We start from the raw sequence: 57671 nt of genomic DNA on the forward strand, positions 1-57671 counted from the left end.
TGCTTTTAATAAACAATGCTTTTAATAAACAATGCTTTTAATAAACAATGCTTTTAATAAACAATGCTTTTAATAAACAATGCTTTTAATAAATGAATCTTAATAAATAAAATCAGCCACATCCATTAATAATAACTATCAATAATAAGGAAACCATGATGGACCATTCAAAAAGCCCATTACCAGAAGCAATGGATCACATTGAAGGTGATACGGACGTCAATAATAACAGCCAAGAAATTGATTTGGCTGACCCTATGTTGCATACCATTGATAATGATGATGTCATTAACAATAGCGCAGGATTTGACAACTCGCAAGCCGGCAGTGATGCGATTCAAGGGCTGACACCCATGCATCATCAAAATATAGACGAATCGCGAATCGATGAAGTATTAGTGGACGATAATTTGGATGACAGCGATTATCCAGATATTATCGATATCGCTGATGGAGACGCGGCGGAACGTAGCAATGATGACGATTTTTAACCACGCTCTCTCATGATAAAAAAGCTTTGGCACAATAAAAAAGCACGCCCGTTATATCGATCGTGCTTTTTTTGTACTATAAAATATTGATTACATTACTGACAACGGCTGGTCAGTCCAGACGTCACGATAACTGGTGTAATAAGTGATCACCCCTATAGGGAGTAGCACCAACAAACCCAGTCCCAACGTAAATATAACCGCAAGTAACATTATTATCGGGCCAATCAGACCAAATATAGTAAATGGGGCGATATTTTTCATGCAGCCTCTTAGGCTCATTTTCATCGCTGTGGTCGGTTTTATATTATGTAACACCACCAACGCTGGTGAAAACCAAATGGCCATAATAATAGGAATCATCGCTAGCATCGCCACCAGAAAAATCAGCAATAGTATAATAACCAGACCACTAACAGACCCATCAGCATTTGCTATATTAGCAAAACTACCCATTAGCCCAACAAATAGTGCAGAAACAATACCTAAAGGGACAATGACTACAAATATAGCCAGCAGATACAGCATAAACAAAATGACTAACGGTACAAAATGGGTACTAAAGGCGGCAAACAGATAATCAAACCTAAGCTCCCGACCTGTCGCTTGCGCGTGAGCCCCCATAATAATGCCACCGATAAAGACGAAAGTAATAAAAGAGAAAAAGAAGCTAACAAACGGGATGATACTACCCAGCATTAATATAACGAAATAGACCACGCCTATTCCTATCCATAATAATGGCTGGTCTTTGAATAATAGGTAAGCCTTCGTCAGCCAACTAACGCCCCATCCTGCTTGACAAGTACGAGGCTCTGCTAATAACTGCGGTAAAGGCTGACCATAGTGGTCAGTGGGAGGCAAATCTGGTGGCAGGCTATTGGGCTTCTGTAGAGATATGGGTTGGGGCGAACTGCTAGAGATGGACATCTTAATCCTCAAGGATAAAGTAAAAATTTTGCCTTAGTTTTACATATTGATGAAAAAAATCCCAACTTTATTTCATTAAATTTAATATAGTCAAAATATTCTAAAAACGCGACGGTATTGCTGATGTATCGATATTACTTTTCGCTGACTATAAATTAAAATTATTTAGATAAAAAAATACCGAACATGATGTCCGGTATTTTTTATGACTTAAAATCGACGCTATTACGCCCAACCATCCAATGTGCCAGCCCAACCTTTGACTAGTGGCTCACTGAGTGCTTGTAACAAATCAATATGGGCGTCATCCAAGTTCAATGCGGGAATATAGTGATATTCTTGTCCACCCGCGTGGAGAAAGTTTTCACGATTTTCGATGGCCAGCTCTTCTAGCGTTTCCAGACAATCAGCAGAAAAAGCCGGACTAATGACTTGTACTGAGCGCACACCTGACTTGCCCCACTCTTCTAATACCACGTCGGTATAGGGCTTGACCCATTCTTGCTTGCCAAAGCGTGATTGAAAACTGATAATCCATTCGTCATCCTTTAGACCAAGCGCGTGAGCTACTTGTGCGGCAGTACATTTACAACGCTTAGGATACGGATCGCCTTTATCAGCATAAGGCTGCGGGATACCGTGGAAGCTAAACATCAGCTTGTCAGGCTTGCCATGCTCTGCTTGAAAGCGGCGAATCGAATCAGCCAATGCTTGAATGTACAGCGGATGCGCAAAGTAATCTTTGACAATAGTATAGTTCGGCAAATTGCGCTGCTTGAGCGTCCACTTTGTCAACGCATCATAAACAGCACCACCAGAGGAAGCGGAATACTGTGGAAATAATGGCAAGATAACAAAGTGATCAACGCCTTCACCGCGCAAGGTATCCATCACATCAGGCAAACCAGGATTGCCATAGCTCATCGCCGGATGGACAGAAACCCGAAATGGCGCGGCACTATTTGCAAGCCGTGGTTCCAATAGCTCCACTTGGCTCTTTAGTATCTTACGAATCGGTGAGTCGCCTTCCCAAATACTGGCATAGGCTTTTGCCACACGTTTAGGGCGGCTTGGCAATACAAACAAATTGAGAATAATCGCCCACAAGAATTTTGGAATCTCGATGACACGGGGGTCAGACAAAAACTGTTTTAAGTAACGACGTACGGCAGGCGCTGTTGGCTCATCTGGCGTACCTAGGTTCACTAATAGGACGGCAATACGGGGAGGCAGTTCAGGTTTCATAGCAGCACTATTTTATTATTAGGTTAGTTAAAGAAGAATATGCGATAAAAGATTATTAAGTCATGATTGATTAAATGCTTTGTTAGTGTAGCATTTTATCCATTAATAACGCATGGTAAAAGCATACTTATACAATTTGATACTTAGTTGCTATTTATTGATATTTATTGACAGTCATCAATCATTGATTCACCCTAACCCTTCTCTACCTACCACCCATCGTCCCTAAGAACTGTGCTTAAAAGACTATGCTCAAAAGACTCGCTCGACGGTTGTACTCCTACGCGCATCACCATACAATAGGCAAGCACATTGTAAGAAAAACATTTAGAAAACAGTGTCGGCAAAGCAGTATTGGCAACACTGCCTATCGACAGTTTGCCCTTTTTATTTTATTGATAATTGTTGTCTTGCGAGGTAGCTTTGAACGCACGCCCTAATAATACCAGTGACCAGTCCCCGACAGATACGCTTCATTCGGCCAGCTTAGTTAATCCCATGGATTCAGTCGGTTCAGTCGGCATTATCACGCCTCAGATTTTTCATTTCGCTGAGCCGTTGACGTTAGAATGTAATCGTACTTTGCCATCGTTTGATTTAATCATCGAAACTTATGGCACGCTAAATAGCGACAAATCAAACGCGGTACTTATTTGCCATGCGCTATCAGGCAGTCATCACGCCGCCGGTTTTCATAGCGATGATGATAAAAAAGCCGGCTGGTGGGACAATATGATTGGCCCTAATAAAGCGATCGACACCAATCGGTTTTATGTCGTATGTGTCAACAATATCGGCAGCTGTTTCGGCTCTACCGGTCCAACGACCATTAATCCTGACAGTATCGATTCAGACCAGAATAATGTAAACAAAAACAGTTTAGATAAAAAAAATCCAGCCAGTGAGCCGCAAGTTTATGGTCCTGACTTTCCGCTCGTCACTATTAAGGACTGGGTAAAAACCCAAGCGATGCTGTCAGATCGTCTCGGTATTGACGTTTGGCATGCCATTGTTGGTGGCTCAATGGGTGGTATGCAGGCGCTGCAATGGTCAGTTGACTATCCAAATCGGTTGAAACGCTGCGTGGTCATTGCCAGCACGCCAAAGCTCTCAGCACAGAATATCGCCTTTAACGAAGTGGCACGGCAGTCGATATTGTCTGACCCTGATTTCAAAGAGGGACGTTATTTACAAGCAGGCACCTACCCTCGTCGCGGGCTAATATTGGCTCGGATGGTTGGGCATATCACCTACTTGACCGATGACGCGATGAAGGCAAAGTTTGGTCGTGATTTAAAATCTGGCAAATTTATGTATGGCTACGATGTTGAGTTCCAAGTGGAAAGCTATCTACGCTATCAAGGCGAGCGCTTTAGCGAAAATTTCGATGCCAATACTTATTTGCTCATGACCAAAGCTTTAGATTATTTTGATCCAACACGTGATTATCCATCAGCCATGGCAACAGATTCGACAAAATCAGCAGCACAGCTTAAGGACTCGATTGCCACATCAGTGGAATCTAGTAAACAAAGCACGCAACCTGCCTTAGAAGGTACAGTGGCAACGATAGATGAGAGTGAACAGAATCGTCAGCAAGAGCTGTCTGCGCTCAAAGCCGCCTTTGCCCATACGCAATGCCAATACCTAGTGGTCTCATTTACCACGGATTGGCGCTTTGCGCCAGAGCGCTCACAAGAGATTGTCGATGCACTGATGGCGACTGGCAAACCCGTCAACTACATCAATGTCGATGCGCCGCATGGTCATGATTCTTTCTTATTTGATATTCCCCGTTATATGGGTGCCGTCCGAGGATTTTTGACTGCGCCATTTATCACCGACAGCAAATCAAAACAACCAGCACAAAGCACAAATCAAAGCAGCCAGCAAAAATCAGGAGCACGCTCATGAGAATGGATCATCAATTGGCTGAGCGCTGGATTGCGCCACACTCACATGTACTGGACTTGGGCTGCGGTAATGGTGAGCTACTCGCGCATTTACAACAAAATCGCGGCGTCACTGGCTACGGACTTGAGATTGACGAAGAAAAAATCAACGATGGTATCGCCAAAGGCTTATCTATCATCGAGCAAGACTTGAATGATGGTCTAGCACGTTTTGCTGATAACAGTTTTGACACCGTCGTCATGGCACGGGCGCTACAAGCGGTCAAATCACCTGATGTGCTCTTACTTGACATGCTACGCGTTGCCCGCGAAGCCGTTATCACCTTCCCCAATTTTGCTCATTGGCAAAACCGCATTCATTTAGGGCTTAAAGGTATGATGCCCGTTTCAGAGGCATTGCCTTATGAGTGGTATAACACCCCAAACATTCATCTGTGTACGTTTAAAGATTTTGAGCAGCTTTGTGCACAGCATGATATTCATATCGTCAACCGCTTTGCCGTCAGCGATTCTGAAAAAGGTCATACGCCACTTATGAAAGCATTGATACGCCAAGCACCCAACCTATTGGCAGACGTCGCTATCTATCGTGTCACCAAACAAAAACCTGAATAATAGGTTTATCTACTTGGGGCGTATCTTTATTTTAAAAATGGTGATAAAAATGAGATAAATTGCCGTCAAACAAGGAAAGTAGCGCAAATAATATTGAGATATTGCTAAGCTATTTGACGATGTTTGGCAAAATTTAACCATTTTTGCCCATTTAGAAGATAATCGATTGAATTGAAGACACGCCCTAGCATTGGTTGAAAGCAATAGCATGGCTCATAAATACAAATTTTAACCTCAACAGCTGGTTAATTTATTCTTACGCCTAAGTAACTCTATGATTTTATTGAGGACAATGAGGTATGAATAAGCATTAAATCATGTAATTAGTATTTGAGTTTCGTAAGTTTGGGTGTTAAGCTAGCAAAATAGTGTCAATCGCACCCTGATTCTGACCGTTTATCGGTTCGATTAAAGGAATTTGCCACAACACATCGATTAATTATATTGCTAATGATTAGGTAAGTTGGTATCGCAAGATTTCACCTAATTGTTATCGCCGTCTAAACCCTTTTAGCGGTGCAACTTTTTTTGCTTATTAACTGCCTAATTTTGGAGCTGCTATGAAATTATTAAAAGCTGCGTTGTTTACTGCCTTATTTTCTTGTGCAGGTCTAGCAAACGCTGAGTTAATATCAAACGTGCCACTTGATACGTCACGTTTTGAGCTAATGCCAGTTAGTGAACTGTCTAACCGCGCTGCCCAAGGTAACGATCACGCTCAGTTTTATTTAGCCAAGCGCTTACAGAAAGGTGAAGGCATCGCAAAGAATACCCAGCAAGCTATTCAGTGGTATACCAAAGCGGCTCAGCAAGGCGTTGCCCCTGCCCAGCTTAACTTAGCCATTATGTATCTACGCGGTGAAGGTGTGCAGCCTAACTTGCAACAAGCGAAAGTTTGGTTAGAAAAAGCGGCAATGCGCGGCGATAACCGTGCCAGCTATACACTTGCATTGCTCGATGAAAAGCAAAAAAATCTAGTCGATGCTTATAAATGGTACGATTTGGCTGCCCGTGATGGTATGCTAGATGAAAAGGTCCGTAACAAAGCACGCGGTAAAATCGGACAATTGGCATTGAACTTATCAAGCTCAGATATCGCTAGCGCCCGCAGCAAAGCGGATACTTGGTTCCAGAGTAAGTAAACTCTAATTTTGCTTTACGCATTGTAAATATATAAAAAAGCTCAGTATTTTACTGGGCTTTTTGTTGTCTATCTTTATTATTATAATCACCACCTATATCTTTCTTAAGAATGATAAAACCTCCAAAACTTCCTTGAAATTTGCTACACTACGCTCGCATTAGTCAATTCCACAATTGCGCTAGTGTTATGAATCTTACCAATTAGTTTTAACCGTTAATTTTAAAAAGCACCTTAAACCCAATGCACTAGGTTTGCGACCTAGCCAGCAGGAGAAAAACATGAGTACCATTCAAGACCATAATACAGCTAGCAATATCCAAAACAGCACTGTCACCGACAACAAATCAGCCCCAGCCTACGATAGCGTCACCAATAACATCGTCGTTGCCGCTCTATATAAGTTCACGCGTTTTGCTGACTTTGAGCAATACCGCGAGCCAATTTTAAATAATATGCTCGATAATGATGTCAAAGGCACGTTATTGATTGCCAGTGAAGGCATTAATGGTACGATTTCTGGCACACGCCAAGGTATCGATAACGTCCTTGAGTATCTGCGCAGTATCGAAGCGATTGGCAGCTTTACCTTTAAAGAATCTTATACCGAAGCTCAACCTTTTTATCGTACCAAAGTGAAGCTCAAAAAAGAAATCGTTACAATGGGCGTAGAGAATATTGATCCATTGCAATCAGTTGGACGCTATGTAAAACCAAGCGAATGGAATGCGTTAATCTCAGACCCTGACGTCATTCTTATCGACACCCGTAATGATTATGAAGTTAAAATCGGTACGTTCCAAAATGCCGTCAATCCAAATACCGAAACGTTCCGCGAGTTCCCAGAATACGTCGCAAAAGAGATGGATCCAGCCAAACATAAAAAAGTCGCGATGTTCTGTACTGGTGGTATACGCTGTGAGAAGTCGACTGCTTATATGCGTGAGCAAGGCTTTGAAGAGGTGTATCATTTAGAGGGCGGCATCTTGAAGTATCTAGAAGAAATCCCAGCCAGCGACTCTATGTGGCAAGGCGATTGCTTCGTTTTTGATAACCGCGTGTCGGTCAATCATAACTTAGAAAAAGGCAACTATGAGCAATGCTTCGCCTGCCGTATGCCCATTACTGTCGATGACATGCAAAGCCTTGCTTACATCAAAGGCGAGTCATGCCCACACTGCATTGATAAAGCGACCGACGAGCAAAAAGCACGCTTTCGTGAGCGCGAGCATCAAATGCAGCTGGCGAAGAAACGTGGCGAAGCGCATATTGGTAGTGATGTGATTGATGTGATTGAGAAACGCAAAGCCGCTAAAATTGAAGCACGTCGTCAAGCAGAAGAAGCCAATAAAGCTAACGCTGAATAAATTTAAGCTTGATAAAAGCAAAAAGGACGCCCCAATCAAATATTTGATTGGGGCGTCCTTTTTTGCTTTATTAGTACTAACTTATGACTTATTTAGTAAGTAATATGGCTTAGCTACCGCGGTAAGTGCTATAGCCGTATGGAGATAAAGTGATTGGCACATGGTAATGGTTGTCGCCTTCGATATTGAAATTGACTTCAACATATGGATAGAAAGACTCTAGACCTTGATTTCGGAAATAAGGAGTCGTCTCAAAAATCAACTTATAAGTACCATCATGCTCAACGCCGTCTTGATTCGGTAAGAAGTTGCCGATACGACCATTATTATCAGTCTTTTGCGCATTAAGCAATTTCCAGCTACCAGTTTTCTCTTGCATCATCAGTTTTACATTGACGTTTGGTGCTGGTTTGCCTGTACTAATGTCTAAAATATGACTAGATAATTGATATTTATCTTGATCACCAGCAGCATGGCTAGCCGTTGCAGTCATAGCTAATACGCTACCAAATGCAGCTGCCTTGAGTAAGTTGTTTTTCATGAATCATCCTATTCAGTCAATTGTATGTGTTAAATGAATTATCTTCTTCAGCAAGCTATTTACCATTTTTAAGTATGCCTGTCCGTAGAAAATAACCGTGATTTACCTCAAAAACATAGTTAATCATGTTGTTCATTAAAAATATATTAATCATTATAGGCTTAATGTACTGGTGTAGTTTAGATTGTTAATAAGACCGTATAATTAAGATAATGTTAACTTATATAAAAATGAGTATAGTGAATGTAAAACTTACATTCGCTATAATTCGTGTTACTCATAAATAAAAAGCATCAATGCCATGATTGAACATTGCAATTGCTTGATTTAAGACAAAAAAATAGCAGACCATCTGAATGATGGTCTGCTATTGCTAGGCTAAAAATTATGCTTACATGCAAATATCATTTAAAACAAAATACGCACGCGAATCGTCTCTTCTACGTCTTTTAACTGATCTAGCGCGGCAGTTGAATCATTGTAATCAACATCCATGACCAAATAACCGACATCGCCTTCTGTCATTAGGCTCTGTGCTAGGATGTTAATTCCTGCTTCTGCAAACAGACGGTTGATCTGAGATAGCACACCTGGCACGTTTCTATGAATATGTAACAGACGATGCGAATTTTCTTTGAATGGAATAGAAACTTCTGGGAAGTTCACGGCTGTTGCTGTGTCACCTTGGTCAGAGTATCTAACAAACTTATCAGCGACTTCAAGTCCGATATTAGCCTGTGCTTCTTGGGTTGAGCCACCAATGTGCGGCGTCAAGATGACGTTATCAAATTTACGCAGTGGTGATTCAAACTCTTCATCAGCTGATTTTGGCTCTTTCGGGAATACGTCGATCGCTGCGCCCAAGATTTTACCAGATTCAAGCACAGCGGCTAAATCATCAATCTCTACGCAAGTACCACGAGCGGCATTGATAAAGTAGCTGCCGTCTTTCATATGCGCGAACTGCTCAGCTTTCATCATGTAGCGGGTGCTTGGTACATCAGGTACATGCAAAGTCACGATGTCAGCCGTCGATAGTAGCTCTTCTAAGCTACCTACTTGTACCGCATTACCTAGTGGCAATTTGGTCACAGCATCATGATAAATGACTTTCATACCAAAGCTTTCTGCTAAGACAGACAGTTGCGAGCCGATAGAACCATAACCGACGATACCGATAGTCTTACCACGTACTTCATGTGAATTGGTCGCAGACTTGCCCCAACCGCCACGATGTACGGTCGCGTTCTTTTCAGGAATGCCGCGATATAGCATGATGGCTTCGGCCAATACCAATTCAGCCACCGAGCGGGTGTTTGAGTATGGCGCGTTAAAGACGGGAATACCCAAATCACGAGCGGCGTCTAAGTCTACTTGGTTAGTACCGATACAAAAGCAGCCAATACCGATGAGCTTGTGCGCGTGCTCAAGTACTTCACGTGTCAATTGCGTACGCGAACGGATACCGATAAAGTGAGCATCTTTAATCTTTTCGATCAGCTCATCTTGATCTAATGCGTGACTGATATTCTCGATATTATGATAACCAGCTCCTTCCAATACTTTTAAAGCATTGTCATGTAGACCTTCAAGCAATAAAAACCGGATTTTGTCTTTTTGTAGTGATAACGCCATATGAGAACTGTCCTATAATTGTCTTGTAAAATTATCTGAGGGATAATCTGTAGTCGAAGCCGTTTAAAGTAGGTACAAAGTAACCAAGCGCAAACCATACACTGAGTACATTAAATGAGGTTAACGTCGTAACCACTTACCAATGCTTTAACTATAGGGTGGGTGAAACGAAAACAGTCTGGATATCTTACACAAAATTGGGCGGCGATGTTAGCAGATTAGATGAATTATTGGTTATCAAGCCTGAAAACTTTTTATGCTATAGTAAATCAAGCTGTTCGACGTTTATTAAACTATTTTTTGCCATTTACCGCCATATAAGCACGCAGCATGACATCTTTCTATCATTGCTTTACTGGCTCACTTATAATCATATAAATACGTACTATATAAACATACCTATGTGGCTATGTTTATATCCATTTAGCGATATAATAATCCCCTTTAGGCATAGCGCTTACGTTTATACCGAGATTTGACCATGACTTCTTTATCTAGCCAAAGCACCTCTGCAACCCATACAGCTGCTGTTCAAACTATTTTGAGCACTTTGATGGATGTTCATCAGTTTGACACCAGCCAAATCAAAACCGACCCTGAGAGTTTAGAACATTGGGGCAAAGATTGGACCAAGCACTTTGCCCCTGCTGCTGCTGCTATCGTCTTCCCGAAGACTACTGAGCAAGTACAAGCCATCGTATTGCTTGCTAATGAGCACAATGTGGTGCTAACGCCAAGTGGCGGTCGTACCGGTTTGTCAGCTGGCGCCGTCGCCGCCAATGGCGAGATTGTCGTCAGTATGGATAAGATGAACCGTATCGGACAGTTTTATCCGGCCGATCGAATAGTTGAAGTCGAAGCCGGTGTTATCACGCAGCAGTTGCAACAATTTGCTGAATCGAAAGACCTTTATTATCCTGTCGACTTTGCCTCAGCTGGCTCAAGTCAAATCGGTGGCAATATTGGCACCAATGCAGGCGGTATCAAAGTCATACGCTACGGCATGACTCGTCAATGGATTATGGGGCTGACAGTGGTCACTGGTAAAGGCGATATCTTGCATCTCAATCGCGGTATGGTTAAAAATGCGACGGGTTATGACTTACGCCAATTGTTTATCGGTAGCGAAGGCACGCTTGGGCTTGTCACCCATGCGCAAATCAAGCTTGAGCGTCAGCCACAAGACTTAAATGTCATGGTACTGGGCATGGACAGCTTTAATGATGTCATGAATGTACTATCAGCCTTTCAGGCAAAGATTGATTTGACCGCGTTTGAATTCTTTGATGATGTGGCTATTGATAAGTTGATGGCACACGGTCAAGTACAAGAACCATTTGAGTCGCGCACCAAGTTCTATACGCTATTAGAGTTCGAAGCGCCGTACGAGCCGATCATGGATAAAGCCATGGCGATATTTGAGCATTGTATGGAGCAAGGCTGGGTCGTCGATGGTGTCATGAGCCAGAGCTTGGCACAGGCTGAAGAGCTGTGGAAATTGCGCGAATACATCTCTGAGACCATCTCAGTATTTACGCCTTATAAAAACGATGTATCTGTACTGATAAGCTATGTCCCTGAGTTTATCACCGATATTGATCACATCGTCAGCAGCAACTACCCTGACTTTGAGGTTTGCTGGTTCGGGCATATCGGTGATGGTAACTTGCACCTTAATATTCTAAAGCCTGAAAACATGAGCAAAGATGATTTCTTTGCTGAATGTCAGGTTGTTAATAAGTATGTGTTTGAAACCGTGCAAAAATATGGCGGTTCGGTTTCGGCTGAGCATGGCGTCGGTATGACTAAAAAGCCTTATTTACAATATAGCCGCAGCGAGATTGAGATCGAGTACTTACGAGAGGTCAAAAAGGTCTTTGATCCGAATAACATTATGAACCGTGGCAAGATTTTTGATATGTAAGTGCTTATTTAATAATTAAAGTAATAAATAAGAGTATGAAAAAGACGCTAAACGTGATGGTTTAGCGTCTTTTTTTGGCTTATAAAAGCGATTATTTATAAAAATAACAACACTAGCGCTACCACTAATAACACACTTAAAACACCTTGAACGATTAAAAATGCTTGATGCGGGGCGGCGATATGACGAAACATGTTGCCCAGTGCATTGTAGGTAATACCGGCCGCTTTGATATGTGGCGGCGTATCAAAGGTTTTGATGATTTGTAAAAAATTCTCGGTACGATCAGGCGACCAATTATGCGGCGCAAATGGCAAATATGGCGATAACTGTGCGGCTTGCTTTTTGCTCGCTGGTGACCATAACCAACGCTCTAAAAATAATAAGCGCATACGCCAATCCGCAAAACGGCGATGTTCTATCGTCTGTAACAGCAATATTTCAGTATTCTTATGGCGCTTATCCGCAAATATGCGTTGCTTTAAGGCAAATACGTGCGCTTTCTCACCCTCGATGCATTGCAAAAAATGACCACTACCATAACATAGAGTACCTGTAATGCCATGCTGTTGATTATAGTTACGCGCATGACATTCTACTTCATCAAATATAGAGGCGCTTAAACGTGAGACAAGTGTCAAACTACTGACATACACCAATTGAACCAGTGCTGAGTCTTCTATCTCATCCCAGCTACTGACTCTATTGTTGTGACTTGAGGGCATAATAAAACAATCCTAAAAAGCCGATTAAATACAGCTAAACAAAACAAACACAACGATGCCCCAGTGAAAAAAGACAGCGACTCACAAAAACGTAGCAAATAGTTACCACGTTAAACTGTCATTACTTGAGTAGCTTGTTATGATAACCAGCAAAACAAATAGACCAAAACCAAATAGATCAAAATTAAGCATTCTAAGATATGCTATTTAAAAATAATGTTAAGCTAACAAAATATCTGTACTGACATCCTCAGGTTAGAATCTGTACCAAACACTTGGCTTGTATTAACCCCAACGACTGTTTGTGAACATTATGAAAAATTTTATAGTCACTTCAATTTATAGCTAATTTAATTTACAGTCACTTTAATTTAAATTAATAGCTACTTTAAAATGATATGAGGTTCAAAAAACACGTCAGTAACGCCAAATCTGACAGAAGTCATAAGATAAATTATCTTCATAACTTATTGTAAATACAATGATAATTGATTGTAACGGTAATATTTTATGATTGGAATATTTTTATCACTTTTTTTACACAAAAAATTGCCAACTGAATTGTGGCAACGCATGCTATTTGATATCACTAAAATTAATAAAGATCCAAAACAGGAACATTATGAGCAAAATAGAAAAACTAGACGACTTTCATCTAACCATCGCTGAAATCAAGAAAAAAGACTATCCACAATTAAAAGCACTGATGGATCGTGTCTATGTCAACTTGGGCGGTGCATGGTCAAAGAACACTATTAATACCTTAATCGATGCCTTCCCTGAAGGTCAGATCGCTTTATTTGATCATGATCAATTGATTGGTATCGTGTTATCTATGCGTGTTGATTATGCCACGTTTTCTAACCCGCACACCTACGACGACTTGATTGGTCATAAAGAGATTATCAGAGACAACCCTGAAGGCGATGCTATTTACGGTTTAGATGCGCTGATCGACCCTGAATACCGTGGTTATCGCCTAGGACGTCGATTATACGATGCCCGTAAAGAGCTGTGTCGCCAGTTAAACTTCCGAGCTATTTTGGCTGGTGGTCGTATCCCGAACTATCATAACCATCAAGATCTCACACCTGGCGAATATATTGAAGCCGTCGCGGCTCGTGAAATTCATGATTCTGCATTGTCTTTCCAACTCTCAAATGGCTTTATCGTCAAGCGTATCTTAACGGCTTATCTGCCTGACGATAAACAATCTAAAGGTTTTGCTACTTTACTTGAGTGGGCAAATATTTATTACGAGCCGCAGGATTATAAGCCAAACACTCGTAAGTCTGAGGTGCGTATTGGTGGCATCCAATGGCAAATGCGTGAAGTCGAGTCACCTGAAGAGCTGCTGCAGCAAGTCGAATTCTTTGTCGATATTATGGCTGATTACAATTCTGACTTTGCTTGTTTACCAGAGTTCTTTAACGCACCGTTGATGGGTCTGTGTGAATCGACGGATCAAAACGTTGCTATTCGATTTTTAGCCGGTTATACCGAATGGTTTAAAAATGAGATATCGCATTTAGCGGTCAGCTACAACGTCAACGTCATTACAGGCTCGATGCCGTACTTGGACGAGGAAGATACGTTATATAATGTCAGTTACTTGTGCCGCCGCGATGGTACGGTCGAAGAGCAGCGCAAAATCCATATTACCCCGCATGAACGTAGCGCTTGGGTCATCGAAGGCGGTGACGAAGTCAAGGTGTTTGATACCGATGCCGGTCGTATTGGTATTTTGGTCTGTTATGACGTTGAATTCCCTGAGCTTGCCCGCCTCATGGCACTTGATGACATGGACATCTTGTTCGTGCCATTTTGGACAGACACGCAAAACGGCTATCTACGCGTGCGCCACTGCGCCCAAGCACGTGCGATTGAAAACGAATGCTATGTGATGATTTGTGGTTCGGTCGGTAACTTACCACAGGTTGAAAGTCTCGATATTCAATACGCGCAGTCTTCTATCTTCTCGCCATCAGATTTTGCTTTCCCGCATGATGCGATTATGGCAGAAACCACTGCCAACACTGAGATGGTATTCTTCTCAGATGTGAACTTAGACAAGCTTATTCATGTCCGTAACGAAGGCTCGGTACATAATCTGCTTGATCGCCGTGACGACTTGTATAGTTTGAAATGGAAGAGAAAATCTAAAGTATCAGCCAGTAAGCTAAGCGATGATGAGCGCCTCGAAAACTCTGGTAGTGTCCTGCTCGGTGACCCATTACAAAACCGTGCGCAAAAACCTTAATCAGTCACTTTAAAATACCAACACTGAACACGGTTTAATAAAATTTATGAGTAATACGGCTGACATTTCAGCCGTTTATTTTTATCTATCAACAACTACTTATCAAAGCCGTTTATACAAAACCTATAGCAAAAAAGCAGCCATTATGACGACTGATACTGATACTGAAAAATCCATTAAAAAGCCAAAGAAAACGCCCAAGCAAAAGGGGTTGTCTATCGCTAAAAATCTCCTCATATATGGCTTGGTATTTGCTGTTATTTATACCGCTATTAATTGGTGGCGACAGCCTATCATGCCAGCCAACCCGCAATTGCAACTGACCGATCATCAAGGGCAAGTTGTTGACTTAGCGGCGCTGAGCAATGAACAACCAACGCTGGTGTATTTTTGGGGCACGTGGTGTCCCATTTGTAGTATCACCTCGCCGACCATAGACAAACTTGCCGCCGCAAATGATTATCCAGTCGTTACGATTGCCATTAAATCAGGCACTGACCAAGAGCTGCACCGCTACCTTAATAAAAACAGCTATCGCTTTACGACGATAAATGATCAAGAAGGCAGCATCTTCGCTGATTGGCAAGGACAAGTGACACCTTCGTATGTCATCTTAAAGAATGGCGAGATGACTCAAGGTTTGACGGGCATTCAACCCTTATGGTCGCTTAAATTGCGCTTATGGTTATCATCCGTTTTTTAACGCTTAGCCTGCTATTTAGAGTCCAATTATTTAGAGCCCAATCGATAGACAATGGCACTTGCCATCCGTATGATTCAATAGGTGATGCATCACTCATATAAATGATTGGTTTTGGCTAAAATAAGGACAATACTGACCAGCTCTTTTTACCCTAGCCTTTTTGTCATATAATAGCTGCCAATCTCATTGCCTCTTTTTAGTTTATTGCTATCACGGTATTTTATTATCCATAAGCATATTTTATGTTGCATTCGTCTCGATAGCATTTATTATTGACGTAAGCATATTTATGACGTTGATGCACAGCGATATATTATAAGTGAGAAAGCGATCATCAACGGTTAAGCAGCCAGCTAAGCATTACCCTAAATGTCACATCTGACTTTACATCGATTTTTAATCCATTTTCTAAAAAGACACCTTCTATGACTGATAAAAGTACTGATACGCCAAGCCAAGATTATAAAGACACGCTAAACCTTGCCGATACGCCATTTGCGATGCGTGCCAACCTTGCCAAGCGTGAGCCAGATTGGCTTGCTGCTTGGGAAGCGGATGATGTGTACGGCAAAATTCGTCAGGCACGTGCTGGGGCGACCAAGTACATTTTGCACGATGGCCCTCCTTACGCCAACGGTCAGATTCACTTGGGTCACGCGGTTAATAAAGTACTCAAAGACATTATCGTCAAGTCAAAAACGCTATCAGGTTTTGATGCGCCTTATGTCCCCGGTTGGGACTGTCATGGTCTGCCTATCGAGCAAAAGGTCGAAGCCAAAGTCGGCAAGGTCGGTCAAAAAGTATCGGCGACTGAGTTCCGCGGTCTATGCCGCGAGTATGCGAGCACCCAGATTGAATTGCAAAAGGCAGATTTTAAGCGTCTAGGCGTATTTGGCGATTGGGACAACCCTTATCTAACGATGAACTTCCATCAAGAAGCCAACATCGTGCGCGCATTGGCCAAAATTTATGACAATGGTCATGTGACTCGCGGTATGAAGCCAGTCAACTGGTGCTTGGACTGTAGCTCTGCGCTGGCTGAGGCCGAAGTTGAATACCAAGATAAAGTTTCAGATGCTATCTACGTGAGCTTTGATGTTTTGGATACCGATAAGGTTGCCTCGGTGGCTGACGTAGCAGGCAATATCGCCGCTGTTATTTGGACGACGACCCCTTGGACGCTACCTGCTAACCAAGCCATCTCTGTACATCCTGAACACAACTATAGTGTGGTGGCGACTGAAAAAGGTAATTTGCTACTAGCCGCGGATTTGGTTGAAACAGCATTAACGGAACTCAAACTTAGCAATCAAGGCGTGCTAGCGACCGTATCTGGGCGCGAGCTTGAAGGTTTACGCGCTCAGCATCCACTGATTGCAGACCGTCAAGTGCCATTAATCCTAGGCGATCACGTGACCACTGATAGTGGTACTGGCCTCGTCCATACAGCACCTGGTCACGGTCTTGACGATTATATCGTGGGTCTGAAATATAACTTACCCGTTGAAAATCCAGTCAGTGGAACGGGCGTCTACCTAGACAGTGCTGCAGTATTTGCAGGCGAGCACATTTATAAAGCCAATCCAAAAATCATCGCTGCACTGCATGACAATGGACATCTAATCAGCCATACCAAGATTGAGCACAGCTATCCGCATTGCTGGCGTCATAAGTCGCCGATTATTTTCCGTGCGACGCCGCAGTGGTTTATCAATATGGAAACACAAGGTCTGCGTGAGCGTGCCCTTGCAGATATTCCAACGGTCAATTGGACACCAGCATGGGGACAAAACCGTATCGAAGCCATGATGACGGGTCGCCCAGATTGGTGTATCTCACGTCAGCGTACATGGGGCGTGCCGATTACTTTCTTTACCCATAAAGAAACAGGCGAGCTGCATCCAAACACGCTTGAGCTGATGGAAGTCGCTGCACAAAAAATCGATGCAGGCGGTGTGGAAGCTTGGTTTGATGCCAGCTGTGAAGACTTCTTAGGCAGCGAAGCGGCTGATTATGATAAAGCAACCGATACCTTAGACGTTTGGTTTGATTCAGGCACGACGCATTTTGCAGTACTTGAGCAGCGTGATGAATTGACCAATCCAGTAGACATCTATCTAGAAGGCTCAGACCAACATCGTGGCTGGTTCCAGACATCACTACTGACGTCAGAAGCCATGTATGAGCGCCCACCATTTAAGCAAGTACTGACGCATGGTTTTGTGGTTGATGAAAACGGTCGCAAGATGAGTAAATCACTCGGCAATATCATCACGCCGCAGGAAGAGATCAATAAAACAGGCGCGGACATGCTGCGTTTGTGGATTGCATCAAGCGACTATCGTTATGAGATGAGCGCGGGTAAAACGGTCTTTAAAGGCGCAATCGATATGTATCGCCGTATCCGTAATACCCTGCGTTTCTTACTTGCCAATACCGATGACTTTGATCCAGCGACCAACAGCGTCGATATCAATGAGCTGGTCAGCCTTGATAAATTCATCATTGAGCGCGCGCAAACCGTGCAAGCACAAATCATCAGTGCTTATGATGCGATGGATTTTCACCAAGTCACCCAGCATATTACTGCGTTCTGTTCGCAAGATTTGGGCAGTTTCTATTTAGATATTATCAAAGATCGTCAGTATACGACTCAGACTGATGGACAACCGCGTCGCTCTGCGCAAACGGCGATTTACCATATCGTTCAGGCACTCATTCGCTGGATTACGCCGATTTTGTCATTCACGGCACAAGAAGCGTGGGAAGTATTGCATGGCGCTGACAGTTATGTATTTACTGAAGAATGGTACAAATTTCCAGAATTTGAGCTAAGTGCGATCAGCAACGATGACTGGCAACGTATCATGTTGGCAAAGGATATGGTCAATAAACATATCGAGACCGCACGTGGTGAAAAAATCATCAACGCTAACTTGTCTGCCGATGTTAATCTATATGCTGACGGTGCAATGCATGAAAGCTTGGCCAAGCTGGGCGAAGAGCTGCGCTTTGTACTAATCACTAGTAGCGCAACTTTGAAACCAATGAGCGACGCTCCTGCCGATAAAACAAACACAGATGAGCAAACTGACGCCAGCACGGATGAATCAGTAGACTTAGTGGTCAAGGTGAGCGCCGCAACTGGCACCAAGTGCGTACGCTGCTGGCATATCCGTGATGATATCGGTACCGATAGTGCACATCCAGAACTATGCGCACGCTGCGTGACTAACGTCAGCGGTGATGGTGAGGTGCGCCACTATGCCTAACCATACGCCTAACTCAACAGAATCATCAGACAACAAGCCGCCATATAGTGAAGTCGATAAATCACCTGAGCCAGCTCATGCAACTACAGGCAGCTCAACGACACCGAAAAGTCGTCTGAATAAGACGCCAAAAATGATTGCGAATGGCCGTCGTGCGTTTACGTGGTATCTCCTATCGTTGGTCGTGCTAATTATCGATCAATGGACGAAGTGGCTGGCTGAAACTAAGCTGACTTTTCATGAGCCAGTGCCTGTGATTGAGTCTTTTCTGAATTGGACATTGGCATACAACTATGGCGCGGCATTTAGCTTTTTGGCAGATGCTGGTGGTTGGCAGAAGTGGTTTTTTTCAGGATTGGCGTTGTTGATGTCATTGTTCTTAATTGGCTACCTAATAAAAGCCCCGCGCCAAGCCAAGCTACTATCGACAGGTCTAGCACTAGTGCTCGGCGGTGCGGTTGGCAATCTCATTGACCGCTTGCTGCATGGTCACGTCATCGACTTTATCCATGTACACAACGCTGATGTCTGGCATTACCCTATCTTTAATATTGCGGATATGGGCATTAGTATCGGTGTGGCGTTGATTGTCATTGACATGCTGTTTTTAGAAAAAAAGCGTGAAATGCCACGGTCGTAACCGTCTACAGCTAGAAATATTAATTCAATTTATAAATAAATAAATAAAAAAGGTGGACTACTCAGTCGTAACCCACCTTTTTTATTCATCATTTTTTCTGATAAAGACTATTGGTATAGAGTATTGCGCCTATACGCCACTCTTAAAAGCTGAAAGTCATGATTGATTATCTCTTAGGAAACTTCTCACGCTTCGATAATTTTCCAAGATAATCTTGAACCTGCTCAGGCAACTCAACACCCAGCATTTTTAACCATGAAAACAAATGCTGATAATAAATGTCTGCCAACGTAAAGCTGTCCCCCGCTATATACTCATGCTCATCTACCCAAGCATAAGCAATCGGTAGGGCTTTTTGGATACACTTCATGCAGTTGTTAGCGGTGCCCTCAGACCAGTTTTCATAATTGTCTAATACCTTGATTTTGGTGAGTATCCATAGATAACTCTCAATCTCGATCATGCCAAATGAAATCACTTGGCGAAGTTTATAGTTTTTTTCAGCGAAGTTCTCATCTGCTGTGTTTGGTGTCAAAGGTTTGTCAGGGTGTAACTCATTGAGATATTCAATAATAGCCAACGACTCAGTAAAGTGTTTGCCTTCATGTGTGATGGTAGGGATTTTACCAAAGGGGTTAACGGCTAAAAACTCAGGACTTCGCTGCTCCCTTTTTTTGCCATCTATTTCTTTGGTCTCATACTCTAAGCCCAGCTCCTGCAATGCCCAAATGACCGTTTCAGCGCGACTTGGATGGGTGTATTTGTATAAAGTAATCACTTGCGTTCGCCTTTTATTATTAATTAAATCCATTTAAGGTTTATTCTGAAAAATCGTGCTCATTGCGTACGATTCGTCATACTCGCACAAAGTACCAATGCACGGCAACCAGCCACTCAAGATATAAAACTTTGATGTTTCATCAGCCGTTTATTTTAGACCTAAGCATTAAAAATCAAAGCTACACCGCTCACTATGATAAATAAACAAGTGCTTTTATACCAAAGAATCAAGTAATCCTTGCAAAAATTTCAAGCTTCCTCCTGTCAATATAAACAATAACCCCGCCATATTGATGAGAACAGTCAAATAATACGCCACTCGAAATTCAGGCTTTTGCGACTTGTGGCGTAAATACGTTTGCGCAACCATCGCGCCCACCCAACCGCCCAGCGCACTTAGCAGATGCAAGGTTGATTCAGGTGTGCGCCAATCATTATTCTGAGCAGCGGCTTTATCTTTGGCATACATCATATAAGTAATGAGACCCAAGGCCACATACCAACCCACGACCAGCCAGCTGAGCTTGTTCATAGCAGCCAACAAGATTAATACGCCATAAAAGCCCACACCAAGGAACAAACGTTTCTTTTGTCCCGCTTCAAAGTCTGCTTGCATACTACGTTTTTGATTACGCTGACGGATTTTCTGATTCTTTTGTGCCATTTTTTGCTGCACAAAGCTCAGCTCTTGTACATCTTTTGCTTGCATACGCCCTTGATGGTCTTGCCCAAACGTAAAAACAACGGGCTCACCGACCTCAGGGCGACGACGCGCTTTAAACTCATTGATATGGAAGAATATTGAATCACCATTCTGTGTTTCGATAAAACCAAAGCCTTTGTCGTCTTGCCACTTTTTAATGTGACCTTGTTGCTTATTTACCATAAAAACCCCTGCCTGCTCTTAGAATTGCCAAATATATTACACTATTTGCGTTACACTATTTACGCTTACATACTCTCCAAGATGGCTTATCATTTCTTATATTATTTGCCAAACCAATTCCTAATCCCGTAATAAATGGCTGTTGACTATGACCGACTCACAATTTATCACTCCCAATGAAGACACCCGTATCACTTTTGGCAGCCTTGTAAAGCTGCACTTTGAAGTATCACTAGAGAACGGTACGATGATTGACTCTACCTTTAGCCGTGATGCGCCTGTGACGCTCACCATCGGTGATGAAAGTTTGTTACCTGGCTTTGAGCAGGTATTAATGAACCTGCGCGCAGGTGACACGCGCTCTGCCCACCTTGAGCCGGAGCAGGCATTTGGCGATTGGAATCCTGACAACATCCAACATTTCAGCCGTACTCAGTTTGCGTTAATCGCTGATAATCCAGAAATCGGCATGATGGTAGAATTCGAAGACAAAGGCAAAAACACGCTGCCTGGTACGATTAGTGCACTCGATGACGATCAAGTCGAAGTGGATTTTAACCATCCCCTTGCCGGACAATCCCTGTTATTTAAAGTAAAAATCTTTAAGGTTACCCCGCCTGGTGTCACTGGTATAAAGCTCATGTAATCGCTTAAAAAACTGTCAGCTATAAAAATACATTTACAAAGGACATTCATATGCAATATCAAATGTTGCCACAACTCAATGAAAAAGTTTCTAAGATTTGTTTAGGCACGATGACATGGGGACAGCAAAATACCGAGACGCAAGCACATGAACAAATGGACATGGCGCTAAGCGAAGGGGTGAATTTTTGGGATACGGCGGAAATGTATCCATCGCCGCCAGATAAAGACAAGCAAGGCGATACTGAACGCTTCATGGGCACATGGTTTAATAAAACCAAACAGCGCGATAAAGTTATCCTTGCTAGCAAAATATCGCCGATGGATTTTTTGCGTGATGGGCAAACGCGTTTTAATGCCGAACATATTAGCAGCGCCATCGATGGCAATCTTCAGCGTTTGCAGACCGATTATATTGATATTTATCAGCTCCATTGGCCCGAACGTCAGGCGAACTTTTTTAGTCAGCGCGGCTATACCGAAGAGATGGCATCGCAACCACTAGATGATTTGACGCCATTTCTAGAGACCATTCAAGCGTTAAATGATGAGATTAAAAAAGGGCGTATTCGCGCTTATGGACTATCGAACGATACCGCTTGGGGACTGATGCGCTATCTATGGGAGGCGGATAAAAATGGTTTGATCGCTCCTATCACGGTGCAAAATCCTTATAGTTTGCTAAATCGCTTATATGAAGTCGCTATGGCCGAGATTACGCACCGTGAAAATGTAGGTCTATTGGCTTATTCACCGCTTGGCTTTGGTGTCTTATCTGGTAAATATCTCGATGGCAAACGCCCAACTGGTGCACGTCTGACGATGTATGATCGCTTTGCGCGCTATACCAATGAACAAGCGCTATCAGCCACTGCTCAATACGCCGAAATTGCAGCGGATGCAGGTTTAGATATGGCACAGATGGCATTGGCTTTCGTTAACTCACGCTCATTTGTTACCAGTAACATTATTGGCGCTACTACGATCGAGCAGCTAAAATCCAACATCGATAGTATCCATTTAACTTTAAGCTCAGAAGTATTAGAAGCGATTGAAGCGGTGCATACACAGCATCCCAATCCATCACCTTAGTTTGATATAGGTAAAGCATTTACAAATTAATGTTTGAGTATTTAGTAAACAAAAAAGGCGCAAATCGCTCAGTTTATAACTGCGATTTGCGCCTTTTTATTAGAGCGTGTTAAATATTCGCAACTATTAAGCTGTCACCGCTTTATATTTTAGCGACTTTCGTTAAGACTCGCGAATGTAATTCGGCCAAACCTTCTTGCATACGGGCTTGTAACAAGTCCGTCAATTCACTTTTGCTCAACCCTTTAGGATCTATTGGCTCAAGTGGCAATACATAGGCGGTCACATCTTTAGTATCGAGTACCTTTTTTATGCTCTCTTTCATCGTAAGCTTGCCATAGTAAGGCAACTCTTCACTTAACGTACCGTCTTTATTGACGTAAGCAATTACCAGCGGGCGTACGGGCACGTCAGCATCTATGGCAGCTTGTAGCAACGTGCCATGAATACGCTTGATTTTCTTACCATCGGTGGTGGTCGCCTCAGGGAAGAATATGACTGAGAAACCTTTGGTCAAAAAGCTGGCAATTTGTGCAGCGACCGACCCTGCATCACCGGAACCACGCTCGATAAATACCGTGCCTGCTGCATGAGCCAGCTTACCAAATACAGGCCATTCACCGATTTCGGCTTTGGATAAGAAAAAAGCAGGACTCAGTGTACCCACCACAGGGATATCCATCCATGACACATGATTGGATACCCATAATCCGTGGTGCTGCTCTACCCGCTCGACTGCCACAACCTTGACGCCAAAAGAGCCTGCCATTTTGCGGCAAAAGGCTTGAATATAGCGTGGCAACTTTTCGCGTGGTGGCTGCTTAAATGCCCCAATACGTTGGGCGGCGCGCAATCCACCAGCGATAGTGGTGGTCATGCCAGCAATTTGTTTGCCGCGCCCCAACTGTTGTCTGAGTGAGAAGCCTGACTTAGATTGGCTCATCTGTGTCCCTCGTGATTAAAAACTTATGATTATATATCGTAAACAAGCGCCATGAGTATAACAAAATTTATTCAGTCAGTGACGATTTGTTCACTGAGTTGCTTTTTATTCAACCAGTTCTGCTGCGTTCACTGATTTGCCTATGGCTTTCATTTACGCTGTAACATAAAACTATCGTTAATTGTGCTAGAACGCTTTAATATTAAGTGATGAGACCACATATATATGGTCATATGAACGCTATATCGACGTTTACTGAATGGATAATAGCGATATATTTACTTTATTAAATAGGTGATACTCTTTGGATTATTTTGAAAGACACGAAGGTGGCGAGCGCGCCATTATAGTACATTTAGACATCCGTCAAATTCAAGATCCTGATGATCTAGGTGAATTTGAGCTGTTAGCAGACTCAGCAGGGGCTGATCGTTTGGCTTTAGTCACAGGCTCACGCCAAAGACCCGATGCCAGATACTTCGTTGGTAGCGGTAAAGCAGAAGAAATAGCAGAATTGGTACGCGAACATGATGCGGATATCGTCTTATTTAACCATAGCTTATCGCCATCACAAGAGCGTAATATTGAAGCCTTGGTCAAATGTCGCGTACTGGATCGTACGGGTTTGATATTGGACATTTTCGCGCAGCGTGCCCGTACTTATGAAGGCAAGCTACAAGTAGAGCTGGCGCAGCTCAACCATTTATCGACGCGTTTGGTACGAGGTTGGACGCATTTGGAGCGTCAAAAAGGCGGTATTGGTCTACGTGGACCCGGCGAAACCCAGCTTGAGACCGATCGTCGCTTGCTGCAAGTGCGCGTGAATCAGCTTAAAAGTAGAATCGAGAAAGTCAGACAGACACGTGCGCAAGGTCGAGCCCGTCGCCAAAAATCAGATGTGCCGACGATTTCGCTTGTCGGTTATACCAATGCGGGAAAATCTACGCTATTTAACCGCTTGGTCGACGAGAATATCTATGCAGCGGATAAACTATTTGCCACGCTTGATCCCACTCTACGCCGTTTAGACTGGCAGGGTGTTGGTCGTGTTGTTTTAGTCGATACGGTAGGTTTTGTCCGTCATCTGCCGCATGAGTTGGTCGAATCCTTTCATGCGACATTAGAAGAAACCTTGGAAGCAGATTTATTGCTACACGTTATCGATTCTTCTAGTGAAGATATGCATGAGCAAATTCAAGCGGTCAAAGACGTATTAGCAGAGATTGACAATAATGTACCAGTGCTCAATGTTTACAACAAGATTGATTTGACAGATGAGCCTGCACATATTGGTTATGCTAGCGAAGGACAACCCAATCGTGTCTATGTTTCTTCTAGAGAAAATCTAGGTATGGAAGAGTTGTCGTTAGCCGTCCAGCAGCTACTGACTGGTACACTCACCACCTTTGAGTTGACTTTACCTTATCATGCAGGTCAGTTAAAAAACGCCTTATATGAGCTGGGTGTTATTCAGGAAGAGAGCTACGATGACAGTGGTCATGAGTGCTTAACAATTCGCTTGCCAAGCGATACGCTAAGACAGCTACTGGGTCAGGCCAATTTAGAGCCTTTAGATGTACTGCCATTAGCACAAGCCACATTATTGATGCCAGTACTTGAAGACTTCGAAAAACCTGATGAGGTTGAAGAGCCGACGATGACCGAAGCAGAGGAAAAAGCGTTTGATGAGTTTGATGCGATGAATTCTGAAGCCGCTAAGTCAGAGGAATTAGCAGTAGAAGCGGAAACTCCTTACTCAAAGATATAAATGACTGAATCTGTAAAATAGCTTTATAAAAGACAAAAGGATGATATCCATTGATATCATCCTTTTTTTTGGCACATAGCATTAAACTTTATAGGTTACCCGATCACGAAAACGCGCTACCAGAGTCGATGTCGTTCAAAGTGAGCACAAGGCATTCGAGCTCAAATGATACACTCATTATAGTAAGCGAGCTTAACGCTGTTGCTATTTATAATCGCACTGACGATATGCTATAAGCTTTATTAGTTTGCCTACTCTCTATATAATCATCGACTATAGGTTCAACCAATATTAATATCATTGATAGATAGAACACACTTATTAGAGTGCGGTTACCTATTTTGTTGCTCCTATCCTATCTATTTCTAAATCGGCCAGTATTTCTTATGAAATCTACTCATTCCGCCCATTTGCCGCTATGGCTTGCCTTAGTCCTGACACTCACGATGGTCATCGTGGTTCGTGAATCAGCCGTTATCATCTGTCAATTAGCAGGAATAGAAAAGGCTGCCAACATCGTTGGATTGGTCGCCATGTTCTTTATTTTGATGGCATGGCGACTACTTAAAGGGTTGCCCAGTTGGCTCACCCAAGCCAGTAACACTTTATTGGTGGATAGCGGTTTTGCTTTTTTGCCCGTGTCTGCAGGTGCAGGCTTACTGCTATTTGCTTTAGGTGATGAGCTTTGGGGCGTTATGCTGACGATGATTATTAGCACACTCATACCGCTTTGGGGACTTGCCATACTTGCCAACCGTTCGCTCAATCACGATGTTAGCATCGATAGCACCACCGTTGAAGAGCACAAAGGACAGCTATGAGCTGCATGAACAAGGAAATGCAATGATTTTTGATAACGTGTTTGTGGCAACCTTTGCGGCGATATTATTAACGCTAATCGCTCATGTGACTGCTCGTGTACTGGCACGTAAGCTCTCATGGCTGCCGATGGTGATTACGGCGTTGGCGCTGGTTCTCTTATTTTTGTTTATCCTACAATGGGATTACAACGATTATTACGATGTTGCCAAGCCTGTGTTTGATCACCTATTGGGATATGTCACCGTATTATTGGCAGTACCATTAGCAGCAATGAACTTTAAAGGTCTGCCAGTCAAAAAGCTTACTCTCATAGTTATCCTTGCAAGTGTGGTTGGTGCATTGCTACCGATGTCATTGGCTTATTTATTTTCATTAAGTCACGACACCATACTCGCTTTTGCAACGCGTTCAGTGACCACACCAATCGGTCTGAGTGTCGCAGATTTAATTAAAGCACCACTTGCCATGGCTAACTTAATTATTATTGTCTCAGGGCTTATCGGTGGTACTTTGGCGCGCTTTTTATTTCGCGGTATCGATGATGACCGTGCCAAGGGCTTAGCACTTGGGTTGGCAGCACATGCTTTTGGTACCGTCGAAGCATGGCAAATTAGCCACACTGCTGGGCGTTATGCGGCATTTGGATTGGCAGTAAACGGGCTGGTCACCGCCGTTTGGGTGCCTATTTTTATCAGTGCACTTTCTATATAACCCTGTTCAAAGCAGTTTTCAGTGCTTTGAACAGCTTTTATTTCTCATGATTCATTCATTGCCACAGCCAGAATATTCACGTACCACATACGCCTAAAAATAATAAAGCCAATACTCAATCAACGTACTCAAAAACGGTAGTGTGTTGATTTTTTTACAAATTAAAAATGACTTTTATACTTTGTACTGATAATCGTATGCGTCGAAAAGTTATTATATGTTATAGTAAGCAACTATTATTTTTTGTATCCAATGCGAGTGGTTTCTAGTTAGACGTGGTTTTTGCTAGGGTGCTATATCGTTTACAGCGATAAAATCCTACCAGCACGATAACCGCTTAAATGCGCAGAACGACGCGCCTATAGGCAAAGCAATTTGCTATTACTCGATGAAAAGTGATAACCCTATGATAAATGTTACAACCTTAGTGACTCGCTGCTTGTCTCCTCTTCTATTAACTGTCATTACTAGCTCACTTGCCTTTTCTGTTACTGCTCACGCGGAGAGTATGTATATTAAAAAAAGTAACGACGGTCAGATACTACTTACCAATCGCAGTGAACCTAGTGGTAACTTTAATAAGTTTACTAAAACAGTCAAAGTTACCCATTATAAAAAATCCAAAATGTATGATGGCAGTGGCGATAGCTATGGTAGTAGCTCTGCCAGCAGTAGCGGAAGCCGCAACTCATACGACAGTTATATTCGCGCCTCAGCTCAGCGTCACGGCGTAGATCCTGGGCTCATAAAAGCAATGATGCATAGCGAATCCGCCTTTAACCCGAATGCACGCTCACCTGTCGGTGCACAAGGTTTGATGCAGCTAATGCCTGCGACTGCGCGACGCTTCAAAGTTAGCAATCCTTGGAATCCTGCAGATAATATCGAAGGCTCTGCTAAATATATTGCATGGCTGATGAAGCGTTTTAATAACAACGTAGAATTTGCGGTTGCGGGCTACAATGCGGGTGAAGGTAACGTTGATAAATATAACGGCATCCCGCCTTTTAAGGAAACCCGTAACTATGTCAAAAATGTCATGAGCCGTTACCATAGCTTGTATAAAAACGACTCAGGGCTATCAGGCAGTACCATGAACGCTAGTAATCAAATCGCCAATCCTAGTCTCAGTAGCGGCTTACAAAACGTCAGCTATGGTACCAGCAGTAATAGCAATAGTGCCAGCTATGCCAATTCAGCATATGATGCGCTACGCTAAAATGAAGACTACATGAACCGTTGAATCCAAACGTAAAAAAGCCCGTTAATATAATTAACGGGCTTTTTTGTGCTAAGAGATTTTATCTATTCATTCATAATCTATCTTGTCATATTTTTTTGAGTTCGATACAAGATTAACAATAAAGCTGATCGGTGAGTGCCAAACCAAAAAGCTTAGCACTCACCATTCTTCTTAGCAAAATTTAAAAATTACTTGTTAGCCAGTGCTTGTGTTGCAGCAACTTCAGCAGCGAAATCTTCTTGCTTTTTCTCGATGCCTTCACCAACTTCTAGACGTTTGAAAGCAAGTACTTTTACGCCTTCAGCTTTTAGTACATCACCAACTTTTTTCTCGTTGTCCATAACATATGGCTGACGTAGTAAAGTCACTTCTTCTAGGTACTTACGTAGGCCACCTTCGATCATTTTTTCAACGATGTTATCAGGCTTGCCAGACTCACGAGCTTTTGCTTCGATGATGTCTTTTTCGCGTGCTAATAAATCAGCATCTACACTTTCGTCATCAACCGCAACTGGGTTAAACGCAGCGATATGCATGGCAAGGTTTTTGCCAGTATCTGCGTTGCCGCCTTCAAAAGATACCACAACACCGATACGTAGACCATGACGGTATGAAGCAAGGTTGCTACCTTCTAATACTTCAACGCGGCGTACTTGGATATTTTCGCCGATTTTTTGTACCAAAGATACACGAGCTTCTTCAACAGTCTGACCATTGCCATATGGCAATTCAGCGATAGCAGCTACGTCAGTCACATTGTTTTCTAATGCAATGTTCGCTACTGCTTCTGCAAATGCCGTAAAGTTTTCGTCTTTTGCAACGAAGTCAGTTTGGCAGTTTACTTCTAACAAGAATGCTTTGTTGTCGCCTTGAGCGATGATGATAGCGCCATCAGCGGCAATGTTACCCGCTTTTTTAGCTGCTTTGGCTTGACCAGATTTACGTAGGTTATCAATGGCAGTTTCTACATCGCCGTTTGACTCTTCTAACGCTTTTTTACATTCCATCATGCCAAGACCAGTACGGTCACGCAATTCTTTTACCATTTTGGCAGATACTTTTACTTCTGACATAAGAGTTACCTTTTATTATGTATGGGAGTGCTTAATTTCTATGAGATATATCTTTGCTATCTATTGGTACTATATCGCTCTTATAGTAATGGACGCACTCATGGTTGATCGTGATAACAGACATCATTGTAATGACAGATATTGTGCATCACTAGGTCAACTATAAGCGATAATACTCGCTTATTAACGAGTGTTCCATCAACAATAAGGCATGACGAGTAAAACTACATCATGCCTATTGTGAGCTTATACGTGTGAGCTTATACGTGTGAGCTTATACGTGTGAGCTTATACGCTGTTAATAACGTTATATGGATGCAGATAGTGTGACTATCAAGCTATCCTTACAAAGTTAAACCTTTTTGGTCAGCCAATTATTCTGCTGGAGTCGCCGCTTCTTCTGCTTTGGCTTCAACTGGTGCTTCCTCAGTAGCAGGTGCTTCTTGCTCAGCTTTGCCGCCCGCTTGAGTCTGTGCGTATTCTTTACCAGCGATAATCGCATCAGCCATAGAAGTCACATACAAGGTCACAGCACGGATAGCATCATCGTTTGCTGGGATGATGTAATCAACGTTATCTGGGCTAGAGTTAGTATCAACGATACCGATAACTGGGATACCTAGATTTTTAGCTTCTTTGATAGCAATCGCTTCATGATCTACGTCTACAACGAAGATTGCGTCAGGTAGGCCGCCCATATCTTTAATACCGCCTAGTGAACGCTCAAGTTTTTCCATATCGCGAGTACGCTCTAACGCTTCACGCTTAGTAAGCTTGGCGAAAGTACCGTCTTCTGCTTGCTTTTCTAGCTCTTTTAGACGGTTGATTGACTGGCGAAGTGTTTTCCAGTTAGTCAACATACCACCTAACCAGCGATGGTCAACGTATGGCATGCCAGCGCGTGCTGCTTGCTCAGCGATGATACCGCTTGCTGCGCGTTTAGTACCTACGAACAATACTTTGTTTTTCTTAGCAGCTAAGCCGTTAACGTAAGTCAATGCTTCGTTAAACGCTTTTACTGTGTGCTCTAAGTTAATGATGTGAATCTTGTTACGGGCACCAAAGATGTATGGTCCCATTTTTGGATTCCAAAAACGTGTTTGGTGACCAAAGTGAGCGCCGGCTTGTAGTAAGTCGCGCATTTCGATTTTGGTTGGATTCTTTGTAGACATGTGAAATTCCTATTGGTTGGGTTATGCCTCCACATCACAAAAACTGCCTATCTAGCGACACGCATCTGCTAACGGTTAATGCTTATTGTGGCAGCACTAACTTTTTGCAAATTAATCAAGTCGCCAAACACCCAGCAATTTTTTGCCATGATGTGTGTGTCATTGGTTGGTTTAAAAAATTGAGCTATCATTTGAACGTAAAAATACGATGTGATAAAAATAGCTGGGCTGTATTTTATCATATAATGCTTAGCGACTGCTAGCGCTATTATGCTGTTTAAGTGGATGATAACGCATAAAAAAACGACGCATTAACGTCGTTCTTTATACTGAATAAATGAGCAGCTGTAGATTAAGCGATACAGATACCAATGACCGCTTTATACCCACGCCACGTAAATGGTGTGACGTAACTTTGGCGATCTTTTGGCAAATAAGACACGCTTGGTGCGCTCTCAACAATATGCGGCGGCGAGATAATAAACTCTGAGCCAAACTCAGTACGAGCATTGCCAGAGATAGTGTTCGCCATCTCACCGAGCAGATCCTTCATCATCGTGATCGATGAGTCAGGCTCGCCCATCACTTTTATGACTTCTCGTAACATCACGCTTGGTGCACTCACATACACACAGCCTTCAAGAGGCCCTGATATCTCGATAACGCCGCTATAATCATAACCAACGGCACTCTTGTTATGATTTAAATAAGGGGTATCAATGGATACTTCCGAGCCATCAATTTGTGCAAAAAATGCATTGATTGAGCTCAGAAACACACCCAATTTTTCTACTTTAACCATAATATATTAATATCCATCTTTATGACGCGGTGGCAGCAACGTTAATCCTGCAAACAGACCACAATCTCGCCTATCTGCGAGTTCCAAGTGATGGGAATGATAAAAGAACGCTCATCATTCGGCAACACAATACTTTGTGGAGAGCCTTTAAATACAAACGGCACAGAAATATGGAACTCTGAGCCAAACTCTTTACGCGCGTTACCAGCGATTGTATTGGCCACTTCACCAGCCAAATCGATGTAGTTTTCATCGCTTTTATCCGTTTCACCCATGCTATCCAGTATAGCGGACAATAACTGACGGGTTGCCGAAAAATACACCACGCCCTTTTGTCCACCCGATATACCGATCACACCCGTATAATCATGGACTTTTGGCTGTTTGTTCTCTAACAGATATGGGGTGTCAGCGACAAGCTCCTCGCCCCCAAACTGATTAAAATAGTTACTAATAATACTTAAAAAAATCTGTAGCTTTTGTTCTTTCATAATGACATCTACTTAAGTCGTTGAATGGTTTAGTCTTGCATTAGCTCATACAAAGACTCTACAAGCTCTTCTTCTGAAAAAGGCTTGCACAAAAATCCGCTGGCACCCAACGACAATGCTTCAATGCCAGTGGCTTTATCAGACAGTGCTGACACCACTAAAATGCGTACTTCAGGGTCAATCGCAATGATTTTCTCAATGCATTCAAGTCCGTCCATTTGTGGCATGGTCAAGTCCATAGTGATTACATCAGGACGATGGACATTGAACTTTTCAATGGCTTGGACGCCACTGGTTGCCGTCGCAACCAACATAAACTGCCCTGAATCGTACGCGCGTTGAATACGATTTCTAATAATATTTGAATCATCAACAATCATTAACTTATGCATAACTGATCTATTACCTTTAATGAAGTGCTTGTCATCCTTGACAATATACCTGCTGTTTCTAATTAAGCTTTTGGTAAAGTAATAACAAACCGTGTCATCTGACCAAATTCGCTGTTTACGTTAAGCTTGCCATCATAATCTTTTACTTTTGCTTTAATGATATCGAGACCGACACCGCGTCCGCCATCTTCATCTGCATGTTCTTTAGTAGAGAAACCCGAAGAAAACAGTTGTTTGAGCAGCTCGCTTTGACTGAGCTGACTGGCTTCTTCTGTACTAAAACGACCGTCACTGCTTAACTTGGCACGAATGCTATCATAATCAATACCTTGACCATCGTCTTGCACCATCAGCATGAAATCTGAGCCGTTGTCTTTTAGTTCTAAATCAATCGTCCCAACCGCAGTCTTACCAATCGAATGACGAACACTTGGCGCTTCAATGCCATGCACCACGGCATTACGTAGTAGTTGAATGCTAATCTCTTTAATCGGCTTTACTAGATGTGCTGGTATGTCCGCTTGCATCAGCGTATTACTCTTTAGCTCTACTTGCTTGCCTTGTCTTGCGGCAATATCTTTTGCAAATGCTTTATAAAAAGACAAATGATCATCAGGTGCTTCATTACCTAGGTCGATATCCTGACCGATATCAGTATCTATGATACTGGTTGAAGGATTTGATGTCTGACTGTCAGTCGCCACCGTTTTTGACATACTGTTTTGAGCACTATTGTCATCTAACCCATTTGCAGTTGGTGCAGTCGCTGGTGCTGAACGGTTAATGCGCTCACCCAAGGTCGCGATGGTATTTGATAGGCTTAATAAGTCATCCAAATGTACGGCCAATGGCAAGAAATCGTTACCAGATAATTGACCTTGGTTTTGCAATGCGTGCAGTTTGTCTTCCGCATCTGAGGCAATCTTGGTAAAACTATGCAGTTTTAGCGCAGAAGCTTCACCTTTTAAGCTATGCATTTCGCGGTAAATGGCTTTTAGTTTGCCCTCAAGCTCGTATTGTGAGCTACCAGGATTTTTCAAGATATTGTTCATTTTCTCAATGTGCATCTGCGTATTATCAATAAACTCATTAATAATTTTAGGATTTACATTCAAGATAGTGGTGAGCATCTCAATCTGCATGTCGTTTTGCGAACGCTCTTTTTCTAGACGCTGCTCTAAATATACGGCATCTGATACATCGTTGACGTTGACCAAAATACGGGCAATGTCTTTGTTGTCATAAACACGTGAGAACTTGAAGTCTAAGAAGCGATTATTCTGTGCTTTATCACCAGCGTTGTTGTGTAGCATGACTTTGTGCAGCGGATTCAGAGAATCTACCAATTTTTCTTTAACGCGTGGATTGTAAAGCTGCTCAATAAATTGCTGTGTGGTTTTCAGATCTTTATCAGAAATACGCCCACGTAAAACGTTAGTAAAGTTCTCTCCTGACAATCTGTCCTCACCGATAATATCATTCAGTGCGCGAGAATGCTGCTGACCAATATTCAAGTCTTTATCAAGCAAGAATAGACCCGTATTTACCGTTTCCATAATCTCTTGCGTCTCGCGACGAGCAGCGAACGCTTCAGCATCGGTTTCACGTAAACGACGTACAAAGAAGAATACAAAAATTAGAAAGTAGGTAAAGATGGCGGCAACACCAAGTACCTGAATAAGACGAATGGTCGTCGCTTGGCGTTCGGTTTCGCTATAAACTTCACTAGTTAGTCTATCTAAAGCATCATTCATACGTAGGCTAGATGTTTTAGCTTGTTCATAAGCCAATGCCAGTTCATCCGAAGAATCTACTCGAATATCACTAGCGCCCTCAAGATAAGTTGCGATAAGTGGCTTTAGTTTATCCCAGTCTTGCTGCGCTTCTTCTAAAGCAGCAACTTCAGTCGCTGTCGTGATATTTGGGATCTGATAAGCATTACCAGCATCATCAATATATTCTGAACCTTCTCGCATACTAGTGAGCAATTGATTAATCTCTTGAGTATTACTCTCTAGTCTTTCTCTCACTCGCTTTTGATGAGGAGAATTGATATGCTCGCCTACACTACTTTGTAAGTCGAACAAATCCTTAATAATAGCCTGAGCATTATTAGCAGTTTTATTAGATATATTTACTAACGTAGTATTTCGCTCGAGAACACTTGAAGTATAAAACGTAAAGGCAAGCAGTATCCCAATCAATGCCAAGAAGGCAGCAATCGACAGAATCAAACCACGATAACGGGAGTTAGCGTTTTGAGTCGAAACAGTCATAGCATATTCCTTTTAATGTATAGATAAATTAATATTTACTGTTTATTTAAAGATAATGTGTTCTATAACTACTGCCCTTGAGTGTTTTTCAATATCTGTTGCTGCTGCAATGACGCTTTAGTTAAATCTGTTCCGAACCATTTAGTAGTTAGTTTTGCATAAGTACCATTTTCTTTTAATTCATTCAGTCCTGCGTTTACTTTTTTCAACAAATCAGGTTGGCTTTTATCAATAAGAAAAACTTTGCGAGCACCATCTGCTCTAATATTTTCGTAATCGAAATATTGCGGTTTTAGGCTTGGCAAGTCATTTAAGGTATAGCGGAGTACACCCGAATCATCTACAACTGTATCGACCTTGTCTTGTGCCATAGCTTCCACTGCTGCAAATGTTGTCGGATATTGTTCTAAAGAACCTACAGTGTATTTACCTTGTAAAAAATACTCATAAGGCTCTGAGTTACTCAATACACCAACCCTTAAATTACTAAGATCATTTAACGACTTAATATCTAATGAGTCTTCTAAGTATACAAGGCTAGTAGGAAGAGGTGCATAGGCGTCAGAAAGCAAATATTTATTGGCACGCTCGCTGCTATAAGTTAAACCTGCTGCTACCATATCCCGACTTTTATTATCTAAATTACCAAATAATTGTTCCCAAGTATCATTATAGACTTCAACTTTAAACCCTTGGTTTTCACCAATATATTGCATGAGTTCCACATCGAATCCAATTACATTTCCATATTCATCTTTAAATTCATAAGGTGCGTAATTTGCTTCGGTACCGACCTTAATAACTGGTGCCGTATCAGGCAAATTACTGACAAAATTATCTTTATTTTCTGTTACTGGCGTCCCAGTCGAATTGGCATTTTCTTGAGTGGAAGAGTTACCGCAGCCAAACAGTCCTATACTAAATACAATTGGCAATAGTTTATATAATTGCTTCATAATTCATCCTTTAAACTTTACGTTATATATATCAATAAATGACAATTTAGAAAGGTTAGGTAATATCTTCACAATATTTACTTACAAAAAGTTACGTGGATAATACTTGCCTACCTTTGCGATTGCAATAATTATGTTTGGTTATTAACCACAATTTGTTATATATGGCAAATAAAGGATATTAAGGGCGTACATAAGTCTACCCATATGACTAAAAACTTGTAATATGGTCTTGTTTTATGCACAGTTTTAGGCAGAAAATAAAATAAAAAGCACAAAAAAGCATCCCTACATAATCAATGTAAGAATGCCTTTTAAGAACGCCTTTTAAGATGCTAGTGCAAGACTTATAAAGTCTATGGCTTACTCCGCATCGTCCAGATTTAAATTACGATCTATCTGCCAAATTAAAAAACAGCCAAGACTCATTAAAGCGAACATCGCAATACCAATTTTGAGTACAGGATTAACTGGAAATAAGTTTAACAATAATCCACCAAAGATACCAACTGAAAACATGAGCGAGCCTTGTAGCGCACTTGCCATGCCCGCTCGGCGTTTTTGAAAGGCCAGCGCAATAGCAGAAGCATTTGGCTGAGTAAGACCTAAGCCTGCGATACAGAAGAAAATACAAGCCAGTACCAGTGGAAGCCAAGCATCAGTACCCAAAAATAGACCTATGATAAATAGCACGCCTGCAGAAATAACCTGCATCATCGCACCAAAGCGCAAAATACTCAAAATACGAAAGCGATTGGTAAGCCACTGATTCAGCTGAGTCAAACCCACAAAACCAGCAGCATTCATCCCAAATAGCCAAGCGAAGTGGGTTGCGGATACCCCATAGGTATCCATAATCAGCTCAGAGGCTGAACTGATATAAACAAACATCGCCCCCATCAGCAGGCCGCCACCAATCGCTGGATAATTGAACGTCGGGTCTTTTAATAAGTCCCAGTATTGACTCAGTATTTCTCTTGCAGGACGTACATTACGATTTTCTTCCGTCAACGTTTCAAAGAAGAAAAACTTTGTGAGTAATAAATTCAACGTGCCAAAAGCAGCCAAAAACCAAAAAATAGAGTGCCAGCTAAAAAACTGTAGAAATAGCGCACCAAGCGATGGGGCTAATATCGGCGCTAAACCCATCACCAAAATCATAATAGAAAAGGCTTTTGCGGTTTGCTTAGCAGTCAATCGATCGCGAATCGCGGCACGAGTGACCACCGCGCCGACACAGGCACCAAGCGCTTGCATCGTCCGTCCAACAAACAATACATACTCGTTATTAGTAGTCGCACAAACAATGGAGGCGATGACATATAGCGTCATACCGATATATAAAGGCTTAACACGACCGACACGATCACTAAATGGACCATAAAATAGCTGGCCAAATACCAAGCCTAAAAAATAGGCAGGAACAGAATTGGCCATAAAGGCTGTAGATACGCCAAAGTCATCTGCCATCGATGGTAATGCAGGCAGATACATATCAATAGACAATGGCCCCACTGCCACGATAAGTCCAAGCATCATAATCCATGCAACAGGCAAATCAGCAGAGCGTACGCGCTCAGAAGCAATGGGTCGATTGGGTAGAGAGGATTTTGGAGCAGACATATTCAGACCATTTTATATAGAGTGTATTGAATCGTCATGAAGGTTCAATACACCCTAGTGATTGTTATTGTATTATTCAGGCTTCCATTGTCTTTAATATTTAGTCTTTACTCAATACTGAAAACAAGGGTCATTGCCACCATTAGTGCACATTTGCATACAGCGGCGCAAGTGGACAGTGTTATATCGTACTATCCACTCACATTTCAATAGAGGCATGACGTTAATAAAACAAACAATAACAACTAAAAACAATCACAATAATTTGTCAAAATAGGTCTGAGCGTCAGCGTAGCGGCATAATTAGTAAAAGATATTTAGCGGAACTGGCGCTTGCCAAATGCCGTACTGGCTTGCTTGGCTTTTCTTAACGCAAGCTTGCGATTACGACCGAGCATCATTTTAAGCTGCCATACTTTTTCTTTATATAAAGTAGTGGCTGGCTGCTGGAACATAGCATTGACCACCCGCTTACTTGCCAACACCGCATCAGGAGAGCGCTCTGCAAATTCAGCAGCGAGCTTTTGCGCCTGCTCAAGTGGCGCTTCATTGCAATGGCTGACAAGACCCAATGCTTTGCCCTCACTGGCAGTCACGATACGCGCACTCATGGCAAGCTCTTTTAGCACATCTTCACGTACCACGCCAAACGCCGATTGCGTCAAACCCATGTCTGGTACCAGTCCCCACTTAGCTTCCATAATAGACAGTTTGCAATCTGGATGACTGATACGCACATCGCAAGCCAGCGCTAGCTGAAGCCCTGCACCGATACAATAGCCTTCTAGTACGGCAATGACCGGTACAGGCACGTCGCGCCATACCAGACAAACACGTTGGAATGAGCTCTGCCATGGCTTTACCAGCTCCCAAACGGCGAACGCTTGATTTTTTGGATGATTTAAATCACCTAAGTCGATGCCCGCACAAAACGTGCCTTCAGCACCATTTAAAATCACCGCACGTATCGTTTTATCTTTACCAATGCGTTCTGCGACAGCAATCAACTCTTTCACCACTTTAAAGCTCATGGCATTTTTTTTGTGTGGGCGATTTAAGGTTACCGTGAGTATATTGTCGGTCATACTAACTTGTAAGGTTTCATATTGGTAAGTGGCAATCGCGTTCATAACAATCCTTATTCATGAATAAAATAGAAATGGCATCTAAATATGATGCCGATACGTCTAAAGCTGATGACAACAATATTAACAGCCTTGTTACGACGCTACCTCATCAATAACTGACTGCAACGATTCGATTCACCATTTATGTCATAAAACCATCATTTCTAAATCATTTTCCACGTCATATCATTTTCACTCAAACGATGATAATTGAGCTGAGGATAAGCTGACAAATCCAGCGCCTGCAAGTTATTTAACGCTGTTATTAATGTGGCATAATATGGCTCAAGCATGGCAAACTGCGCAGGGGTGGTGTGTTGGACATTCAGCAAGCACTTATCTTCTAGGTCTTGACTGGCCTGACGTAATTGCGGCACACCAGTATAACGACTGCCGCCTAAGATGCGATGGGCAATTTGCGCTAGCATACTGCGATCACGGGCGTCCCACGCTTGCGTCAGTGCCTGCTTTTCATCATTGATAGTATCAAGCATCATAATGATAAGCTTGGCTGCCAAGTCGGGCTTATTCGCTGAGCGGGTCAACGCGTCTTGCCAATCTAAAATAGCAAAGCCATCACCTTCGTTAGCCCCCAAAGAGTGATGGCTTAAATGGTGGTGACTGCTGTCCCAACCCTTTGTTTCTTGCGCATATGTGTGTGAATCTGTAGGCGTTGCCACTCCATCGTGAGCACTATTTATCGGTGTTTCCGATGGCTTTAATAGTGGCGACTGTCCTTGTTTATGTAAGCGCAAGTTCTCATAGCGTGGCTGGGTGTCACGCGGTGTTTCGCGTCTATAATCCTCGCGTGGTTGGCTGTCTCGCAAGTAGTTATCACGAATTTTCTTCAATGATAAAGGACGCGTTATTTTTGGCTGATTGATTGTATTAGAACCGCTATGACGGTTATTTTCATCCCCTTTCACCATAAGATAGGCAATAGTTGTAGAGTCTGATGGCCACGTTGAATACGTTTCAGCCTCCCCATTTTGTGAGTTGGTAGAGTGTGAATTCTCTTTTGATAAATCGAAGGTCTGCACATCAGTACTGTCCATATTGGTATCAGGCAACGCTGTTAACTGCGGCATTGTCGTTGTACGTCCAAGCCATTTTTGCAGCACTTGTAACAACTGAGGCTGGCTAATGGGTTTACCTACATAGTCATTAATGCCACTGGCGATCAGTTTGTCTCGCTCATCAGCCAAACCATGGGCAGTCAATGCAATAATCGGGATACGGCTATCATCATTTTCAATATTACGAATTTGTCTTGCGGCTTCATGCCCTGACATACGCGGCATTTGGATGTCCATGAATATTAGATCAATATGGCCTTTATCCTGAGTAGCGACTTTATCGTCGGTATTCATCTCTTCATAAAGCGTACTATTTGATTTTTTGTTTACCTCATCGCGCGTTTCAGCTTTAGAGATTTGCGTTTTATTCGACAGACTTTGCTTATCATTCTTTGTGGTTTTAATATTTTTGGTTTGTTGTTTACTGATAATTTCTATGGCGTCAAAACCACTACTCGCTGTGATGACCTGAATACCAAGCTCACTGAGCAATGCATCGAGCACCAACAAATTGGGCAGATGATCGTCGACTGCCAGAACCGTCACCCCTGTCCAGCGCGGTTCTTGCACGCTTTTTTTGGTACTGCGGTTTTGGGTGTCGAGCATGGCATAAAGCTGTCTTTTGTCTAAAGGCTCATACAAAATATTGGCATGATAACGATTTAATAATGCTTGATCGGCAGCAACTTGATAGCCAAATACCGCAAGCTTACCTTGATAATGCAGACGAATTTGTTTGAGTAATGCCATCATATCGTCTTGGGTATCATCATCGACGATGACCCAATCCCAATAATTACCATGCTCTTTTAATGACTCAAGTACGCCCGGTAAGGAGTTGGCTTGGGTCAATTTAATCGGCAAATATTGCAAGCTGGCTTTGAGCACTTGGATAGAGGCGGTATGATTGATCCATACCAATACATTAAACTCATCGGTCTCACTCGCCAATGGAGCCAAGACCGGTAGCTCAATCGTCTGTCCTGTAGCCGCTTCCAATACATCGACATGTGCTGGCATCCGAAACCAAAACGTTGCGCCCTGATTGGCAATATTCTCTTGAGCATTATCATGAAAGCCAATATCACCGCCCATCAGCCGCGTTAATTGCTTGGAGATAACGAGCCCCAACCCTGTGCCGCCATACTGACGAGTGATTGAAGGGTCGCCTTGGCTAAAGCTTTGGAACAGCATCTTTTGATCGGCTAAAGAGATGCCCTTACCGCTGTCTTGCACACTGATCATGAGATAATTATCACGATGATCATCCAAGCTGACACGCACTACCACATCACCACTGTCGGTAAATTTAATCGCATTGCCGACGATATTGGTCAATACTTGCTTGAGGCGCAGGGCGTCGCCATTAATACGCATCGGTACATCATTATAAAACAGCACCGCCATGCGCAGACCTTTTTCTGCGGATACAGGCGAAAGCATATCGACCACGTCATAAATGGTGTCATAAAGGTCAAACTCATGACGATCAAGTACAAGCTTGCCCGCTTCAATCTTAGAGAAATCCAAAACATCGTTAACCAAGGCAAGCAAGTGTGCTGATGACTTACGTATGGTTTGCACGTACAAATCTTGTTCAGGGTTCAATTCGCCATGCCTTGCCAGCAAATTGATAAAGCCATCGATACTGTTTAATGGCGTGCGCAGCTCGTGGCTAATATTGGCCAAAAATGCCGATTTGGCTTGGCTGGTTGAAATTGCCGCATCACGTGCATTACGAATAGAGATGTTTTGCATTTCCATCTCATCAAAAGCAAGGCGCAAATCATCCTCGGTTTGCTCGGCATGGTCTTTTAATTCCTGAAAGCTCCTATGCAAGCGGCGTAGCGTTTTGACCAAATCTTGCTGTAATAAGTTCAGCTCACCATCTGACTCAACGGGAATAGGCTGATACAGATTGTCAACATGGGTACGCTGCAACTGCAAACGTAGCTCATAAATTGGTGCTATCCAGCGCTTTGAATAAATATTTAAACTCAGCAATAAAATCAAAATAGTGAACAAGCCAGTAATCACTAATGCCATGGCGATACGGTAGCGGGCGATATAGAGTGGTTCATTGTCCATATCGACGAGCAGCCACAGTTTTTGTCCTTCAAACTCCCCTAACACACTGCCATAAGCGGTTCCAATAGGTGTTGGTTGCTGCGATAAAAACTTCTCTGTTGTGTCTATTACAGGCCATGCTTCGTTCAGTCCATAGCCGACTGCGGCGAGCACTTGATTGCTTTCATTGATGATCGCAATACGCTGTACATGTTGCTCGGACTGCATACGACCCAGTTTATCTTGGATTTCCTCAAGCTTCGTGATGGTCGTTTGAGTGGCATCATTTGCTCTGACTTCGCCATCAGAATTGGGTTCGCCGCCTGCTTGCTGGCGCTCTTGCGCTAACAGCTCAGGGATTAGCTCTGCAATCGCTGGGGTATAACGAATCAGCACCGCCTCCGCCAATACTTCTTGTTCGGAATTGCTGGCACGCATGGTCTCATAAAAGACCAAAATACCGCCCACCGCTGCCAAGATACAAATGGGTAGAAACACCAATATAATCAACTGGCCATACGCACTGCTAGTATCAAAACGTTTTTTGTATGCCATGCTAGCTTTACTCTCTACAGAAAATTGCACTATGAATCAATAGCGGCGGTAAGCGGTGTTAGCCAATCATATTTTTTTAGGGGCTGTGCTCATTTCAAAGCTATCGTCATTTCAAAAATGATAACTTCCTACCCATGATAAATTTAGTGATTCTTGTTCTTGCCGTACCTATATAATATTGCCATAACTATAACGCATTTCATTGATCATGGTGAGTGGCTATGACGCAAAGGTATTTTAACTGTCCAGCCCTTTTTAAACACCACTCATTTACCAAAATCTCTTGATGCCTTCAGCGTAGCTAAAAACAAAATGATATAATGACGCAACTTTTCATTTATTGCTATTTGGTTAAAGCGGTAGAAATATCATTAACGATCAAATTACTCACTTCACTCAATAGCAGCCGTATCAAGATATTTATTCAAAAATCAAAATGATAATTAAAAAATAAACGGTAATTAAAAATCAATTTTAAAAATTAACAAGGATACTTTATGTCCGCAACGGCTATCTCCAACTCTAATTTCATTACTCAAGTCACCAAACTTGCTGATTGCGTCGGTCAGACGCCATTGGTTAAATTGCAGCGCTTACCTGAGCAAGAGCAGCTGACCAATGGTGCTGCGTTACTGGCCAAGCTTGAAGGTAACAATCCAGCGGGTTCTGTTAAAGATCGTCCTGCGTTTAATATGATTTATCAGGCAGAACAGCGCGGTGACATCAAAGCGGGCGACATGCTGATTGAAGCCACGAGTGGCAACACTGGTATTGCTTTAGCCATGGTCGCCGCGATGCGTGGCTATCCGATAACGCTACTGATGCCAACCAATTCAACTCAAGAGCGCAAAGACGCCATGATTGCGTATGGTGCGACGTTAATCGAGGTGGATGAAGGCATGGAAGCTGCACGCGATTTGGCGCTGCAAATGCAAGCAGATGGCAAAGGCATCGTATTAGATCAGTTTAATAACCCTGATAACAGTCAAGCCCATTACCTGACCACAGGGCCTGAACTGTGGGCGCAAACCGAAGGTAAAATCACTCATTTTATTAGCTCAATGGGCACCACTGGTACTATTACCGGTGTATCGCAATACCTCAAAGAACAAAATCCAGATATCAAAATCATCGGACTACAGCCTGATGAAGAAGCTTCGATTGCTGGTATTCGCCGCTGGCCTGCAGCTTACATGCCGGGTATCTTTAACGCAGATTTGATTGATGAAATCATGGATGTGGATCAGCGTATCGCAGAAGTTTATATGCGCAAACTGGCCAAAACCGAAGGTATTTTCGCGGGCGTTTCATCAGGTGCTGCAGCATGGGCTGCCGTACAAGTCGCTAAAGAAAACCCTGATGCTGTCATTGCCTTTATTGTCTGTGATCGCGGCGATCGTTATTTGTCGACGGGTTTATACAATATTAACGACGACAATATTGACGCCAGCAATGTCGATAACAATATAGAAGTTAATTAACGCACAGACAACGCTGCTAAGTTTAGTTGATTCAATCAGGATTTCTTATGTCACAAGCTCTACCATCCGACCCTATATTGGTCTTTGATATCGAAACTGTCGCTGATACCGATGCGGCGCGCCGTATCTATCCGCAATTGGCAGATTCGAATGATGCAGATGCGTTGAGCGCACTCACAGCGCTTCGAATACAAGAAGCTGGGCATGATTTTATGCGCTTGCCACTGCAGCGTATCGTCTGTATCTCAGCGTTATATATCAAAGATGGCAAGTTTTCGTTGTTCTCATTGACCGCTGATAAATTTAGTGAAAAAGATATTCTTGCCAAATTTTTTCGGGCATTTAGTGACCTTGAAAAGCTGCCACAGCTTATTAGTTGGAATGGCTCAGGTTTTGATATTCCTGTACTGATATATCGGGCTATGCAATACGACTTATCAGCGCCATGGTTATTTGAAGAAGGCGAGCGCATCAAAAACATGCGCTTTGATAATTACGTCAATCGCTTCCACACGCGTCACCTTGATTTGATGGACAGATTTAGCCAGTATGGTGCCAGCCGCCGCGAAGCCATGGATATTGTCGCAAGCTTATATGGTCTACCGGGTAAAACAGCTGTCGACGGTAGTATGGTTGGTGAGCTTGTCAATAACGATGACTGGCAAACGCTGTCTATTTATTGCGAGTCTGACGTCATGAATACATGGCTAATCTATTTGCGCTGGTTGCGTTTAACTGGACAATTATCCTCACAAGATTTTGACGCTTGGCAGCAGCAGAGCTATGACTATTTAGTAAAATATACCCAAGCGGATGGTCATGCCCGCCATCAAGACTTCATCTCTGACTGGTCATCTGCGCCCACATCATAACAAATGAAGTTATACCAAGGCGCGTTATAAGATATCGCGTTTATCCTCATTTTTTTAGTTATTTATCATTTATTATTAAGGCAGGTTTATGCAACCCACCGATTCAAAAACGTCTACAACCTCTGATGTTACGCCACCAACGAGCGAGACCCAAACGATTACTATTCCGCCTAATAAGAAAAAATCTAAACCCTCATCAAAGACACGCCGCCGTCTAAAGGATGCAGAACCTCTGCCCTTCACTATTGATGGTTTGTCGCATGATGGTCGCGGCGTTGCCGTTTATGGTAATGGTTTTGGTATAGACGATGGCCATGTCGAAGACAAACATGGCAAAAAAATCTTTGTAAGCTTTGCATTGCCGGGTGAAAGTGCCTTGGTCAAAATAACCAATAGCCGTGCCAGCTTTGAAGAAGGCGAGGCTGTCAGTATTACTGCCAACCCAAATTCTGAACGTGCCGTACCGCCCTGCCCCCATTTTGGAGTGTGTGGTGGCTGTAATTTGCAACACTGGCAGCCAGACGGTCAAATCAACTTTAAGCAATCTGTATTGGCTGAAATGCTGATACACCAAGCCAATGTCACGCCTGATAACTGGCTTGCTCCAGTGGTTGGTGATCGTCTTGGTTATCGTACCAAAGCACGATTGGGTGTGCGTTATGTCACCAAAAAAGAAACCGCGCTTGTCGGCTTTCGTGAGCGCTCAAGTAACTTTTTGGCAGAATTAAATGAGTGTCATATTTTAGATCCAAGAATTGGTTTTGAGATTGAAAACTTAAAAACACTGATTAGTACGCTAGAGAGCCGTAACAAGATTGCTCAGCTTGAGTTGGCCATGGGTGAAGAAATGTCTGAGCTGCCAGATGGCAATCAGCCCGTTGCCCTTATCGTACGCAACTTGGAGCCATTATCAGACGCGGATATAGAAAAGCTAAAAGTGTTTTTTGCCGCACGCAACTGGCAGCTATATTTGCAGTCTAAAGGTGCGGACAGCATCCAGCGTATTGCATTGACTGCAAATGATGACATGAGCGAGCAATTTGGTCGTTTGTATTACCAATTGCCAGAATACGATTTGACTTTCGAGTTTATCCCGACAGATTTTACCCAAGTGAACCTGTCCGTAAATCGTCAAATGACCAAGCTTGCTTGCGATTTGTTAGACTTAAAAGCAGGTGAACGCGTACTTGATTTATTCAGTGGTCTAGGCAACTTTAGCTTGCCACTCGCGCGCCTCGTTGGTGAGACAGGTTCTGTGGTTGGTGTTGAAGGCAGCGAAGCGATGACCGCACGTGCAGCCGATAACGCACGTCGCAATGGCATCAATAATACAGAATTTTATAGCCAAGATTTGACGCAAGACTGTACTGATAAACCTTGGGCGAATCAGGGCTTTGATGCGCTATTGATCGATCCGCCGCGTTCTGGTGCTTGGGAAATTATGCAATACTTGCCGAAATTTAACGCTGAGCGAATCGTTTACGTCTCTTGCAACCCTGCAACCCTCGCCCGTGATACAAAAGCATTACTAGAGCAAGGCTATCGTCTGACTCATGCTGGCGTGATGGACATGTTCTGTCATACCGGTCATGTTGAGTCCATCGCTCGTTTTGAAAAAATAGCGGTGTAATTCAATTTACGGTTAAGTGAGCGGTTCAGAGCATTCAATAGCCATAGTGCATGTCACTGAACTTGATTCAAAATTTGAGTCAATCGGTGGCAAAAAATGATGGTTATTTATCCTGATTAACCGCAGACATTACATAGCCTCGCTTGATTTGTCTCTTTAAAGTGAGATAATAGTAAACAATATTCCTAGGCTGGTTTTTTCCATTCTTGTGAACGTTTGCACTCATAGCTTTATATATTTTACGCGCATTTTATGACTGCTAAAAAACAGATTTTTTAGCAGTTATATTGGTTTATAGCTGATACTTTATGAATCGTAAGTTCAACGTGTGTGCATAGTAGATGAGGTTATAATCAATTCAAAATAGCTAAGAGGAGTCGGCTATGGTAAAAATTCGTGAAGGATTACCGCTGGTGGATGGACAGACCACCCAAGCCGATAGTGCAGCACTTGCCGCTCAACTGGTCGCAAGCCAACGCTCGCACCAGTCTGCCAATAGCTATGCCCAAATCCCCCTCGATATCAAATACCAGCTGTCCACTCATAAGCTACACACCACCTTTGATCGCTCAGCACTACATGCCTTTCATAGTCATGATCCAAAGCTTGAAAACGAATATTCTGATAACCCGCTTTTAGATAAAAATAATGCTCTCTCAGATAAAGAACTGGAAGCGATTGATTTAGATCAAGTCAATATTGATGTTCCAACTTGGTTAGACAACGTCGCCAAACGTATTGGACAAGAGTCTGTACCTCACTTGAGTGCCGCTTGTGAATTTATTCGCAGTCATATGAATACCAGCGAGTCTGAGCGTTCAGGCGCTTATGTCACTGGTATTGGCATGACAGATATATTGACCTATCTCTACCAAGACGAAGACGCTCTTGTGGCTGCAATGCTCTATCGTAGTGCGCGAAAATCAATCATAAGCCTCGCTGATATCGAGAAAAAATTCGGTGTAGACATATCGACCCTCGTCAAAGATACCTTGGCAATGGGTAAGCTGTCCGAGATTATTGAAAGTAATAAGCGTCTAGAAGATCACTTTGTAAACAATCAGCGCGACCAGCTATCTAATATTTATAGCATGCTAATTTCCGTCACCAATGATGTACGCGTCGTGCTTATCAAATTGGCTGAGCGTACTTTCGCCATGCGCGAATTGACCTTTTCTAATGAAGAGCGTCAGAATCGTGTGGCGCGTGAAGTCATGACTATTTATGCCCCACTGGCGCATCGCTTGGGCATTGCGCAACTTAAATGGGAGCTAGAAGACTTAGCCTTTCGCTACCTTGCGCCTGAACGCTATAAAGAGATTGCCAAACTGCTCTCCGAAAAACGCAGCGAACGCGAGTCCTATATTCAGCGCGTACAAGATAAGCTCAATGAGGCATTAGCAGAGGCTAATATCGAAGGTGAAGTCTCTGGACGTGTCAAGCATATCTACTCTATCTACCGAAAAATGAAGCTCAAAGGCTTATCGTTTGATCAGCTTTATGACATTCGCGCGCTGCGGGTATTGGTCACCAACCCATCAGACTGTTACCACGTGCTTGGATTGGTACATGGCTTGTGGCGATATATCCCTGAACAATTCGATGACTATATTACCAACCCCAAGTCTAATGGTTATCGCTCACTACATACGGCAGTCATTGCTGAAAACAAGTCACTGGAAGTGCAAATTCGTACTCATGAAATGCATTTCGAAGCTGAGCTTGGTATGTGTGCTCATGTTAACTACAAAGAAGGTCTAAAGAATAAAAAAGACAATTATCTTAATCAAAGAATCAGCTCGCTGCGTCAGCTGTTATCTATCAATAATGAAACTCGTAACCAACCGCGCTCATCTTTACTAACAGGTGAAGAAATAGAGGGTATGGAGTTTGACGAAGAAGAGCAACTCGTTGATTTTGACGAGCTCGAACGCATCTATATCTTTAGCCGTGATGGTGACATTACTGAACTGCCAAAAGGGGCGACCGTTCTTGATTTTGCTTATTATGTACATACACAAGTTGGTAATCGTGCTCAAGCTGCGCGAGTCAATCAGCGCTATGTACCATTAACCTATCAACTCAAAACAGGTGAACAAGTTGAAATTATCACCAAAGCATCACGTGAGCCCAACCGTGATTGGCTAGTTGCTTCACTGGGTTATATTCATACCAACCGTGCACGTTCAAAATTGCGTCAATGGTTCAATAAGCAAGACCGTGATAAGAACATTGAAATTGGTCGTCAAATGCTCAGTAAAGAGCTTGAACGATTATCGGTACATCCCAATAGCATCGATTTAAACGACTATATTCAGCATTTCCATGTCAATACGACTGATGATATTATCGTTGGGTTGGTCACAGGCGACATTGGTCTCAACCAACTCACCAGCCACATCTCCCGTCAGCTACACCTAGAACCTGAAAGACCGCCAGAAAATTTTGCGCCAAGTATAGATGCTAGAGAGGCAGGCAAAATCGATGCTTATAAAATTCGTATCGATGGGCTGGATAATATAGAAATCAATCTAGCAGGCTGTTGCCACCCTGTGCATGGCGAGCCAATTGCTGGTTACATTACCTTATCACGAGGTGTCAGTGTCCATAATCGTGGTTGCCCTGAATATTCACGCTTGATTGAACGCGATCCTGAGCGCGAAATAGAGGCTTCGTGGCGGGTACAAGCTGGTCGTTATCAACCCGTTGATATTCACGTAGAAGCCTATGATAGACGCGGACTGTTGCGTGATTTGACGCAAATTATTGATAAAGAAAATGTCAATATTCGTCAAGTTGAGACGCTTAGCAATGATGATAACATTGCCTTTTTAAAATTTCATATTGAAGTCTCAGGATTGGCGCACCTATCTAAGCTTTTGGCGAAACTAGAGCAACAGCATGGTATCTTGCATGCTCGCCGCGCCGTCGCTTAGATATAAAATCACAAAGTACGTCCACTGAATCATAAGGTTATTATAAAAATATCATGCCTGAACTGCCTGAAGTAGAAACAACCAAAACCAGCCTTGCACCGCTATTAGGGCAACGCATCATCGATATAAAAGTTTTCCAGCCAAAGCTGCGCTGGGCGATGCCAGATGATTTAGATAGCTTGATTGATTACACACTAGATAGCGTTGAGCGCCGCGCAAAATATTTAATTCTTAACTTTTTACCTTTATTACCCAATGATGATAGCGATGCGGCTCAAACTGATACGTTAATACCGCGTCAACTTTTGGTTCATTTAGGCATGTCGGGCAGCCTGCAACAGCAGAGCTACGGTACTGAAAAGCGCAAGCATGATCATCTCATCATTGTTTTTAAGGGCGCTAATAATACAAAAGTCCAGCTACATTACTATGACCCAAGACGTTTTGGGTCAGTGTTATGGCACAAGGATTATAGTGCTAAGCTATTAGATCATTTAGGTCCTGAGCCATTATCAGATGAATTTACTGCAGACTACCTGTATCAATTGATTCAACGGTCAAACTTGCTTGATCACAGTGCTGATGCTGTAGCAGTTGGCAAAGCCAAATCAAAGAAGCAGCCCATTGCTCGCGCTATAAAATCAGTCATCATGGAACAACAGGTCGTCGTGGGTGTCGGTAATATCTATGCGACTGAAAGCCTATATTTATCAGCTATTCATCCAGCCACCCCCGCTCACCAACTGTCCCATGCTCAGATGATTGTTTTGGTCGATCATATTAAAGTTATTTTACAAAAGGCGATAGCGCTTGGTGGTTCGACACTACGAGACTTCACCGTAGCAGATGGTCAAACCGGTTACTTCCAGCAGACATTAAATGTCTATGGTAGACAAGGGGAAACTTGTCCGCATTGTGATGCTTTACTTGAGAATATCAAAATTAATGGTCGCGCCAGTGTATTCTGTCCCAAATGTCAGCCAATCCTTTAAATATTATCTGAAACTATCACTATCTGTTTCGCCTTAAGTACCAAAATAACTTAGGTATCAAATCGTAGAATATGGCAGCACAATACTCTTGACTGAGTGTCCTATTATTTTGCACTAATATCATTATATCGCGCGCCATTTTTGTTGCTTATTGACACACATATTGCTTTAATAGTATGAGCACTTACATAAATAGTGCATAATGTTTATACATCTGTAATATATTTAGCTTACTTATCGTTGCGCATTGTTTATATAGGGAAATTGTCTCTGTGTGGAAATAGCAGCAGCCATTAATCATACCAATTATGAATTTTAGGACATCGTTATGACTGTTAAAGCCAAAAACCAACGCACAGTTAAGCAAAAAGCCATTACTATAGCCGCAAGCTTAAGTTTAATGGCTGCTACTATGCAGCCTGCTTTGGCAGCCATAGAAATTGATGAGACAGACTTTGGGCCTTCTTATGAGACAATGGTGGTTGATACTGTAGTAGGTAAACCTTTACAACTGGTCAGTGCCGTTGCTGGTACTGCCGCCTACCTAGTTAGTCTACCCTTCTCGCTTATCGGTGGTAATGCGGATCAGGCGCAGCAGAAACTTTTTGTTGAACCTTGGGATGCGATGGGACGTTGTTTAGGTTGTACTGTGGCTGAAGACAACTACTACAAATCACAAGTGACTAATGATAATGTTGTCCGTATTGTCGTTGATCAACCATCTGAGATTTTGATTAATACCAACGATTATGTCGTAGTTACGCCATAGTCTTTATATTAACAGCTGGTTAAGTGATACAACTGCGCTAAAGACAATGCATTTATAAATTGTCCATAAAAAAGGCTAACGTCGTGTTAGCCTTTTTTGTGTTTTTAATCAAATCATCATATTTTATTTTGAAACAGTGTTATTACTTAACTTAGCACTAATTTCACGAAGCAATTGCACCTCTTCTGAAGGTTGTTTTACCAGCTCTTGCACTTCTTCTTTACGACGCATTTTGTTAACCATCCTAACCATCATAAAGATAATAAATGCTAAAATTAAGAAATTAATCAGTACAGTAATGAAACTACCATAGGCTAATACAGGAACGCCAGCTGCTTTGAGGGCATCATAGGTCATGGAAACACCTTCAGGCGCATCACCCAACACTAAGAACATGTTTTTGAAATTGATTTCGCCACCTGCTATGAAGGCCACTATTGGCATAATAATGTCTTCAACTAAGGACGTTGTGATAGTAGCAAATGCTCCACCAATAATGACACCGACCGCTAAGTCCATCACATTACCTTTTAGAGCGAATTCTTTAAACTCAGAAACCATACTCATTATTTTCTCCTCAAAATACCAATCTATAATCGAATAAGTATCTCAACAGTCGACCCAATCTTGAGCCTTAAGAGTAATAGTGAGAAACACTACTACTGTCAGTTATTCTGTCTATATTCTATGGAAATTACAACAAAAAAAAGCAGCATAAAATGAACCATATTCAGTTCACTCTATACTGCTAATTTTTTAGTTATCTTGATGCCCATTATTAAATAGTAATGGCATCAAATGCTTCTATAAAATATCAATCCAATAAATTACTCAGTAATTCATGGCTCAATATTAAGCACCTTTTTTACCACGGCCGTGACGCTTACGCTCACTTTCAGTCAAATAGCGCTTACGTAGACGAATCGCCTTAGGTGTTACTTCAACCAATTCATCATCTTGAATGAATTCAAGCGCTTGCTCAAGTGTGAACTTGACTGCTGGAGTCAACGTCAATGCTTCATCAGTACCACTCGCACGAACGTTGGTTAACTGCTTAGCAGTCGTTGGGTTAACAGCCATATCATCGTTGCGTGAGTTAAGACCAACGATCATACCTTCGTAAACTTCAAGCTGTGGCTCAGCAAACAATTTACCACGTTTTTGCAGGTTAAATAGCGCGAAACCTAAGCAAACACCTTTTGCCATAGAAACCAAGACACCATTCGAGCGACCACCAACATCACCGATCTTTTGTGGACCGTAATGTGAGAAGCTTGACGTCATGATACCTGTACCTGAAGTCAAGGTTAAGAATTCAGAACGGAAACCAATCAAACCACGGGCAGGCATCGTCGCTTCGATACGCATACGACCTTTACCATCAAGCTCCATATTAGTCATCTCGCCTTTACGCAAGCCAACCTGCTCCATGATAGAACCTTGATGCTCATCTTCAATATCGAAAACAACGTTTTCATACGGCTCTTGTAATTTACCATCCACTTCTTTGACGATAACTTCTGGGCCTGAAACACCCATCTCAAAACCTTCACGGCGCATGTTTTCGATCAATACAGATAAATGAAGTTCACCGCGACCTGATACTTTGAATTTATCAGGAGATTCTGTATCTTCTACACGTAATGCTACGTTATGAATCAATTCACGCTCAAGACGCTCACGGATATTACGCGAGGTCACAAACTTGCCATCACGACCAGCAAAAGGTGAGTTATTTACTTGGAAGTTCATTGAAACGGTAGGTTCATCAACCGTCAATGCTGGTAATGCTTCGACAGCACTAGGATCACAAATCGTATCTGAGATATTAAGCGAATCAATACCAGTAATACAAACGATGTCACCAGCTTGTGCATCTTCAACATCAATACGATCAAGACCATGATAACCCATAATTTTTAAAATACGGCCATTACGGGTATTGCCATTTTTGTCGATTACAGTCACTTGAGTATTGGTTTTAACTTTACCACGCTGAATACGACCAATGCCGATAACGCCAACAAAACTGTTATAATCAAGGCTTGAGATTTGCATACGAAACGGTGCGTCAGCATCAACTTGAGGAGGCTGAACCACATCAACAATCGTTTTGAAAAGTGGTGTCATGTCATCAGCCAAATCATCAGCTTCCAAACCTGCAATACCATTCAATGCTGAGGCATAAACAACTGGAAAATCAAGCTGTTCATCAGTTGCACCCAAGTTATCAAAAAGATCAAAGATTTGATCCATTACCCAGTCAGGGCGTGAGCCAGGACGGTCAATTTTATTGATGACAACGATAGGTTTTAGACCTTGCTCGAACGCTTTTTGCGTCACAAAACGGGTCTGTGGCATTGGGCCATCAACCGCATCAACGACTAGAAGCACGCAGTCAACCATAGACATTACACGCTCAACTTCACCACCAAAGTCGGCGTGACCTGGGGTGTCAACAATGTTGATACGATATTCAGTATCATCAGTCTTATCTGTCCAGCGGATGGCTGTATTTTTAGCCAAAATGGTAATACCACGTTCTTGCTCAATATCGCCTGAATCCATTGCACGTTCAGCAATGTTTGCACGGTCGCCAAAAGTACCAGACTGATGTAATAACTTATCAACCAAAGTTGTTTTACCGTGGTCAACGTGGGCAATAATTGCAATGTTACGCAGGTGTTTGATATCGTTCGCCATATAAAATGCTCGTTTCGTCTTAAAAAAATGCAGTAGCAATAAGCGCCGCTGGATAAACTTTTATCATCAACCAGATAGATATTGAGTACTTACTTTTGGAAGACTGCACAATAGATGCGGTTAATCAAATAATTTCAATATAATCAAGTATCTACACTGATAAATTCATCATACAGATAGCTATGCTAATGTACATTCTGTCAATTTACAGAATGTTTGGGCAGCTAGTATAACATTATTGCTTCACAAATTTATGTAATAACTTGCTTTTCTCAATCCATAAATAAAAAAAAGCCACCCATTAGGTGACTTTTTTTGTAACTATATATTTAGTAAAACAATCGATCCAATACTATTTACTGAACAACCATATCTTTAGTTTGTTCAACAGTCATTGTTTTGTCACCAGTGATGATGGCATAAACACGACGGTTCATAGCACGACCTTCTTCAGTGTCGTTTGGAGCGATTGGTTGGTCATAACCATAGCCAACTGTTGATATACGGTTTGGAGCAATACCGAATTCGTTAGTCAACATAGATTTAACAGCAACGGCACGGGCTTCAGATAAACGTTGGTTATAACGTGCTGAAGGACCAGTTTTAGAAGCATGACCTTCGATACGTGCTGTAGAGTTAGGATACTCGCGCATCTTCTCTGCTACTTTAGCGATTTCAGGTTGATACTGAGATTTGATCGTTGATTTATCGTTATCAAAGAATACACGTAGTTCCATTTTCAGCTCATCAGTAATATCTACTGGTACTGGGCAACCGCGTTCATCTACTACGACATTCATAGGAGTGCCTGGGCATGCATCGATGCTATCAGGTACGCCATCGCCATCAGAATCAAGATCAGATTCAATTACGACTACTGGAGTAGTATCGATAACTGGCTCTTGCATTGGTGGTACTGCTACTGTAGGTGCTAAATGGCCACCAAGTACAACTTCTAGACCGGCCAAAGCCATGCCTTCCCACCAGTTGTTATCAAAGTTATGAATCGCACGAGCTTCACCACGTAGGCTTAAAGCGTCGTTGATACGATACATAGCACCTAGACCTAGGTTACCAATAGTATCTTTAGACTCTGCAACTTCAGTACCAGCATTAACTGTACCTACAGAAGAACCTTCAGCAGCTGTATAAGTTTCTTGGTTTTCTACTTTGATCTTAGATTGACCAGCACCAACCAATACGTATGGCTTGAATGCGCTATCAGTATAACCAGTAAATTCTTCAGTACCGATTAAGAAGTTACCAGAAAGCATGGTTTGTTCTACGTCAAAACGGTTAACGCCAGCATCAGCAGAATCTTCAGAAGCTTCGCCGTTTGCACTTGACACGCCGTACTCTACTTGGAACTGAGTAGAAGGAGTTAGTTCAATACCTAGTGCAGCACCAGTGTATAAGCTGCTTTCTTTAGCTACACCGCCATTATTAGGATGACCATTAGCGCCAGTAAAAGGAGTACCGTCGTCGATGTTATTACCATCAGCATTTACGTACAAGTTTTTACCAGTTTTCAAAATTTCGCGTTGCTCGTCATGAGCTTCGCCAGTGTAATGATAACCTAGTAACAATGGGCTAATAGTTACGCCAGCATTAGCTGCTAAAGGTGCAGCTGCTACAGCAACCAGAGCTAGAGCAATTTTATTCAATTTCATGGACTTCCTCCAAAGGATAATTTGAGTGATGCATTAAGCAAAACCGCTTCTCAAGATACTCTAAAATAGACATCTTTTACGAATTTTAAGTGACAAAGCAAAACCAATTAAGGAGTAGCTTAGCGATTATCAATTCAGTTTACAACTTTTTTCGTTAACGAGCTACACATTATTACACGATAATGTCGTAACTAAAACACAATAACCAGCTTAAGTTACCTAGAACTAACACACCTTACGCTTTTTATCTTTTGTATGTCAGTTCACAATAGATAGTAAACCTAACAGTATCTATTGTCTGGGCGTATTTTAGTACAGTTAGTATTTTTTCTCTATTATTAAAACCAGTCATTCACTAATTGAAACATTTTTTGACAGTAGACATATATTCTGTTTATATTATAGCACTCAACATTATTTCATACATCATAAATTTGATCATTACTCCAAAATTTCGCGCGCATATTGGCTCGATTTCACGCAATGATTGGATTGAATAACATTTAAAGAAGCGAGACTGTTTTATTGAACTAAACTACTTATTATAGGTAACAAGCCTCATGGCATTGCTGCATAAAACATTATCAAGTTATAAAAAGCTCTCAGCATTTATGTTATGGGTTTTTACTTCAAATAAGCACAGGCTAGCTCAAAGCCGATTGATTCTTTATGTGTATCACAGATATATAGTATCTCTTTATAAAAGAGCACCTAATACAAACACGAGAACAGACCCAAGCACTGTTAATAGACATAACAAGGGTTTTACGCTGGTTGAACTTATCGTCACTGTATGTGTATTAGCAATTATGGTGACGATCGCAGCCCCAGTCATACGAACGCAATTAGCACGTATGGAAGCCAAACGGATTCAAAGTCAGTTAGAGAATTCTCTTGCCTTAGCCAAGGCTGAGAGTTACATCAGAAGACAGAATATCATTGTTTGCTTGTCTGATACTGGAGGGCGCTGCCATAGAGACAGCGATAAGACGCTTTTGTTATTCATAGATAAAAATGACAATAATCACTTTGATACTCAGGTAGATTCATTAGTCGTTCAGCAGTCTTTAAATCCTAAATACAGTAAGCTAAGTTTACGAGTTGGAAGTCGACGCCACTACACCAAATTTTGGGGTGATAGTGGCAAACCACGAGGATATTTTGGCCATATAAAATACTGTCCCATCGTTGCTTATAATGAAGCAATGTATCTAATATCATTTAACCAAGGAGGTATTATTAAACAAAAACTTAACGAAGATCATCCCACCGAATGTGACGAATAAAAAACTACCAATGACATAAATTACCACTCACATTTTTTTGATAGCTTTATAGATCTGTATACATTGCTTCTTTCATCATAATGACGGCCTGCTCGAGTCCTAAAAATACAGCGCCTGCAATGAATGCACGACCAATATTCAACTCATAAATACCCTCAATTTGTGCGATAGCATTCACATTATCACGTGTCAGACCATGACCTGCGTTAATTGAGATCTTATTATCACTGCGTCGAGCAGTAGCAACAGCTTGCTTAATTCGTTTCAGCTCAGCATTTTGCATGTCCATATCGGCTACTAAGCTTGCCTCAGCATAAGCGCCTGTATATAACTCAATACCGTCTGCTCCCGCCTTCTCGCACCAAAGAGCGGCGGCTAAATGGCTTGGATAACTAACCCCACGCGCTTGACGTAAAGTTGCTGCGTGATCAATGTTTATACTTAATAAAGGTTTTTGCAAAGGGTTGTTAGATGAAGGTAATGAAGCAGTGGTCATAAGATTTTTTTTGATAACGAAACCCAATCGACTGATCAACGGTACAAGAATATGCAACTTTAGACAGTCTCAGCACCAATCAGATTGGTTATAGCACTTTGAGAGTAGCACTATTATTTATTGGTAACGCTGTTGCTGCTGCCATAGTAGGCGGCTTTGCAATGGTTGATAATCCAGTAAATGGTCAATAAGCTGTCGATGGATTTTTGACCAATTATTTAAGGTTTTGTCAGTAATACCTAACTGCGTCATTGCGATAATATCAGTACCTTTAAAAAAAAATTGCCCCATAGTATTGTCTAAATGCTCAGTCTGTATATCATTCTGCAAGACAGGCACTAAACCAACATCAGGTAAAAAACGATAAGAATCGTCAGGCTGAATGATGTTTTCAATACTATCGTGCGTCAATATTAAGCTAAAACCCAACTCATTGAATAAATGCTGCTCAAATTGGCGCAAGCACAACCGTAATTCGTTGGCGCTCAAAGGTCGTCTAAGCTGAGACAGACTGTCCTGGTAATGTAGCCATAATACTGGCATTGGGTCTTCGGTCGACAACAACCGCCATAGTATTTCGTTTAAATACAACGCCGCATATTGATGTTGACCTGTAATATTTTCGTAGGGCAGTGCTTCTAAAACAGTGGCAATGCCATCATCTTTTGCTATGCCTGTTTGAGTTGTGTGTTGCGATGCAATACTGATCTGACTAAACGTTTTTAAATCCCGTTTACCAGTGGCAAAGAGCTGCAATGGCATGAACAATGGCGCGCCTTTTTTCCCAATACCATGAATCACGCCATGTTGCTGAGAAAACAGATAATATAAGGCGCGCTTTTCTTGATAAGGACGCTGATGCAATAAATAACCGACTAACGCTTCGTTACGCATTTTTTATCACCTCAGCATCGAGCATATAGAAAAGTGATTA

General features: G+C 42.3%; 46 protein-coding genes. 23 read left to right on the forward strand and 23 right to left on the reverse strand.

Annotated elements, in window-relative coordinates; genetic code table 11:
• The first annotated feature begins 158 nt into the window (after positions 1 to 158).
• Positions 159 to 491, forward strand: a complete 333-nt coding sequence (locus JMX82_RS05235) for a hypothetical protein (protein WP_201539757.1) — start codon at positions 159 to 161, stop codon at positions 489 to 491.
• A gap of 90 nt (positions 492 to 581) precedes the next feature.
• Here the strand turns inward: JMX82_RS05235 and JMX82_RS05240 are convergent, their stop codons facing one another.
• Together JMX82_RS05240 and hemH are read right to left on the reverse strand one after the other, a co-directional pair.
• Entirely contained in the window at positions 582 to 1421 is an 840-nt protein-coding gene (locus JMX82_RS05240; protein WP_201539758.1) for a BPSS1780 family membrane protein, read from the reverse strand.
• Positions 1422 to 1646: 225 nt separating this feature from the next.
• Complete coding sequence (hemH, locus tag JMX82_RS05245; protein ID WP_201539759.1) at positions 1647 to 2666, reverse strand: ferrochelatase; 1020 nt, start codon at positions 2664 to 2666, stop codon at positions 1647 to 1649.
• Positions 2667 to 3164: 498 nt separating this feature from the next.
• Between hemH and metX the strand changes: the two genes are divergently transcribed.
• The 4 genes from metX (at position 3165) to JMX82_RS05265 (ending at position 7702) form a co-directional block, all read left to right on the forward strand.
• Positions 3165 to 4580, forward strand: a complete 1416-nt coding sequence (metX, locus tag JMX82_RS05250) for a homoserine O-acetyltransferase MetX (RefSeq protein WP_201539858.1) — start codon at positions 3165 to 3167, stop codon at positions 4578 to 4580.
• Positions 4577 to 5194, forward strand: a complete 618-nt coding sequence (metW, locus tag JMX82_RS05255) for a methionine biosynthesis protein MetW (RefSeq protein WP_045443684.1) — start codon at positions 4577 to 4579, stop codon at positions 5192 to 5194. Before metX ends, metW begins: the two co-directional genes overlap by 4 nt.
• A 560-nt stretch (positions 5195 to 5754) precedes the next feature.
• Positions 5755 to 6336: a tetratricopeptide repeat protein gene (locus JMX82_RS05260; protein ID WP_045443681.1), complete on the forward strand. Its 582-nt coding sequence runs from the start codon at positions 5755 to 5757 to the stop codon at positions 6334 to 6336.
• A 280-nt stretch (positions 6337 to 6616) separates the two neighbouring features.
• Positions 6617 to 7702 carry a rhodanese-related sulfurtransferase gene (locus tag JMX82_RS05265; protein ID WP_227676367.1) on the forward strand — a complete coding sequence of 362 codons (1086 nt, stop codon included), beginning with the start codon at positions 6617 to 6619 and terminating at the stop codon, positions 7700 to 7702.
• 109 nt (positions 7703 to 7811) lie between these two features.
• Here the strand turns inward: JMX82_RS05265 and uraH are convergent, their stop codons facing one another.
• Together uraH and serA are read right to left on the reverse strand one after the other, a co-directional pair.
• Positions 7812 to 8243 (reverse strand): hydroxyisourate hydrolase, encoded by a 432-nt coding sequence (gene uraH / locus JMX82_RS05270; RefSeq protein WP_201539760.1) that lies wholly within the window; start codon positions 8241 to 8243, stop codon positions 7812 to 7814.
• Between the two features lie 408 nt (positions 8244 to 8651).
• The gene (gene serA, locus JMX82_RS05275; RefSeq protein ID WP_045453737.1) at positions 8652 to 9878 is read right to left on the reverse strand and encodes a phosphoglycerate dehydrogenase; all 1227 of its coding nucleotides are present in this window, start codon (positions 9876 to 9878) and stop codon (positions 8652 to 8654) included.
• Between the two features lie 553 nt (positions 9879 to 10431).
• On the opposite strand from serA, the gene JMX82_RS05280 reads away from it, so the two are divergent.
• Positions 10432 to 11802 (forward strand): FAD-binding oxidoreductase, encoded by a 1371-nt coding sequence (locus JMX82_RS05280; RefSeq protein WP_227676387.1) that lies wholly within the window; start codon positions 10432 to 10434, stop codon positions 11800 to 11802.
• Positions 11803 to 11897: 95 nt separating this feature from the next.
• Here JMX82_RS05280 and JMX82_RS05285 read toward each other — a convergent pair whose 3' ends face one another.
• On the reverse strand, positions 11898 to 12527 hold the full coding sequence (locus JMX82_RS05285) for a BLUF domain-containing protein (RefSeq protein ID WP_201539762.1): 630 nt from the start codon (positions 12525 to 12527) through the stop codon (positions 11898 to 11900).
• A gap of 622 nt (positions 12528 to 13149) precedes the next feature.
• Between JMX82_RS05285 and JMX82_RS05290 the strand changes: the two genes are divergently transcribed.
• The 4 genes from JMX82_RS05290 to lspA all read left to right on the forward strand — a co-directional run bounded on the left by JMX82_RS05290 (position 13150) and on the right by lspA (position 19402).
• Positions 13150 to 14787 (forward strand): carbon-nitrogen hydrolase family protein, encoded by a 1638-nt coding sequence (locus JMX82_RS05290; RefSeq protein WP_201539763.1) that lies wholly within the window; start codon positions 13150 to 13152, stop codon positions 14785 to 14787.
• 145 nt (positions 14788 to 14932) lie between these two features.
• A complete protein-coding gene (locus tag JMX82_RS05295; RefSeq protein WP_201539764.1) occupies positions 14933 to 15490 on the forward strand; it encodes a protein disulfide oxidoreductase in 558 nt (185 codons plus the stop codon).
• Between the two features lie 425 nt (positions 15491 to 15915).
• A complete protein-coding gene (gene ileS / locus JMX82_RS05300; protein ID WP_201539765.1) occupies positions 15916 to 18762 on the forward strand; it encodes an isoleucine--tRNA ligase in 2847 nt (948 codons plus the stop codon).
• Positions 18755 to 19402, forward strand: a complete 648-nt coding sequence (gene lspA, locus JMX82_RS05305) for a signal peptidase II (RefSeq protein ID WP_201539766.1) — start codon at positions 18755 to 18757, stop codon at positions 19400 to 19402. Before ileS ends, lspA begins: the two co-directional genes overlap by 8 nt.
• 166 nt (positions 19403 to 19568) lie before the next feature.
• Here lspA and JMX82_RS05310 read toward each other — a convergent pair whose 3' ends face one another.
• Positions 19569 to 20180, reverse strand: coding sequence for a glutathione S-transferase family protein (locus JMX82_RS05310; RefSeq protein WP_201539767.1), 612 nt, complete (start codon positions 20178 to 20180; stop codon positions 19569 to 19571).
• A 216-nt stretch (positions 20181 to 20396) separates the two neighbouring features.
• Positions 20397 to 21068: a DUF1294 domain-containing protein gene (locus JMX82_RS05315; RefSeq protein WP_201539768.1), complete on the reverse strand. Its 672-nt coding sequence runs from the start codon at positions 21066 to 21068 to the stop codon at positions 20397 to 20399.
• Positions 21069 to 21216: 148 nt separating this feature from the next.
• On the opposite strand from JMX82_RS05315, the gene JMX82_RS05320 reads away from it, so the two are divergent.
• Entirely contained in the window at positions 21217 to 21714 is a 498-nt protein-coding gene (locus JMX82_RS05320) for an FKBP-type peptidyl-prolyl cis-trans isomerase (protein ID WP_109591020.1), read from the forward strand.
• Positions 21715 to 21764: 50 nt separating this feature from the next.
• The gene (locus tag JMX82_RS05325) at positions 21765 to 22805 is read left to right on the forward strand and encodes an aldo/keto reductase (RefSeq protein ID WP_201539769.1); all 1041 of its coding nucleotides are present in this window, start codon (positions 21765 to 21767) and stop codon (positions 22803 to 22805) included.
• A 142-nt stretch (positions 22806 to 22947) separates the two neighbouring features.
• On the opposite strand, the gene JMX82_RS05330 is transcribed toward JMX82_RS05325, so the two are convergent.
• The gene (locus tag JMX82_RS05330) at positions 22948 to 23748 is read right to left on the reverse strand and encodes a lysophospholipid acyltransferase family protein (RefSeq protein WP_201539770.1); all 801 of its coding nucleotides are present in this window, start codon (positions 23746 to 23748) and stop codon (positions 22948 to 22950) included.
• A 304-nt stretch (positions 23749 to 24052) separates the two neighbouring features.
• Here JMX82_RS05330 and hflX point away from each other — a divergent pair, with 304 nt between their 5' ends.
• The 4 genes from hflX (at position 24053) to JMX82_RS05350 (ending at position 28268) form a co-directional block, all read left to right on the forward strand.
• Entirely contained in the window at positions 24053 to 25516 is a 1464-nt protein-coding gene (gene hflX, locus JMX82_RS05335; RefSeq protein WP_201539771.1) for a ribosome rescue GTPase HflX, read from the forward strand.
• 386 nt (positions 25517 to 25902) lie between these two features.
• Positions 25903 to 26337, forward strand: a complete 435-nt coding sequence (locus JMX82_RS05340) for a hypothetical protein (protein ID WP_045443651.1) — start codon at positions 25903 to 25905, stop codon at positions 26335 to 26337.
• A 22-nt stretch (positions 26338 to 26359) separates the two neighbouring features.
• Positions 26360 to 27049, forward strand: coding sequence for an LrgB family protein (locus JMX82_RS05345; RefSeq protein WP_201539772.1), 690 nt, complete (start codon positions 26360 to 26362; stop codon positions 27047 to 27049).
• Between the two features lie 406 nt (positions 27050 to 27455).
• Positions 27456 to 28268 carry a lytic transglycosylase domain-containing protein gene (locus JMX82_RS05350; protein ID WP_045453808.1) on the forward strand — a complete coding sequence of 271 codons (813 nt, stop codon included), beginning with the start codon at positions 27456 to 27458 and terminating at the stop codon, positions 28266 to 28268.
• A 212-nt stretch (positions 28269 to 28480) separates the two neighbouring features.
• Here JMX82_RS05350 and tsf read toward each other — a convergent pair whose 3' ends face one another.
• From tsf to JMX82_RS05400, 10 genes are all read right to left on the reverse strand, one after another.
• Positions 28481 to 29365 carry a translation elongation factor Ts gene (tsf, locus tag JMX82_RS05355; protein WP_045443645.1) on the reverse strand — a complete coding sequence of 295 codons (885 nt, stop codon included), beginning with the start codon at positions 29363 to 29365 and terminating at the stop codon, positions 28481 to 28483.
• A gap of 374 nt (positions 29366 to 29739) precedes the next feature.
• Positions 29740 to 30537: a 30S ribosomal protein S2 gene (rpsB, locus tag JMX82_RS05360; protein WP_045443642.1), complete on the reverse strand. Its 798-nt coding sequence runs from the start codon at positions 30535 to 30537 to the stop codon at positions 29740 to 29742.
• Between the two features lie 352 nt (positions 30538 to 30889).
• On the reverse strand, positions 30890 to 31339 hold the full coding sequence (locus tag JMX82_RS05365; RefSeq protein ID WP_045443639.1) for a chemotaxis protein CheX: 450 nt from the start codon (positions 31337 to 31339) through the stop codon (positions 30890 to 30892).
• Positions 31340 to 31380: 41 nt separating this feature from the next.
• Entirely contained in the window at positions 31381 to 31830 is a 450-nt protein-coding gene (locus JMX82_RS05370) for a chemotaxis protein CheX (RefSeq protein ID WP_045443636.1), read from the reverse strand.
• Positions 31831 to 31859: 29 nt separating this feature from the next.
• Positions 31860 to 32222 (reverse strand): response regulator, encoded by a 363-nt coding sequence (locus JMX82_RS05375; protein ID WP_045443633.1) that lies wholly within the window; start codon positions 32220 to 32222, stop codon positions 31860 to 31862.
• Positions 32223 to 32284: 62 nt separating this feature from the next.
• Complete coding sequence (locus tag JMX82_RS05380; protein ID WP_201539773.1) at positions 32285 to 34498, reverse strand: ATP-binding protein; 2214 nt, start codon at positions 34496 to 34498, stop codon at positions 32285 to 32287.
• Positions 34499 to 34566: 68 nt separating this feature from the next.
• A complete protein-coding gene (locus JMX82_RS05385; RefSeq protein WP_201539774.1) occupies positions 34567 to 35454 on the reverse strand; it encodes a substrate-binding periplasmic protein in 888 nt (295 codons plus the stop codon).
• Positions 35455 to 35817: 363 nt separating this feature from the next.
• Complete coding sequence (locus JMX82_RS05390; protein ID WP_201539775.1) at positions 35818 to 37077, reverse strand: multidrug effflux MFS transporter; 1260 nt, start codon at positions 37075 to 37077, stop codon at positions 35818 to 35820.
• Positions 37078 to 37394: 317 nt separating this feature from the next.
• Positions 37395 to 38207 carry a crotonase/enoyl-CoA hydratase family protein gene (locus JMX82_RS05395; protein ID WP_045453705.1) on the reverse strand — a complete coding sequence of 271 codons (813 nt, stop codon included), beginning with the start codon at positions 38205 to 38207 and terminating at the stop codon, positions 37395 to 37397.
• Between the two features lie 161 nt (positions 38208 to 38368).
• The gene (locus JMX82_RS05400) at positions 38369 to 41902 is read right to left on the reverse strand and encodes an ATP-binding protein (RefSeq protein ID WP_201539776.1); all 3534 of its coding nucleotides are present in this window, start codon (positions 41900 to 41902) and stop codon (positions 38369 to 38371) included.
• A 497-nt stretch (positions 41903 to 42399) separates the two neighbouring features.
• On the opposite strand from JMX82_RS05400, the gene cysM reads away from it, so the two are divergent.
• The 6 genes from cysM to JMX82_RS05430 all read left to right on the forward strand — a co-directional run bounded on the left by cysM (position 42400) and on the right by JMX82_RS05430 (position 50582).
• A complete protein-coding gene (gene cysM, locus JMX82_RS05405) occupies positions 42400 to 43383 on the forward strand; it encodes a cysteine synthase CysM (RefSeq protein ID WP_201539777.1) in 984 nt (327 codons plus the stop codon).
• Positions 43384 to 43430: 47 nt separating this feature from the next.
• Entirely contained in the window at positions 43431 to 44255 is an 825-nt protein-coding gene (locus JMX82_RS05410; RefSeq protein WP_201539778.1) for a 3'-5' exonuclease, read from the forward strand.
• 88 nt (positions 44256 to 44343) lie between these two features.
• Entirely contained in the window at positions 44344 to 45885 is a 1542-nt protein-coding gene (gene rlmD / locus JMX82_RS05415; protein WP_201539779.1) for a 23S rRNA (uracil(1939)-C(5))-methyltransferase RlmD, read from the forward strand.
• Between the two features lie 383 nt (positions 45886 to 46268).
• On the forward strand, positions 46269 to 48821 hold the full coding sequence (locus JMX82_RS05420; RefSeq protein ID WP_201539780.1) for a RelA/SpoT family protein: 2553 nt from the start codon (positions 46269 to 46271) through the stop codon (positions 48819 to 48821).
• 53 nt (positions 48822 to 48874) lie between these two features.
• A complete protein-coding gene (gene mutM, locus JMX82_RS05425; protein ID WP_201539781.1) occupies positions 48875 to 49813 on the forward strand; it encodes a bifunctional DNA-formamidopyrimidine glycosylase/DNA-(apurinic or apyrimidinic site) lyase in 939 nt (312 codons plus the stop codon).
• 328 nt (positions 49814 to 50141) lie between these two features.
• On the forward strand, positions 50142 to 50582 hold the full coding sequence (locus JMX82_RS05430; protein WP_060490428.1) for a hypothetical protein: 441 nt from the start codon (positions 50142 to 50144) through the stop codon (positions 50580 to 50582).
• Positions 50583 to 50705: 123 nt separating this feature from the next.
• Here the strand turns inward: JMX82_RS05430 and mscL are convergent, their stop codons facing one another.
• The 3 genes from mscL to JMX82_RS05445 all read right to left on the reverse strand — a co-directional run bounded on the left by mscL (position 50706) and on the right by JMX82_RS05445 (position 54955).
• The gene (gene mscL, locus JMX82_RS05435; RefSeq protein WP_201539782.1) at positions 50706 to 51149 is read right to left on the reverse strand and encodes a large conductance mechanosensitive channel protein MscL; all 444 of its coding nucleotides are present in this window, start codon (positions 51147 to 51149) and stop codon (positions 50706 to 50708) included.
• Between the two features lie 285 nt (positions 51150 to 51434).
• Complete coding sequence (typA, locus tag JMX82_RS05440; protein WP_055125731.1) at positions 51435 to 53285, reverse strand: translational GTPase TypA; 1851 nt, start codon at positions 53283 to 53285, stop codon at positions 51435 to 51437.
• 356 nt (positions 53286 to 53641) lie between these two features.
• On the reverse strand, positions 53642 to 54955 hold the full coding sequence (locus JMX82_RS05445; protein ID WP_201539783.1) for an OmpA family protein: 1314 nt from the start codon (positions 54953 to 54955) through the stop codon (positions 53642 to 53644).
• Between the two features lie 560 nt (positions 54956 to 55515).
• Between JMX82_RS05445 and JMX82_RS05450 the strand changes: the two genes are divergently transcribed.
• Positions 55516 to 56241 (forward strand): prepilin-type N-terminal cleavage/methylation domain-containing protein, encoded by a 726-nt coding sequence (locus JMX82_RS05450; protein ID WP_227676371.1) that lies wholly within the window; start codon positions 55516 to 55518, stop codon positions 56239 to 56241.
• A 46-nt stretch (positions 56242 to 56287) separates the two neighbouring features.
• On the opposite strand, the gene JMX82_RS05455 is transcribed toward JMX82_RS05450, so the two are convergent.
• Together JMX82_RS05455 and recO are read right to left on the reverse strand one after the other, a co-directional pair.
• A complete protein-coding gene (locus JMX82_RS05455; RefSeq protein ID WP_201539784.1) occupies positions 56288 to 56737 on the reverse strand; it encodes a pyridoxine 5'-phosphate synthase in 450 nt (149 codons plus the stop codon).
• A 117-nt stretch (positions 56738 to 56854) separates the two neighbouring features.
• Complete coding sequence (recO, locus tag JMX82_RS05460) at positions 56855 to 57631, reverse strand: DNA repair protein RecO (protein WP_201539785.1); 777 nt, start codon at positions 57629 to 57631, stop codon at positions 56855 to 56857.
• Between the last annotated feature and the right edge of the window lie 40 nt (positions 57632 to 57671).

The organism is Psychrobacter sp. 1044, from assembly GCF_904846525.1.
Classification (GTDB): domain Bacteria; phylum Pseudomonadota; class Gammaproteobacteria; order Pseudomonadales; family Moraxellaceae; genus Psychrobacter.

Excerpts from the sequence above, each read along its gene's own strand:
- JMX82_RS05290 (WP_201539763.1), top strand. The coding sequence starts at position 13,150 with ATGAGCAAAATAGAAAAACTAGACGACTTTCATCTAACCATCGCTGAA.
- JMX82_RS05350 (WP_045453808.1), top strand. The coding sequence starts at position 27,456 with ATGATAAATGTTACAACCTTAGTGACTCGCTGCTTGTCTCCTCTTCTA.
- JMX82_RS05410 (WP_201539778.1), top strand. The coding sequence starts at position 43,431 with ATGTCACAAGCTCTACCATCCGACCCTATATTGGTCTTTGATATCGAA.
- hemH (WP_201539759.1), bottom strand. The coding sequence starts at position 2,666 with ATGAAACCTGAACTGCCTCCCCGTATTGCCGTCCTATTAGTGAACCTA.
- JMX82_RS05400 (WP_201539776.1), bottom strand. The coding sequence starts at position 41,902 with ATGGCATACAAAAAACGTTTTGATACTAGCAGTGCGTATGGCCAGTTG.
- JMX82_RS05345 (WP_201539772.1), top strand. The coding sequence starts at position 26,360 with ATGATTTTTGATAACGTGTTTGTGGCAACCTTTGCGGCGATATTATTA.
- cysM (WP_201539777.1), top strand. The coding sequence starts at position 42,400 with ATGTCCGCAACGGCTATCTCCAACTCTAATTTCATTACTCAAGTCACC.
- JMX82_RS05420 (WP_201539780.1), top strand. The coding sequence starts at position 46,269 with ATGGTAAAAATTCGTGAAGGATTACCGCTGGTGGATGGACAGACCACC.
- JMX82_RS05455 (WP_201539784.1), bottom strand. The coding sequence starts at position 56,737 with ATGACCACTGCTTCATTACCTTCATCTAACAACCCTTTGCAAAAACCT.
- mutM (WP_201539781.1), top strand. The coding sequence starts at position 48,875 with ATGCCTGAACTGCCTGAAGTAGAAACAACCAAAACCAGCCTTGCACCG.
- ileS (WP_201539765.1), top strand. The coding sequence starts at position 15,916 with ATGACTGATAAAAGTACTGATACGCCAAGCCAAGATTATAAAGACACG.
- JMX82_RS05315 (WP_201539768.1), bottom strand. The coding sequence starts at position 21,068 with ATGGTAAATAAGCAACAAGGTCACATTAAAAAGTGGCAAGACGACAAA.
- rpsB (WP_045443642.1), bottom strand. The coding sequence starts at position 30,537 with ATGTCTACAAAGAATCCAACCAAAATCGAAATGCGCGACTTACTACAA.
- JMX82_RS05295 (WP_201539764.1), top strand. The coding sequence starts at position 14,933 with ATGACGACTGATACTGATACTGAAAAATCCATTAAAAAGCCAAAGAAA.
- JMX82_RS05280 (WP_227676387.1), top strand. The coding sequence starts at position 10,432 with ATGGATGTTCATCAGTTTGACACCAGCCAAATCAAAACCGACCCTGAG.
- JMX82_RS05395 (WP_045453705.1), bottom strand. The coding sequence starts at position 38,207 with ATGAACGCGATTGCCACTTACCAATATGAAACCTTACAAGTTAGTATG.
- JMX82_RS05430 (WP_060490428.1), top strand. The coding sequence starts at position 50,142 with ATGACTGTTAAAGCCAAAAACCAACGCACAGTTAAGCAAAAAGCCATT.
- JMX82_RS05380 (WP_201539773.1), bottom strand. The coding sequence starts at position 34,498 with ATGACTGTTTCGACTCAAAACGCTAACTCCCGTTATCGTGGTTTGATT.
- typA (WP_055125731.1), bottom strand. The coding sequence starts at position 53,285 with ATGGCGAACGATATCAAACACCTGCGTAACATTGCAATTATTGCCCAC.
- JMX82_RS05320 (WP_109591020.1), top strand. The coding sequence starts at position 21,217 with ATGACCGACTCACAATTTATCACTCCCAATGAAGACACCCGTATCACT.
- JMX82_RS05240 (WP_201539758.1), bottom strand. The coding sequence starts at position 1,421 with ATGTCCATCTCTAGCAGTTCGCCCCAACCCATATCTCTACAGAAGCCC.
- JMX82_RS05330 (WP_201539770.1), bottom strand. The coding sequence starts at position 23,748 with ATGAGCCAATCTAAGTCAGGCTTCTCACTCAGACAACAGTTGGGGCGC.
- lspA (WP_201539766.1), top strand. The coding sequence starts at position 18,755 with ATGCCTAACCATACGCCTAACTCAACAGAATCATCAGACAACAAGCCG.
- JMX82_RS05390 (WP_201539775.1), bottom strand. The coding sequence starts at position 37,077 with ATGTCTGCTCCAAAATCCTCTCTACCCAATCGACCCATTGCTTCTGAG.
- uraH (WP_201539760.1), bottom strand. The coding sequence starts at position 8,243 with ATGAAAAACAACTTACTCAAGGCAGCTGCATTTGGTAGCGTATTAGCT.
- JMX82_RS05260 (WP_045443681.1), top strand. The coding sequence starts at position 5,755 with ATGAAATTATTAAAAGCTGCGTTGTTTACTGCCTTATTTTCTTGTGCA.
- JMX82_RS05340 (WP_045443651.1), top strand. The coding sequence starts at position 25,903 with ATGAAATCTACTCATTCCGCCCATTTGCCGCTATGGCTTGCCTTAGTC.
- serA (WP_045453737.1), bottom strand. The coding sequence starts at position 9,878 with ATGGCGTTATCACTACAAAAAGACAAAATCCGGTTTTTATTGCTTGAA.
- JMX82_RS05285 (WP_201539762.1), bottom strand. The coding sequence starts at position 12,527 with ATGCCCTCAAGTCACAACAATAGAGTCAGTAGCTGGGATGAGATAGAA.
- tsf (WP_045443645.1), bottom strand. The coding sequence starts at position 29,365 with ATGTCAGAAGTAAAAGTATCTGCCAAAATGGTAAAAGAATTGCGTGAC.
- recO (WP_201539785.1), bottom strand. The coding sequence starts at position 57,631 with ATGCGTAACGAAGCGTTAGTCGGTTATTTATTGCATCAGCGTCCTTAT.
- JMX82_RS05370 (WP_045443636.1), bottom strand. The coding sequence starts at position 31,830 with ATGAAAGAACAAAAGCTACAGATTTTTTTAAGTATTATTAGTAACTAT.
- metX (WP_201539858.1), top strand. The coding sequence starts at position 3,165 with ATGGATTCAGTCGGTTCAGTCGGCATTATCACGCCTCAGATTTTTCAT.
- JMX82_RS05365 (WP_045443639.1), bottom strand. The coding sequence starts at position 31,339 with ATGGTTAAAGTAGAAAAATTGGGTGTGTTTCTGAGCTCAATCAATGCA.
- JMX82_RS05375 (WP_045443633.1), bottom strand. The coding sequence starts at position 32,222 with ATGCATAAGTTAATGATTGTTGATGATTCAAATATTATTAGAAATCGT.
- mscL (WP_201539782.1), bottom strand. The coding sequence starts at position 51,149 with ATGAGTATGGTTTCTGAGTTTAAAGAATTCGCTCTAAAAGGTAATGTG.
- JMX82_RS05445 (WP_201539783.1), bottom strand. The coding sequence starts at position 54,955 with ATGAAATTGAATAAAATTGCTCTAGCTCTGGTTGCTGTAGCAGCTGCA.
- JMX82_RS05450 (WP_227676371.1), top strand. The coding sequence starts at position 55,516 with ATGGCATTGCTGCATAAAACATTATCAAGTTATAAAAAGCTCTCAGCA.
- JMX82_RS05265 (WP_227676367.1), top strand. The coding sequence starts at position 6,617 with ATGAGTACCATTCAAGACCATAATACAGCTAGCAATATCCAAAACAGC.
- JMX82_RS05235 (WP_201539757.1), top strand. The coding sequence starts at position 159 with ATGGACCATTCAAAAAGCCCATTACCAGAAGCAATGGATCACATTGAA.
- JMX82_RS05325 (WP_201539769.1), top strand. The coding sequence starts at position 21,765 with ATGCAATATCAAATGTTGCCACAACTCAATGAAAAAGTTTCTAAGATT.
- rlmD (WP_201539779.1), top strand. The coding sequence starts at position 44,344 with ATGCAACCCACCGATTCAAAAACGTCTACAACCTCTGATGTTACGCCA.
- metW (WP_045443684.1), top strand. The coding sequence starts at position 4,577 with ATGAGAATGGATCATCAATTGGCTGAGCGCTGGATTGCGCCACACTCA.
- JMX82_RS05385 (WP_201539774.1), bottom strand. The coding sequence starts at position 35,454 with ATGAAGCAATTATATAAACTATTGCCAATTGTATTTAGTATAGGACTG.